The following is a 57,671-nucleotide window of genomic DNA, read 5'->3' as shown; positions in this document are numbered from 1 at the left end:
GTAGGTTTCCCCGAACAGACCGTCGCTGTGCTCGTGGTTGTAATCGACCAGCCCGGCTTTCGCCAGGCGGTCGGTGAAAGCGCCCATGAAACCGCCCGGCAGCGTGTCGATCAGGCCGGAAAGGTCGTCCGTTAGTGACAGGCTGTTCGTGGCGTAGAAGTCGTTGACGTAGTGACGCAGGTCGACCTTGACCGCCGCGTCCACCAAGCCGAGTTCGGCGAGCGTGGATGACTCGAGAATGCGGGCGAATCCGTTCTTGGGCACGTCGCGAATGTCGGTATAGGAGGGATAGGCGCTGCCATCGGCGCGCGGTGGTGGGAGATAGCGAACGGTAGGGTCGTAGTAGAGCCGATTGGCATGCGCGTTGATCATCGGCTCGTTGTTGATCGGCCCTTCCTCGAGAAAATCCTGCAACCGGCGATTGAAGACGCCGGGAATGCTGGCCAGGTCCGGAAGGTAGTCCTGCCGCATCTGGTGCGAATCGTCGAGCATCAAGACGACGTTCGGAGGTACGGGTTCCTGGACAGTCAGCGGGGACTGGGCGGGCTCATCGAACGCCGACACGCCGACCGGCAGCGCCCCCAGCACCAAGACGAAAGAGCCCTTGATCAGGCGCCGGGAAAAAGACGCAAGACGCGATGAAAAAGCACACATGAGAGGCATCCCTGAGCCAGACAAGTCAATCGGGGCATCCTTGCCCCGATAAGTAATGAGCCCAAACGGTTCAGTGGGCTCGATCGTTCGAGTTCAACGGCGAAGTTCGCTTTGGACCACCACCTTCGCGCGGGCCGCATTCTCCGAGCGGGACGGATCCAGGCCCCGTGCCGTCGCCCGATAGCATTGGCCGTTGGCCGAGAACTGGTGGAAGACGGAACGGTCTTGATCGCGCGAGGTGTCACGCCCGTCCGCTGTCGCCCTGCCAGACCCTGATGGGCAATGAACCTTCTGCACGAGGTACTGGGGGCGCACCTCATCCGATTGGGCCGGGAACTGGCGCGGCCCCGAGCCCCGGGGCACGGTCGTCCAATGGTCCGCCAGCCGCGTATCCCGGGTCGGATCATCCGGGCAATCCACATCGGGCAAGGTGCAATCGCTTCCCTCAACGTCGAACGACATCGCGTCCGCCTCGTCTCGCACCCGGTCCTCCGCGATACGCAGTGCGGACTCCGCGGCCTGAAAGGCCCGCTCCCGGTCGAAACTGTTGCCGGCAAGCTGCTCCTGCATGCTGGTCCCGCGGATGGCAGCCAACCCGAGCAGGGTGACCGTAACGAGCAGCACCAGCGCGGCGGCCAGTGCCACTCCACGTTCCCCGCCACCTGTGACGCCGCACATCACCCCTGATGACGGGCACGACATATTTCCCACCCTAGCTAGCATTCGACGATCTGGCTTCATGGGTCCATCCTGTTGCGAACGGCAAAGACCGCGGTAAGGGGTCGGGAGAGCGGTTGGCCGTTGATGCCTCGGCGCCCCTCGGCGTCGGACAGCACAAGCTCCATCCGAACCCCGTCCACATCAGCCCACTCGGCCGGTCCCCAGCCGTTCACTTCGCTTTCATAGTCATCGACGACGTCGGCTCGGTGAAAACCCAGGCGCATGTCCTCAACCCCTCGAACCAGCTCGTCCGAAGAACGGTCATTCACCCGCTGGTACAGGGAACGCCCGCCCTCGGCGTTTTGCCCCACAAAGAAAGTCGTGCTGCGGTAATCGTCAAGGCGAAAAACGAACGCGTCGCGACCGTACTCACGTGACAGGGCATTGGCCGTATTGGCGGAGTTGCCGTGAGCCAATGTCGTCTTCCCGTTGCCCGATTCAGGGCGGTTGGTGACCCGGAATACGTCGGCTTGACGACAGTCCGTCACCATCACGACATCGCCCATCTCGAAACCGGGCCGGTTATGCATGATCTGCACGTTGGCATTCGTCACATTGACCTGGCCGGCGAGTTCCGCGATCGAATCGCTGCCGGCGGGAAAGTGCCGAACCGTCAAGATAGAACTGTCCGCGGGCACCTCGATACTGCCGATTCGCTCGCCGGCGCCGGCAACCGCCCCGACCAGAGCCTCGATCCCGTCGGCACCATCGAGGCCGAAAGAGTCCAGATCCGGCGCGGGATCCGCGATCACGTGAATGGGCAATGCCTCGATTGCACAGGTCCGCCCGTACCCTGCGACGCGCACTTCACGGCCGACGAACGCGTGGGCTGTCCGCACTGCATCTTGAACGCGGGCCAGTGCCTGGTTGGTGGCATAGCTCTGCTTGTTGGCGAGAAAGACGCTGCCCACGCCGGCCAAGACAATCAGCCCGAGCACCATCGCGATCATCAGCTCGACCAACGAGAACCCCTTCACGGGCATGGCGAGGGGAAACCGGCGGTTTGCGGCGCACGGCATCACAGCCGCGCCCTCGTCGACAAGACACGCGATTCGACGTCCGCCATGGCGTGTTCGGCAAAGGTGATGATGATGCGGTATTGGTCGCCTGACAGGCGCTCGATTTCACCGGTCGTCGACGGACCGGCCAGCAAGCCCAGTTGGGCGCACCATTCCTGCTGATGCCGGACGGCCAGTGCCCCGCCATGTCCGATGCCCCCCGATGCGCAATCGGCGGGGTCCTCCGGGACGGTGATCGAAACGCTGTCGTAATCCCCGCGCGCCACGCCCTCGGTGTCGATGCGCATCGAATCGAACATCGAATAACTGGCCACGGTACCCATCTGGTGGGCTGCGGCACTATTGGCGCTGGCCAACGCTTGCGACTGCAGTTTGGCCATGCCGAAAAAACCGATCGACAGAACGAGGACGGCGACCAGCACCTCGATCAGCCCGACCCCCGCTTGGGCGGGCAAGAGATGGCGGGAGGGAAAGGACGATCGCGGCAAGACGACGCAGTCGGACACAGCAGGCCGAGCGCCAGGCACGGATTCGTGGGCGCCGCGATAGAAACAACGTAGAAACATTGAGCGACCACGAACGTGGCCGCGAACAGAATCGGTACACATGGCGACATCCTTGTCACGTCAAAGTCGACTGCCGGGCAACGCCTCGTGGCAATCAATCGAGTCCGACCATCCTTGGTCGAACGCACAATTCAATTAGGCTGGCACATTACCAGCTATCGGTCCACGCGGGAAGGCCTCACCGCGGAAGCGGCCTATGCCCGACGAGCAGCACGTGACGCCATAAGAGGGGAAAAGAAGCCATCGTCCTATCCGAGTAAGCGGCGTAAACAGACGGGGCTCGCTGGCAGGCCATTTGCTCGTCCATAAACATACGGACTCCCTTGTCCTGCGATTGTGAAATGCAAACGGGCGCTTTCCTGCGCCCGTTTCAAATAGTCAGTTGTCCTGAATCCTGGGCTACCAACAGTCCCCGACGTTTGTTGTATCAGGGTCTCCATTGCCATCAAGACCTACGCCTCGAGTGCCAGCTTGGTCCAAAACCAGTGGGTCACACGTAGTGTCCCTTGTGGCCTGCAACCCCTTAGGGTCGGCCTCTAACCTATAGGTCGATCGGTCTAAGTTGGCCACACTGTAGGTGTAATCCTGACCAGTTTCGTTATCGGACATGCAACTGAGCTCAAGGTCACCCGAAGACAGCGGATTGTCCGTTCCCGCCGAATCGACGTCGTAACGCAGATTGGTGGTATAGAAACGTTCCATGTAATTGGCCTGCTCCGAGAGGCAGGCTGCCGCTGCCGCACGCTTGGTCTTCACCACGTGCTGCGTGTATGCGGGGTAGGCAATCGCCGCGATGATGCCAATGATCGCTACCACGATCATCAGCTCGATCAGCGTAAAGCCTCGTCCAACTCTGTTGCTGTTCCAGTGCATCCTGCTCTCCTTGTTAATCGATCACGAGCTCACGCCAGGAGGCTCGTATCGGCTCGTCCAGTTCGAGACCAATACCCCCCGAGGTCTGGAACGAACCGACACTGCCATCCTCAAAGCTGATGAACATGCTATTACCCACCATGATCGGGTCGTTGGCAAGCGTCGAGAAGCCGACAGATCCACCGCCATAGACCTGCCCATCAAGCGTCAGGGAATCCGACGAGTCGACTACACCGTCACCGTTCACATCAATGAATGGCGCGTTCACGTTGGTGCCAGAGAAAGCATTGATGGTCATCAGCCAGGACGCCCCGGACAGGCTGCAGGAGTCACCCGCTTCCGGCACGAGACTCAAACCCGTCAACAGACCACCTCGATACTGGTTGGGTTCATACATCCGCTCCCCGGTGGGATCGATTGCATCAGGATCCTGGAGATCGATATACCAACCCTCGGTCGCCGCAGGGGGTGGGGTTGATGGATTACCGTCGGCATCAAGCGGCCGGTCATGTGTGAAATACCGCGCCCCAGGCGCATCCCCGTCAGGCTCAATTTGAGCCACGATGGAGCGTTCGGTCAGCGCCGCTTTCCCACCCGACAAGTCGGTCAGGTTCAGCGCCGGCGTATCACCTTCGTTATCCCAGACCTTAAGTCCGTACCAAGTCTGCAGGGCGTCCGTCGTGCGATCGCTTGCAGATAGGTACTGCCCAGTGCCGAAGAAAACCCAGCGATTCCCCGTCTCCGGATCCACGGCTGCGCGCATACCGGCGGTGATCGGCTGATTCACATCCGTCTGGAAAGCTTGGGTGGCCGTTGCAGCCGTAATCGAGTCATTTGTCGGCGCCGAAAGACCAGCAAGGTCAAAACGCCAGACCGCACCCTGTCGATCACCGGCATAGGCAACGTCCTGAATGCCATCGGCCGGCATCGTGGTATCGAACCAGGCCGGAGCAGCGAGACCGTTATCGGTACCGGGGCCCGCCGTATGCACGCGCAGATCGCCGGTCGCCAGGTTGAACTGCAGCAACGCCGATTCCCCGGAGACACTATTAAGACCGTTCCCCAGCAGGGCCGACCACTGCGCGTCCGCCGTCTGGACCACCGTAGCCTTGCCAGTGATCTGACCGATGTACGCACTGCCGGTCCGGCCGTCACCCGCGTATCGCTCCCAAAGCACAGAGACCTGATCCGGATAGGTCACATCCAGCGCATAGACCGCCTTTGCCGGACCACGACCGGTGGTCCCCACCAGAACGCGGCGCCATTCGCCGGAGAGATAGGCACTGGCCACGGTAATCTGACCGTCGTTAAAGAACCGGTGTGCGGTCGCGTCGTAGTCGACATCAGCCAAGCGCGCGACAAGGTCATCGTATCCGGGCTCACCATCCGCCGGGATAGTGCCGGTTTCGACATTCAAACCGCCGGTAATCACCGAACCGGGAAGGTAGGCAACCCTCTCTTCGCCGGTAGAGGGATCAAAGCCATGCAGCATGCCGTCGTTGGATGCCACGTAGATGGCCGGGTCCACATCGGCGATACCGGTCTGATCGGGATTGATATCGTTGACTTGCGGATAGGTGGCAAAGCCGAAGTACTCGACAGCCCCGGTAAAGGTCATCCCGCTGTAGAGGTTCCCCACGGGCTGACCAACGTATACGGGGCCGGAATGAACGATATCGCCAAGCGGGGTGGTCCTCGCACGCAGAGTGCCATCATCGCCCCAAAGGTAATCCAGCATCGCCTGTCGCGCAGCGTCCGTCCCGCCCAAGGCTTCCTGTTGGGTCCCCGTCAGGTTGGCCAGCGTCAAATTGACTTCGCTTTGCCCGTCGAACGTCAGGATATCTCGAGTACTGGGTGTGCGATCCGCTAGCTCGGTCGCCGCTTCCCACGTCGGGAAGGGCTCGATCTGCTTGGTGTAGGGGTCAATGCGGTAGGCCTTCAGGTTGCCCGCCCAGTTTTCGGTGTCGTAGGTCGCCTGATAGGTATAGGTATCTTCGGTGATCTGGGTGGAACTGGCCGCCAGACTGGCGTTGGTGCCCGCCCGCGCCTGCGCACGCTCCAAAGCCGCCTCGATCACCTCGGCAAAATCCTGGGAGCCGAAAGCGGAAAAGAACTCGCCATGGCCATTGACGGCGGCATGCAACAGGTCGGATGCCCCGCCGTCAGCCTGAACGGTTGGGTCGGGCCAGGAGAAGCCGGCAAGTGCTGTACCGCCACGCGCCCAGTCGAAAATTGCATCGGCATCGATAACATTGCCGTCCGAGTCTTCCGGCGTCAGACCGATACCGACACCAAGCGTGACCATATGCTGCCAGAAAGCCGGGTCCGAGCCGTTCGGCGCAACGTGGTCGACCAGCGTTCCCCGGAGATCATTCTTCCAGTACTTCATGGCCACGTCGGCCAGCGAATTACTGTAATCGTCGGCGTACGGCAGCTCAGCTGGGTAGGTATATCGCTGCCCCTTGTCGTTCGAATGAGTGGGGCCAGCCGTACCATCCGCATTGGCGACGGCCGGATCGTCGTCGAGCCCCCAGTTCCCCGGGGTCACGACGATGGTGTACGAGGACCGACAAGCGAAATCACCCCACGGATCGGAAGTCGAGTAGTAATCGCCTACCTGTTTCAGGGCAGTGCGAAGCGGCGATGAACCTGATTCTCCAACCTGCTCAAGCCAGGCGCGGAAGCTTGTCTTGCTGGTATCAAGGGAAAAATCCTGCACCCCCCCAGAATCAAAATCGGTGCCGTTGGTTGTGCGCCAGCCGAGGCGAAAATCATCCGAGGCCAAGCCGTTCATGGAACGGAGAAGCCCGGAGCGAGCCATCAAAGAGCGGGTGCGGTAATACGAAAACCAAGTGCTGATATTTTCCCCGATGGTGACGGCTTGTCCATCGACCGTTACCACCTGTCCATCAATCACTAACTCATCATCGACGTTGAGGCATCTTTCTGGAGGAATGCTGTCCTGGCAATTCTTACCACTTTCCAGCACGTAATATTCTTCGCCGGCGTCGTCTACAAATACAAAAGCTTTGTGGTTATCACTCGAACTCTGCCCCACAACCGAACCGCTATAGTCGAACGAGCCGGTATAAAGCAGGATGTCAGCGGTAACGCTTCCAGATTCCAGTCCGTCGAGGGGAGCCGCAGCAGTATCCGCAAGGCGGGGATACCCCGGTGGGGCCTCGTACGGATGATCCGGATCGTAATAGAGCCGGTTCACCGCCGCGTTCCTTAAGGCATCTATACCGCTGTCGGCAACGGACCCCGGAAGATAATCCTTTCCCATTTCCTCGGAATCATCCAGTAGGAACATGATGTTCGGTGGCACATTGACCTGCGAGGCCAACGGTGTCTGATCGATTTCCACGGCGTAGGCCGCGGAACCGCCAAACGTGGCGGCCAGAATCGGTGCGACCAGACCCGCGACCCTAGCAACACGCCCAAGAGTCCCGGGAGCCTTCTTCACGATTGCCGGTTTCGTTTTCATGGGAAACTCCATTAGCCCTTGAACCAGGCTTGCAGTGTGACGGCGGCTCGTCCGTTATCGTCATCCGGGTGGCTGCTGCGAGCCGTGACCCGGTAGAACCGAACCTTGTAGTTGACCGAGTCGTAGCCCTTGAGCTTGGCCTCCTCGCCCAGGTCGCCAGCACCGCCGTATTGGCCAACATCATCCGACTCCGGCCACAGCCCCATGTACTCGACCACGAAGACGGGCGTGCCCGCCACGAGGTTTCCCGGGTCATATTGCAACGCTGTGGGTACCGGCGCCTGGTCAACCCGGACCCACTCACTATTCGGCGGCGATTCCGAATCAGCGCACGTGTCCGCGGCACAATCACGCCACTGAACCGCAGTGGTTTTCAGCGCGGCAGCGCCGCCAACCCGCAATGCCGCTTCGGCCGCCTGTAAGGCAACATCTCGATCATTCAGGTTGGCCGTCATGGATTCCTGGAGGCTCGTGCCGCGAATGGAGGCCAACCCCACCAGCGTCACGGCAATCAAAAGCACCAATGCCACAATCAGGGCAATGCCTCGTTGGCTATCCGGAGTTTGAATCGCTTGCATGTCAGTTCACCCGGTTGCGAATGGTGACAGTGGTGGACATGGATCGGCGCAGCACATCGTCATCGGTGCCAACCCGATCATCGTCGCTCTGCATAGCCAGAGACACGCGGACCGCGTCGACCTCGCTCCAATCGTCATCACTGACGGAAGAGGCCGCCACAAACGCGGAATTGCCTGGAACGTGATATGTCAGCTGCATATTGGTCACGTTGCGCACCATCTCGATCGCTTGTGCAATCGGCTCACCGGATTGGTCATCCAGTTGAACTTTGTAAAGAGATCGTCCGCCAGCAGGGTTGTTGCCGACGTACCAGCCCGCTGCCTCCAGCAGCGCCATCTGGGAGTTGGGGCCGTATTCGTATTCGTTGCCATTGGTGGTGCATTCCGTCGGATAACCCAGGCCCTTGGAGCAATTGCCCGGATCGCCGGTCCCGGTGTTATGCACCACGGTTACGTTGCTGCTGTTGTAGTTCGTGATCTGCATGATCGAGGCTTGAACCGGGTCACAAACAATGACCAGCGCCCCGTCATAGAAGTCCGTCGTCGACTCGTTGATCTTGAATTGGGCCGAGGTCGTCTTGTGGTTGGCCACACTAAAACCAGTCCCCGCCGCACCGAGCGTCTGGAAAGAGTCCGTGCCGGCAACACGCTCGGCAACACCAGTGCCGAAGGCAGCGGCGGGATCAGCCTGCCCTTCGTTGTAACCCCGCACCGCGTTGTCGAAGTTTGCGTACCAGTCGCTGTCCTTGTTGTTCAGTACATTGGCGACCTTGTCCAGATTGCCGCAACCGGTCAGGCCCGCCATGCGGATATCCCGGGCGAGAAATTCAAATGCTGTACGGGCGTGATCCTGCACCTGGCTGAGCGCCTCGTTGGTGCGGTAGGTCTGTTTGTTGGCAATGAACACACTGATCACTCCGCCGATGATGATGAGGCCAAGCACCATCGCGATCATCAACTCCACCAGGGTGAAGCCTCGGCTCGCACGCCGCCCCGACACGGAAACCTTCTGCATACGAATCCTCATAGCCTCGCCCTGGTCACTACCTGTTGTTGCGCTTCACCACCCGTGGCCTTCTCGTCATCGAATGTCACGGTGACGGTACACAGGCCAGTGGCGCTGCACTGGATCTCGCCAGTGACGCCATCACCCAACGCTGCCAAACCATCAGGTGGCGCGGCATCGCCTGGACCTGGCGGCACCGCGTATTGCAGCGCCCCTGAGCCCGTGCACCAAGCCCGCTTTTGCTCGTTCACGAGTGAGCCGCCCCCGTCGGGACAGCTTCCAACGGTCACCACACCGTTGTAATTGCCGTTCACGGCGTTGTCTGGATCCGCCCGCAACGCATCGAGCATCGAATAACTCGCCACGATGGCAATCGAGCGATTCATCGAACTGTTGTTGTTGGAAAGAGCCTTTGACTGGAGCGCGGCAATACCCAGAAAGCCGATGGACAAAACCAGGACGGCGATCAGAATCTCGATCAGGCCGACACCGCTCTGTCTCTGGATGGAATGGATGTTTTTCATAGTCAGTTCCCGCATGTATCCGAGGAAACAGTATTGACCGTGGTGCCGGTGATCAGGTGGATGCAGCGGTGGTTATTTCCACCCAGATCCGTGGCGCTGATATCCGCGATCAACAGATCCCCCTCGGGGACGGACTGACTCTCCTGCCGACCGATACCATTCCCGCCAAAACGGAGTGTCTTGGTGCTGGCCATGCTGATTCCCGTCGGGATATCGCCCATCAGTGACGCACGCACCACATCGAACGAACCATCTGGGTTCGACGCCCTGACCTCCCCCCAGTTGGCTTGGGTCGCGCAGCCGTTTGTAAGCGCTGTGCCATCGTCACCCGTCGCCCCACAGACAGCCACGGCCGCATTACGCTTAATGGCTTCCGAGCGCGCCACATTGACGGCCGTGACCCACTCGTTGGTCACCGTGGTGAGCCTGTTGGAGAGAATCAGGTTGCCGAAACCTGGTATGGCGATGGCAAGCAGCACGGCAGCCACCACAATGGTGACCATCAGCTCGATCAAGCTGAAGCCATGGTGCCGCGACCGCCGGAGGGGATGGACGAGATTACGATTCATGCCGTTCAATTCCTTTTCCACGCACTGCATATAACCATGCACGAATACGACCTGCCAGTCCCCAGCGGACGAGAGGCTGCTTTCGGCTGATGAACGGTCTGCCTGGCGTTCGTGGCGTAAAATGCGGGCAACATTTTCATCGGACGCCCCCATGACGCAGGAACATCGACTTTCCGCAACCGACCAGCAGGCCGTGCTCGACCTGCTGCGGCAGGCCGCCGCCGAGCATCTGGCAACCGACGGCACCCAGGCTGCCGACCGCAAGGCCGACGGCAGCTGGATCACCGCCACGGACGAGGCCATGCAGGCAACTTTGCAAAACGGCCTGGCCGACCGATTCCCGACACACGGTTTTCTCGGCGAGGAAATGACCGTGGCCGAGCAGGAAGACGCCTGGCGGGCATGCCTCGACGGCCGGGCGACCTGGGTGGTCGATCCACTCGACGGCACCAGCAACTTCCGCCTCGGCTTTCCCGTGTACTCCGTCACGGTCGCCCTGCTGGTCGGCGGCCACACGGTCTTCGGCGTGGTGTACGACCCGTCCCGGGACGAGTGCTTTCATGCCGCGCGCGGCGCCGGCGCCTGGCTCAACGGCAAGGCGCTGACGCTGAAAGATGAACCCAGACAGGCGCTCGACAGCTGCCTGGCGACGGTCGACTTCAAGCGCCTGCCCAAGCCGGTCGCCAGCCGGCTTGCCTGCGAACCGCCCTATGCCTCGCAGCGCTCGATCGGCTCGGTGGCACTCGACTGGTGCTGGGTCGCGGCCCATCGGGTTCAGGTCTATGTCCATGGCAAGCAGAAGCTGTGGGATTACGCCGCCGGCCAGCTGATCCTGCAGGAGGCCGGCGGTGCCTCCGCGGATCTTGATGGTGAAATCGATCATCCAGACCGGCCGGTCGAACCGCTGCCGCGCTCGGCGGTTGCCGCGACCCATGTGGAATTGCTGGAAGACTGGCTTGATGTGCTGAGAGCTTGACGGTAATGCCCGGCGCCGGGGCGCTCGGCGATGTCCGAAAGCTGGACACAAAACGACCCGCCATCTTGTCGATGGCGGGTCGTTGCCGTTCTGGCCGCGTGGCGAGCGACCGCAATGGGATCAACTGCCCCAGATATCCTCGGTGATCGAGGCATACCAGTCGCGAGCGTAGCCGGCCTCGGCCTCGGCATTTTCCCCGCCCAGGGGTGAGACGCCGCCGGCGCCCTCGACGGATACCGTCTTGCCATCCTCGACCCGATAGACCGCCGCCACCGAGATGCCGTAGTCCGGCGCCACCAGGCTGTAGCAGGTGTTGACCCAGCTCGGCTCCGGCGGGCTCTCGTTGTGGAACATCGCCACGATCGCGGCAGCGCAGTTCTTGGCCTGCGAATTGGCCGCGAAACCGGACTTCGGCAGCGGCGAGCCGATGCAGGCATCACCGACCACGTGGATCCCCGCATGGATCGTGGATTCGTAGGTGCCGGTATTGATCGGGCACCAGCCGGTTTCGTCGGTCAGGCCCGCGACATGCGCGATCTTGCCGGCTTTCTGCGGCGGGATGACGTTGATCACGTCGCCCTGGTACTCGGTGCCGCCGGCGGTGACCGTCATGGTGTCGACATCGACCTTGGTGACACCACCGCCGAAGTCGCCGCCGATCCATTCGATCATGTTGCCGTAGTTGGCCGTCCAGCCTTCGCGGAACAACGGCTCCTTCGAGAACTTGGTCTTGGGATCAAGGACCAGGATTTTGGCGTTGGGCTTGTGGTTCTTGAAGTAGTTGGCGATCAGCGAAACCCGCTCGTACGGCCCCGGCGGGCAGCGGAACGGGTTGGGCGGCGCGCCCAGAATGAAGGTGCCGCCATCCGGCATGGCTTCCAGTTGCCGGCGTAGCAGCAGCGTCTGCTCGCCCGCCTGCCAGGCATGCGGGATGGTCGTTTCGGCGATCTCCGGCGTCAGCCCCTCGACCGCGTCGAAGTCGAAATCGATGCCCGGCGAAACGACCAGGCGATCGTACTCGAACGATCGACCGTCCTCGAGCGTCACCGAGCGGGCCTCCGGGTCGATCCCGGCAACCCAACCCTTGACCACGTTCACGCCCCGCTTTTGCAGCGCCGTGAAATCGTGCGTGATCTCGTCGATCTCCTTGAGACCACCGATCACCAGGTTGGAGAACGGGCAGGTGGTATGACTGGCCTTGCCGTCGATCATGGTCACGTCGACATCGGGGTCGAACAGCTTGACATACTTGGCGGCCGTGGCGCCGCCGAAGCCGCCGCCGATGACCACCACTCGCTTGGCTTCGGCCGTCGTGCCGTCGTTCTGGCAGCCAGCCGCACCAAGCGCCCCGGCGCCGGCCATCGCCGCGCTCAGTTTCAGAAATCCGCGTCGCGAAAGACTCATGGCGGTTACCTCTCGTATTCCGTGGGCTCAGGGACGGGTCACTGGTTGGCGAAGAACTCGGCGACCGCCTGAATTTCCTCGTCTGTGTACCCCTTGGCGATGCGATTCATCACCGTGCCCTCGAGGGCGCCGGACTTGTATTCCAGCAGCTTGCCGACTGTGGCTTCCTTGGCGACACCGGCCAGAGGCGGGATGTCACCGCTGCCCTTGCCCTGAAAACCATGGCAGCCCATGCAGGTGTAACCGATGGTGCTTCCACGGTCTCCCTGTGCCTGCACACCACCGGCCGCCATGCTCAATCCGAGCCCCGCGGCCACGAGCCACATGCCGGGCAGCCGCCATGCGGGTCCGACCTTTCCGATCATTGCCATGTACCGATCCTCCCTCTGTTGGATGGTCTCCGGCCGGGGCGACGGAACACCCCGTTCGCTCCGGGAAATCATCGGATGCGATTCCCTCTATATAGGCGATGAAAACCGCCATGCCATCCCGATCGGTTAGCCATGCCATCGAGAACCGACGGCAGCGTTGTTTCTGTGAGACCTAGCCGAGACCGAGAACGAACAGGGCCAGCGCGAGACCGAGCAACGCCCCGGCGAGAACATCGGAGAGGTAGTGCAAGCCGAGCACCATACGCGAGGCAGCCACCAGAAGCGCGAAGGGCAGGACCAGCCAGAACAGCGCGGGCTCGAAGACGACCAGCTGGGTGCCGAAATTGACCGCATGCAAGGTGTGGCCGGAGGGAAAGCTGTACTGGTCGAGCGGTGGGACCGTCACCTCGATCCGCTGGTTGCGATGCAATGGCCGCAATCGCCCGGTGTAGCGCTTGATGGCGAGATACACCAGCACGCCGCCCCCACCGGAGAGGAGCATGACGGCCATTGGTTCGACGGCCGGAAGCCCGTGAACGGCAATCACCAGCAAGGCAAGAACGTACCAGCCGATTCCGTCACCCAGTCGCGATGCCAACGCGAACACCGCCCGGAAAAGGCGCAGACGGTGGATACGGTTGCAGCGCTCGGTCACCAGCGCTTCCCAGGCCAAGTAGGTGGCCAGGTACGTCCCGAGATGCCGGGACCAGCGGCCCGCCTCGACGAACCGGGGACGCAACAGGCTCATGTCTGCTCCTCCAGCACCGGGACCCGCTGCTCTGCAGTGGCGACCACCGCAAGCAGGTTCTGCTCGAACGAATCGATAACGGCCGACCAGCCGTATTTCAGTGCCGTCTCGCGAGCACGCGACCGGCGTCCGCGCGGGTCGCCATGCAGCAGCGACGGCACCTGGTCGAGAAAGGCCTCCGGCGCGTCGATCGGTGCGAGCAGGCCGTTCACGCCGGGCTCGATCAGCATGCGTCCGGCCGCGTAGTCGAAACACAGGCAATCCAGCCCGCTGGCCATTGCCTCGAGAACCACGATGCCGAAGGTCTCGGTCAGGCTGGGGAACAGGAACGCGTCGGCGGAGGCGTAGTGGCGAGCGAGTGCCTCGCCGCGCAACGCGCCGGCGAAGACCGCGCCCGGCAGATGCCGCTCGAGCCGCGCTCGCTCCGGCCCGTCGCCGACGATCACCAGGCGCGTGGTCGGACTGACCGAGCGAGCCAGGTCCATCGCCTCGATCAGCAGATCGAGATTCTTCTCCGCGGCCAGACGGCCGACATGGAGCAACACCGGCGTGTGCTCGTCCGCCCCCCACGACGCACGCAGACCCGCATCCCGTCGGGCCGGGCTGAACCGGTCGGTATCCACGCCGCGGCCGAGCACCACCAGCCGCTCGAAGCCGTTCGCCGCCAGTTCGCCGGCCTGCTTGTCGGTCGGGATGAAGGTGCCGGCGGAGCGGTTGTGAAAGCGACGCAGGTACCGCATCACCGGCGTGGCCAGCCAGCCAAGGCGGTAGGCACGGGCATAGGCATGGAAGTTGGTGTGCAGCGAGGTGGTGACCGGCAGACCGAGCGCGCGGGCAGCGGCCAGCGCCGAGGCGCCCAGCGGCCCCTCCGTGGCAATGTGCACCACGTCCGGCCGGTCCTCGCGCCACTCCGCCAGGAATGCCCGGCGACGCGGCAGACCGAAACGCACCTCGGGGTAGAACGGCAAGGCCAGACCCGGCACCTCGCCGCCATCACCCAGATCGCGACGCGCACGACTGCGCGGACAGGTCACCGAGACGCGATGCCCCCGCTGACGCAGGGCCTCGACCAGACAACCCAGCGTGGTAGCCACGCCATTGATATCGGGCAGGTAGGTTTCGGTGACGAGACGTATATCCAAGCGGCACCCCGCTGATCACACCGGGGCGACATTGCCCCGTTGATCAGAACGCTAGGCCGCGGGGATGACAGAGCCGTGTCGGACCGCTGACGATTTCACGACAACGGCGCCCGCGGCATCAGCCGGGCGCGGTGGAAGGGTCGTCGAGCAGGCGGGCGAAGGCCTTGGCGTCCAGCACCGGCACACCGAGCTTCTCGGCCTTGTCGAGCTTGCTGCCGCCGGCCTCGCCGGCGATCAGCGCCGTGGTCTTCTTCGAGACCGAGCTGGTCACCTTGGCACCGAGAGCGGTCAGCCGGTCGGACGCCTCGTCGCGGGTCATGTCCGGCAGGGTGCCGGTGATCACGAAGGTCTTGCCCGCCAGCGGTGCGTCGTCGGCCGGTGCCTCCGGCGTCGGCCAGTGGATGCCGGCATCGAGCAGTCCCTGGATGACTTCCCGGTTATGCGGCTGTTGGAAGAAGGCATGCACGTGCCGAGCGACCACCGGGCCGACGTCCTCGACCGTCTGCAACTCCTCCTCGGAGGCGGCCATCAACGCGTCCAGATCACGGAAGTGGCGGGCGAGCGCGTCGGCAGTCACTTCGCCGACCTCGCGGATGCCGAGCGCATAAAGAAAGCGGCCCAGGGTGGTTTCCTTGGCGCGTTCCAGCGCATCGAGCAGGTTGTCGGCCGACTTCGCCGCCATGCGCGGCAGGGCGATCAGCTCGTCGCGCTCGAGGCGAAACAGGCCGTCGACGTGGTCGACCAGATCGCGCTCGAGGAACAGCGTGATCCACTTCTCGCCCAGCCCGTCGATGTCCATCGCCTTGCGACTGGCAAAGTGACGGATCGCCTCGCGCCGCTGGGCGGGGCAGTAGAGCCCGCCGGTGCAACGGGCCACCGCCTGTTCCTCGTCGCGCAGCACCTCGGAGCCGCATTCCGGACAGTGCGCGGGCAGTTCGATCTCGCGTGCATCGTCTGGGCGCTTTTCGGGCAGCACCTCGATGATTTCGGGTATCACGTCGCCGGCACGACGTACGCGCACCCAGTCGCCGATACGCACGTCCTTGCGCTCGATCTCGTCCATGTTGTGCAGGGTGACGTTGGCCACGGTCACCCCGCCGACGGCCACCGGCTCGACCCGCGCGACCGGCGTCAGCGCGCCGGTACGGCCGACCTGGAATTCCACGTCGCGCACTTGAGTTATCTTCTCCTCGGCGGGGAATTTCCAGGCGATCGCCCAGCGCGGCGCGCGGGCAACAAAGCCAAGCCGATCCTGGTCGGCGAGCGAATCGACCTTGTAGACCACCCCGTCGATGTCGAAGGCAAGGCTCTCGCGCTGCTCGCCCAGGTCGGCGTAGAAATCGCGCGCGCCGTCCAGGCCGGTGACCCGCTTGCGATGCTCGGCGACCGAGAACCCCAACCCCTCGAGCCGGTCGAGCCAGCCCGATTGACGCTCGGGCGCCTCGATCCCTTCCACCGCGCCAATGCCGTAGGCATAGAAGTGCAGCGGCCGACTGGCGGTGACCTTGGGATCCTTCTGCCGCAGCGACCCGGCGGCAGCGTTGCGCGGGTTGGCGAACACCTTCTCGCCGCGGCGCTCGGCGCGCTGGTTGATCTCGGCGAAGGCCCGATGCGTCATCACCACCTCGCCGCGGATCTCGATCCGGCTGGCCGTGGGCAGGTCGAGCGAGAACGGCACGGTCTCGATGGTGCGGACGTTGTCGGTGACATCCTCGCCACGACGACCGTCGCCGCGAGTCGCCGCACAGACGAGCGCGCCACCCTCGTAGGTCAGGCTGATGGCCAGGCCGTCGAACTTGGGTTCGGCCAGGTAGCAGACCGGCTCATCGCGCTCGAGGCGATCACGCACACGACGGTCGAAGGCCTCGAACTCCGCCTCGTCGAAGGCGTTGTCAAGCGAGAGCATCGGCACCTGATGCTCGACCGTCTCAAAGGCATGACTCGGCGGGGCGCCCACCGTCTGGGTGGGCGAATCGGGAGTGATCCAGTCGGGGTGCTTCTCCTCGATCGCCTCGAGCTCGCGCATCAGCGCGTCGTACTCGGCATCGGCGACGAGGGGCTGGTCGAGTACGTAGTAACGGAAGTTGTGCTGGTTGAGCTCGGCGCGCAGGGCCGCCAGCCGCTTGCGATCGTCGGCCTCGCTCATCCGTGGAGATCGATCAACTCGCGGTAACGATCGACCGATTCGGTATCCAGCGGCTCGCGCCGGTCGTCGATCAGCATGGCATCGAGCGACTCGGCCAGGGTCGAGGCCACCTGGTGCATACGCTCGAACACCAGCGAGGGATCGGCCCCGCCACGGACCGGCAACTGCATGAACAGCGCCAGCGCAGGGGTCTCGTACGAGGCGAGTTCCTCGGGGTCGAAGTGACCGGGCGACACCGCGTTCATCAGCGAGAACCATTCCTCGCCGTCGAGACCGTGGAAGTGATAGATGGAAAACTCGCCGAACTGGAAGCCCGATTCCTCGATCGCGCGGCGCACGCGACCGGCCGGGATGGGCGACTGGTCACGGTCGACGATCATCATCGAGATCACCGCGCCGTTCGGTGCCGACTCGGCGCTCTCCGCTTTCTCGTCGTCCAGCCGGGGGCCGTCATCAACAGCCGGCTCGGCCTCGGCGGCGACTTGTGGCTCGGGTTGTTTGGGCTCGGACGGAGATGACTGAGAAGGCTGCTGCCCCTGACGAGTGAACAGGCTGGAGAAGCCCGGCCGGGGGCGATCCTCTGCAACTTTCTCAGTGGCGACCTTCTCGGTGGTGGCCTTCGTCTCGGCGTGCTCAGGTTCCGGCTCGACCGCCGGCTCCGGGCTATCGGTGGCCTCGGCGGCCGGCGCGGCCGCCGGTTCGTCATCGGCATCGTCGGCGCGCCAGACCACGCGGCCGGCCGAGGCGCCATCGATGAAGCCGTCCGCGTCCGGCGGGGACCAGCCTTCACCGGCTTCCAGCTGCGGCTCGCGACGGGCCTCGTCGCCACGCTCGTCCTCGACCCGGGCACCGACGCTGGCATCGATCGGGTCGTGGTAGCCGCCGGGATCCGTGCGGCCACCGCCGAGATCAACCGCCTGCTCGCTGCGATGGCGGCGATACATCCAGACGATACCGCCGATCACAAGCAAACCAACGAGAAGAACTATCCAGCGCAACCATTCCATAACGACTATCCCCCGAGACCCGGTGCTGGCGCCGAAAACCCGCCCATCCGGCGGGACGCCATGCTCCGACCGGCGTCAGGCGCGTGGGTTCGATACGTCTGGTGGTTCGCGGGGGCAGTCGCCCCGCTCGCTACGGTTTTCAGGGGCATCCGAATCAGGTCTCGATCAGATCCACCGCGGCGTCGACGTCGACGGACACGATCCGCGACACGCCGGCCTCGCGCATGGTCACGCCGACCAGCGCCGAGGCGCTCGCCATGGTGGTCTTGTTGTGGGTGATGTACATGAACTGCACCCGGTCCGACATGGCCGAAACCATAGCACAGAAACGCCCCACGTTAGCCTCGTCCAGCGGGGCGTCGACCTCGTCGAGAATGCAGAACGGCGCGGGGTTGAGCTCGAAGATGGCGAAGATCAGGGCGGTGGCCGTCAAGGCCCGCTCGCCGCCGGACAACAGCGACAGGTGGCTGATCCGCTTGCCGGGCGGACGGGCCATCAGGGCGACCCCGGCATCGAGCGGATCGTCGCCGGTCAGCTCGAGGCGGGCCTCGCCGCCACCGAACAACGCCTCGAAACGGGGACCGAGCCGCTGGTTGACCGCATGGAAGGTCTCGCGGAAGCGTTCGCGGGTCTGGCGATCCATCGTGTCGATGGCCTCGGCGAGCTGGGCCAGCGCCGACTCGACGTCCTCGATCTGCCCGGCCAGCTCCTCGCGGCGCTGCTCCACCTCGCGGTGGTCCTCGATCGCCGAGAGATTCACCGATCCCAGTCGACGGATCTGGGCATCGAGTTCGGCGAGGCGTCCGGCCAGCCGTTCGCCCACCCCGGTCTCTCGGGCGAGCTGCTCGATCGCCTCGGCCTCCGGCTCGTCCTCGTCCCCGGCCAGTTGCTCGCGCGCCTCCTCCAGCCGGGCCCGCGCATGCTGCTCGCGGGTCTCGCCCTGGGCGCGATCGATACGGGCCTGCTCGCTTTTCGCACGGGCCGCGTCGCGCTCGGCACGGGCCTCCGCCACGGCGCTGCGCGCCTCGCCCTGCGCCTCGGCCGCAGCCTGCTGGGCCTCGCGGGCACGGGTCTCCGCTGCCTCGGCCTCCACCAGGCGCTCTCGGTACCGCTCCCGTTCGCCCAGCAGGCCCTCGCGCTCGTTGCGCGCCCGCTCGGCCTCCTGCGCCTGTTCGTTCAGCCGGCGGGCGATCGCCTCGCATTCGTGGCCAAGACGCCGGATCTCGTCGGCGAGGCGCGCGATGGTCTCGTCGCGCTGCTCGATCTCCCGACGGGCACGGTGGAAGCGGTCGGCCGCCGCGCGCGCCGCCTCGCGGGCGGCATCCAGTGCCTCGCGCGCCGATTCCTGGCGCTCCACTGCCGCATCCCGACGCCGATCGGCCTCGGTCACCGCCGCGGCTGCCGATTCGCGCTGCTCCTCTAGATGCGCCTGTTCGCGACGAGCCGCCTCGAGCTCGTCGGTCTCGGCGGCGGCACGCGTCTCGAGCGCCTCGACGGTCGACTCGAGACGTTCGACGCGCTCGCCCAGATGCCGATGCGCCAGCCTCGCCGACTCGAGCGTTCGCGCCCGTTCGTCGCGCTCCCGGCGGGCCACATCCAGCGCACGACGGTCCTCGTCGCGCCGGACACGGCTCTCGTTCAGGGCCGTCTCGGCCGCTTGCAGAGCCGTTTCGGCGTGCGTGATGGCGGCGCCCAGCTCACGGCGGCGCGCGAGATGCGCCAGGTGGGCCGCCGCCCCCGAGGCATCCGCCCGGCCCAGCCAGTGCCGACCGACCCACCAGCCCGACGGGGTGATCAGAAACTCCCCTCGTGCCAGCGATCCGCGACGCGCCAGCGCGGCCTCGAGGTCCTCGACCGGCCGACCGGGAAAGTCATGGACCCGCTCCGCCAGCCAGTCGGCATCGGCGCTCGAGCGCCCGGCCTCCAGCCACCAGCCGCCCGCGCCCTCCTCGTCGGCGAAGCGATCGATCTCCGCGGCAACCATCGCATCGAGGTCCTCGATCAGCTCGGCTTCGAGCGCTTCGCCCAGCGCATGGCCTACCCAGGGATCATGGATGTCGGCCTCGACCAAGCGATCGACCAGGCGCGGCCCGGCCGCCTCGTCCTTGTCCGTGGCGGCATGCGATCGGATCAGCCGCTCGAGGGCCTGGTGCTCGGCAAGCAAGCCGTCATGCTCGTTCCGGGCCGCCCGGCGGGCCTCCTCCCGCTCCTGCACGATCGACTCGCTGGCCTCGGCCGCCTCGCCTGCCGCGGCCAGCTCGTCCTCGGCCTTTGCGGCGGCGGCCTCCGTGGCCTCGATTTCACCGGCCCGGCCGCGGCTCTCCTCCTGCAGCCCGGCCAGTTCCTCGCGCACCTGCGCCAGTTCGGCGGCCGCCGGCGCGGATTCGAGTCGACGGCAATCCCGGGCCACGGACTCGAGGCGCTCGGTCAGTCGGGCCTGTTCCCGTTGCGGCTCGATACGGGCTTCGGCCGCCGTCATCGCCTCGCGACGCAGCGCGTCGAGCTCGGCCTCGGCGGCGGCGCGACGGTCACGCGCCCGGTCATGCTCGGCGGCCAGATCGTCGAGGGCGACGCGACTGTCGCGCTGCTCGACGATCAGTTGTTCGCGACGCGTCTGGGCCTCGCGGCGTTCGGTCTCGCGACGCTCCCGCGTATCCCAATCGTGACGCGCCTGACGATCCAGCCCCTCGAGGCGGGCATCGAGCTCTGCCAGTCGGGTGGTGACGGCATTGAGATCATTGGCCAGCCGATACTTTTCCGCGGACAGCTCGCCCAGCCGTTCACCGGCGGCCTGATGGGCATGCTCGGCTTCATCCTGGGCGGCCTCGGCCTGGGAGAGACGCGTCTCGCAGCCGGTCTCGATTTCACCGGCCTCGGCCACGATCCGGTCAAGCTGCAGGCGCTCCTCGCGGGCATAGATCAGGGCGACGGCCGCCGCCTCGACCTGACGGTAGCGCCGCTCCTCGGCCAGTTCGCGGTAGCGACGGGCGGCACGCGCCTGACGGGCCAGGGTGGCTTCCTGGCGTTCCAGCTCGGCGGCGATGTCGTTCAGCCGGGAGAGGTTTTCTTCGGTGTGGGTGATCCGGTTGGCGGTCTCGCGGCGACGTTCGCGGTACACCGAGATGCCGGCCGCCTCCTCGAGGTAGCCGCGCAGTTCGTCGGGCTTGGCATCGACGATGCGGTTGACCTGCCCCTGCTCGATCACCGAGTAGGAGCGTGCCCCCACGCCGGTGCCGAGGAACAGGTCGACCACGTCGCGGCGGCGTACCCGGGTGTTGTTGATCTCGTAGCGGGACTGGCCGTCGCGGTCGAGGCTGCGCCGGACGGTGATCTCCTCGTAGGCGGCGAATGGGCCGTGGATGCGGTGCTCGCGGTTGTCGAGGGTCAGTTCGACCACCGCGCGGCTGGCCGCGGCGCGGTCGCCACTACCGGCGAAGATCAGGTCGTCGAGGGCCTGGCCGCGCAGGTGGCGGGCGGAGGATTCGCCCATCACCCAGCGCAGGGCGTCGATCAGGTTGGACTTGCCGCAGCCGTTGGGGCCGACGATGGCGAGCGTGTTGGCCGGCAGGCGGATCTCGGTGGGCGAGGCGAACGACTTGAAGCCGGCGAGGTACAGGCGGGTCAGGCGCATGGGCGTCCTCCCGACAGCGTCGGGGGGACGAGGGACAACGCGGCCTGCAAGCCGGTCCCTCGGCCCTTATAATCAGCCCCCCCGATCAACGGGCGATCGCCACATTGCCGCAACAGGACAGTCATCTATGTCGACGCAACCCAGCAAGACACTCGAAACCTTCCCCAACCCGCATCCGGAACGCGACTATACCATTCACATGGAAGTGCCCGAGTTCACCTGCCTGTGCCCCAAGACGGGCCAGCCGGACTTCGCCACCATCGTGATCGACTTCGTGCCCGACCAGCGTTGCGTCGAACTGAAGTCGCTGAAGATGTACATGTGGTCGTTCCGCGAGGAAGGCGGTTTCCACGAAGCGATGACCAACCGCATCGCCGACGACATCGCGGCCGCCATCGACCCGCGCTTCTTGCGCGTCACCGGTCGCTGGAACGTCCGCGGCGGCATCTGGACCAACGTGGTGGTCGAGCACCGCCAGGACGGCTGGGAACCCGCTCCGCGCGTCGAACTGCCCTGACCCCGCCCGCGCCATGACGGATCGCAACGCGCGGACACTGGGCATCGACGTCGGCACCTCCGGGTTGCGCATCGCTGCGCTCGGGCCGGACGGTGACTGCCTGTGTCTGGAGAAGGCCGACTGGCCGGTGGCACCGGTGGAGACCACCCACGAACAGGATCCGTCCGGCTGGTGGCAGGCCTTCGACGCGCTGATGCAGACGCTCGGCGCTGATGGTCGGTTGCGCGAGGTCCGGGCCATCGCCTTCGCCGGCACCTCCGGCACCGTCCTGACCGTGAACGAGGACGGGACACCTGAAGGCCCGGCGTTGATGTACGACGACCCGCGCGGCCAGAAGCAGCGTGTGGCCTTGCGGCAACTGGATATCGATCCGGACGCGCAGATCGACGCGCTGGCCCGCTGGCGCTGGCTTGTCGAGGCGCGCGGCCAGCACGGCCGGCCGGTCAGCCAGGCGGACTGGTTCGTCTACCGGTTGGCCGGCAAACACGTCAGCGACAGCAATAACGCGCTCAAATGGGGTTTCGATCCCGTGGCCGAGTGCTGGCCGACGGCCCTGACCGAGCGCTTCGGCAACGCCTTGCCCAGCGTGCAGCGCGCCGGCACGCCCATTGGGCCGTTGCACGACGACTGGTGCCGACGCTGGTCGCTCCCCGGAGAGGTACAGATGGCCGCCGGCACCACCGATTCGATGGCCGCGCTCTGGGCCAGCGGTGCCAACAACGAGGGCGACGGCGTGACCAGCCTCGGCTCGACCCTGGCGCTGAAGCTGATCAGCGACCAGCCGGTCGCCGATGCCGCCAGTGGCGTCTACAGCCACCGCTTCGGCGAACGCTTCGCCGTCTCCGGCGCATCCAACACCGGCGGGCGGGCGCTCGCCGCACACTTCTCGGCCGACGAGATCGAGCGGCTCAGCCGGGACATCGACCCCGAGCGACCCGACACCCTCGGCTACTGGCCTCTGGCCGGTCGCGGCGAGCGCTTTCCGGTGGTCGCACCGAACATGGGCCCGCGCCTGACTCCGCGCCCGGCCGATCCGGCCGCGTTTCTGGCCGGCCTGCTGCGCGGCATCGCCCGGATCGAGGCCATCGGCTACCGGCGTTTTGCCGAGTTGGGCGGCTCGCCTCTGCGACGAGTGCTCTCCTCCGGTGGCGGGGCGCAGAATGCCGTGTTCCGGGCCATCCGTGCCCGGGCCCTGGGCGTACCCGTCACGGTGGCCGAGCATACCGAGGCGGCCGTCGGCGCCGCCCGGTTGGCCGAGCATTCACTCCACGACGCCCCGACGACAGGAACGACTCGATGACCACCCTGAAACAGGCGGCCCGCGAGATGGGCGGGCTGGGCTACTGGCTCGCCGGCTGGCGACTGATGTGGCAGCCGGGACTGCGCCGCTTCACCCTGATCCCGCTGCTGATCAACGTGCTGCTGTTCGCGGTCGCCGGCTGGCTGCTGCTGAGCTTTGCCGGCGGCTGGATCGACTCGCTGCTGCCCGGCTGGCTCGACTTTCTCTACTGGCTGCTGATGCCGCTGCTGGTAATCACGCTGCTGGTGGCGACCTACTTCAGCTTCACGCTGGTCGCCAACCTGATCGCCGCGCCGTTCAACGCCGTACTCGCCGCGCGGGTCGAGGAGCACCTGACCGGGCGACCTCCCGCCGACGATGGCGGTCATCTCCTGGCCGAGGCGGGCGGCGCTCTGGTCGACCAGGGCCGTCGGCTGGGCTACCTCGCCGCCTGGTCGCTTCCGCTGTTCCTGCTGCTGTTCATCCCGGGTCTCAACCTGTTCGCACCCATCGCATGGTTCCTGTTCTCGGCCTGGATGATGACGATTGAGTACGTCGACAACCCGGCGGGCAACCACAGCCTGTCGTTTGCCGAGCAGCGGCGTCGCTTGCGCGGGCGGCCGGCACTGACACTGGGATTCGGCAGTCTGATGACACTGATGACGCTGGTGCCGGTGGCAAACTTCTTCGCCATGCCGGTGGGCGTCTGTGGGGCAACCCGGATGTGGGTGGAAGGGTTCCAGGAGATGGAACCCGGAAAACAGGACTGAAGGGGCGAAAGCGACCGCGCCAGCGGGTCAGCCCTTGCGCGGCTCCCGACCCTTCGAGCGTCGGCGGGCCTCGGCCTTCTTCTGCTTGACCTTCTGCAACGGCGTGCGCCGGTCGAACTTGCCTTCGTAGGGGTTCGAATCGGTGCGGAATTCGATCCGGATCGGCGTGCCCATCAGGTCGTATTCCTTGCGGAAATACGATTCGAGGTAGCGGTGGTAGTGCCCCGGCAGGCGCTTGGTCTGCTTGCCGTGGATAACGATCACCGGCGGGTTGCTGCCGCCCTGGTGGGCGTAGCGCAGGCGGATGCGCCGGCCGTGGACCAGTGGCGGCTGGTGCTGCTCGACGGCCGCCTGCAGGGTGCGGGTAAGCGCATTGGTCGAGATCGAGCGCATCGCGGCGTCATAGGCCTGATCGACGCTCTCGAACAGGTGGCCGACGCCGGTGCCGTGGAGCGCGGAGATGCGGTGGATCTCGGCGAAGTTGATGAAGCCGAGCTTGCGCTCGATCTCGGAGCTGACCCGCTCGCGGATGTCGCTTTCCAGGCCGTCCCACTTGTTCACCGCGATCACCAGTGCGCGGCCACGATCGTTGACGAACCCCAGCAGATGCTGGTCCTGGTCGGTGATGCCCGTATGCGCATCCAGCACCAGGACGACGACGTTGGCCGCCTCGATCGCCTGCAAGGTTTTGACGATACTGAACTTCTCGATTGCCTCGCCCACACGCGACCGGCGCCGCACCCCGGCGGTGTCGATCAGGGTGTAGGGCTTGCCGTCGCGCTCGAACGGGATCTTGATCGAGTCACGCGTGGTGCCCGGCTCGTCGAAGGCCAGCACGCGCGACTCGCCCAGCAGGCGGTTGGTCAGGGTGGACTTGCCGACGTTGGGACGGCCGACCAAGGCAACGGTAATACCCCGCTCGTCCGCCTCATCGGCCTCCTCGGCGTCGAACGACTCGGGCAGCATGCCCTCGAGTCGATCCCACAGACCACCGATGCCGCGGCCATGGGTTGCAGCCAGGAAGGCCGGCTCGCCCATGCCCAGCGCCCAGAACTCGGTCTGGACCTCGGTCTCGTCGACGCCGTCGATCTTGTTGACCACCAGCTGCACCGGCTTGCCGGCCCGCCGCAGCTCGGCGGCAATCTGTTCGTCGGCGGCGGTGAGCCCGGCGCGGCCGTCGACCAGGAAGGCAACCAGGTCGGCCTCTTCCACGGCCAGCCACGCCTGGTCCTGCATCAACGCCTCGATGCCGCCGCGCTCGCCGGTCAGACCGCCGGTGTCGATCACCAGCCAGTCGCGGCCTTCATGGCTCGCGGTGCCGTACTGGCGATCCCGGGTCAGGCCGGCATAGTCGGCCACCAGGGCGTCGCGACTGCGGGTCAGCTGGTTGAACAGGGTCGACTTGCCCACATTGGGGCGGCCGACCAGGGCGATCACGGGTTTCATCGCGTTGCGGGACTCATGGGGAAATATGCGGCAGGCGGCGCCCGGCTCAGTCGAGCTTGAACACGCGCAGTTTGCCGTTACGGGTGACCGCCACGCCCTTGCCGTCGACCTGCAGGATCGGATCGATCAGCGGATCGCCCCAGTCGTCCCGGCCGACCAGAGCACCGCTGGTGGTGGAGAGCACGTGCACGTAGCCCTCGTTGTCGCCAACCACCAGGTAACCGCCGATCAGGGCCGGGCCCGTCAGGCCGCGATGGGCGAGGTCGGACTGTCGCCAGAGGGCGTCGCCACTGCGGCGGTCGATCGCCCAGATCACGCCATCGGCGTCGCTCAGGTAGAGCGCGCGCTCGCCGGCGGCGATGCTGTTGGCGTTGGAGAAGTTGCGCGACCACAGTTCACGCCCGCCCTGTGCGGCCAGCGCAGCGAGCTTGCCCTGGTAGCTGGCCGCGTAGAAGACACCGTCGGCGAACACCGGCGTGGCATCCACGTCCACCATGCGGTCGACGTCGGTCCGGCCGGTCGGCAGGGCCACGGACTGGCTCCAGAGTTCGTTGCCGTCTTCACGGGCAAAGACGGCCATCGTGCCGTCATCGAAACCGGCGGCCAGAGCATCGGGGAACATCAGCACGCGACCCTGTCCCTGCAGCGTCAGCGCCGGCTGGCTGCGCGCCTGGCGCCAGCGGACCTCGCCGGTCTCGGCATCCAGCACGACCAGGGTGCCGTCACGTCCGCGCACGGCCACGTCGCTGAAGCCCACCGACGGAGCGGCATCGACCGAACTGCGGATCGAGACGGTCCAGCGCGTTTCGCCGCTCTTCGCATCGAGCGCGAACACCCGGCCGTCATCGGAGCCGAATACCACCAGCCCGCTGCCGGCGCCACCGCCGAAGCTCAGGTCGGCATCGAGGTCGGTCGACCACAACTCGTCGCCCGATTCGAGTTCGTAGGCGAGCACGTCGCCCGCCGGGCCGGCCACGAACAGGCGCCCCTCGTCCTCGACCGGGGCGATCGAGGTGAGGTCATTGTCCTGGTCACCACCGGAGGAATCACTCCAGACGACCTGCGGCGGGTTGTCGTTACTGATCTCGGTCAGCGGCGTGGGCTTGACCAGCTCACGCGGCGAGGAACAACCGGCCAGCACCACGGCAAGCGCGGCGATCGGCAGGCCCAGGCGGGCAACACGCAAACTCTTCATCACGACTCCTCCTCGGCAGCCGGCAGGCTGTCGAGCTTCATCTGCAGCAGGCCGTTGGCGCCGCTCTCGGCGGCCGCCTGTTCGTAGGCCTGACGGGCGGCAACCAGTTCACCCTGGTCGGCGAGCACGTCACCGCGCAGTTCGGCGAACAGGCCGTCGAAACCGGCGACTGGCTTGGCCAGTCGGTCAAGTGCCTCCTGGTGCTTGCCCTGGGCCCAGAGCACCCGGGCGAGCCGCAGGTCAACGGTGGCCACGAACTGCTCGCGATCGGCGCTCGCACGCGCCTTTTCCAAATAGGCCACGGCGGTGTCGAGATCGTTGTTCTCGACCGCGGCACCGGCGCCGATCAGCCAGGCCAGCGCCGTGTAGCTGGTGCCATCGTGCGCCGAGGCGACCGCTTGGGCCTGCTCGACCACGTTGCCTTCGCCGCTGACCGCCATCTGTTCGAGCTGGGTAAAGGCGGCAGCGGCCGAGGCGGCCCGGTTGTCCTGCCACGCCTGCCAACCCTGCCAGCCGACCAGGCCGGCCACGCCGAGCACGACGCCGGCGATCACGGTCCGGCCGTTCTCCGACCACCAGTCGCGGATGCGTTCGATCTGTTCTTCGTCTGAGGCGACCATAGGGGTTCCCGATGTGTTCCGAAATGCGTTAATTGGCGGCCAGCAGCGTGTCGAGCTCGGCGGCAGCGACCGTTTGCTGCTCGCCCTCGCCGCGCAGCGGCTTGATCGATACCTGATCGCCCACCTCGTCCTCGACGATCACCGCGGTCTGGGCACCGCTGCGATCGGCGCGCTTGAACTGCGCCTTGAGGCTGCCGCCGTCGAGATTACACTGCACCCGGCGGGCGGCCAAGGAGCGGCGCAACCGGTCGGCCAGCCAAAGGGCAGCAGCCTGGCGGCCGGGATCCGGCACCACCACGTAGATGTCCGCTCGACCGCTGTCGGCGGCCGCTTGTGCCAGTGACAGCAGCCGCTCGAGGCCGATGGCGAAGCCGGCTGCCGGCGTGGCGCGCCCGCCGAGTTGCTCCACCAGCCCATCGTAACGGCCGCCGGCGCAGATGGTGCCCTGGGCACCGAGCGACTCGGTGATCCACTCGAACACCAGCTTGTTGTAGTAATCGAGCCCGCGCACCAGCCGCGGGTTGACGCGGTAGGGGATGCCCAGCGCGTCGAGCAGCTCGCAGGTCTTGGCGAAGTCGGCGGCCGATTCCTCGTCGAGGTAGTCGGCGAGCTTCGGCGCCGCTTCGAGGATCCGCTGGATGTCGGGGTTCTTGCTGTCGAGCACCCGCAGCGGGTTCTCGTGCAGGCGGCGGCGTGCCTCCTCGTCGAGCTGGTCGGCATGACCCTCGAGGTACTCGATCAGCACCTCGCGGTGGCGAGCGCGCGCCTCGGGCTGACCCAAGGTGTTGATCTCCAGGCGCACATCCTCGATGCCGAGTCGATCCCACAGCGAGGCAGCCATCTGGATCAGCTCGACCTCCAGCTCCGGCCCGGCCACGCCGAAGGTCTCGACGCCGAACTGGTGGAACTGGCGGTAGCGGCCCTTCTGCGGGCGCTCGTGGCGGAACATCGGCCCGGTGTACCAGAGACGACGCTGCTGGTTGTGGATGATGCCGTGCTGCAGGCAGGCGCGCACGCAGCCGGCCGTGCCCTCGGGACGCAGGGTTAGCGAATCACCATTGCGGTCCTCGAAGGTGTACATCTCCTTCTCGACGATGTCGGTCACCTCGCCGATCGAGCGGGCGAACAGCCCGGTATGCTCGACGATCGGCATGCGGATCTCTTCGTAGCCGTAGGCGGCGGCGGTGTCGCGAAGCGCCGTCTCGAGGCGCTGCCAGGCAGGGGTGTCGTCGGGCAGCACGTCATGCATGCCCCGGATGCTCTTGGGCGTCTTGCTCATCGTCGGGTTCGGGTTATCGGTCGTCGTCGGAATCGTGGGCGGCCTCGTGGGCAGCCTTGTCCCGGGCAACGCGCTCGCGGATGGTTTGTTCGATCTGGTCGACCAGGGCGTCCTCGGAGAGCTTTCTCGAGGGCTTGCCGTCGACATAGAGGAGATTGGGCTTGCCGCCGGTCAGGCCGACGGCCGCCTCGCGGGCCTCGCCGGGCCCGTTGACGACGCAGCCGATCACGGCCACGTCCATGGAGGTGTCGATGTCCTCGATGCGCTCTTCCAGGGCGTTGACGGTCTTGATCACGTCGAACTCCTGACGGGCGCAGGACGGGCAGGCAATCAGGTTGACGCCACGACTACGTAGCTTGAGCGACTTGAGGATGTCCCAGCCGACCTTGACCTCCTCGACCGGGTCGGCAGCCAGCGACACGCGCAGCGTGTCGCCGATACCCTCGGCCAGCAGCATGCCCAGTCCCACGGCCGACTTGACCGCGCCGGCACGCGGGCCGCCCGCCTCGGTGATCCCCAGGTGCAGCGGCTGCTCGATCTGGTCGGCCAGCTTGCGGTAGGCGCCCAGCGTCATCCAGACGTCGGAGGCCTTCAGGGAGACCTTAAATTCGGGGTAGTCGAGCCGGTCGAGGATGTCGATATGGCGCAGCGCCGACTCGACCAGCGCATCCGGGGTCGGCTCGCCGTACTTCTGTTGCAGGTCCTTCTCCAGCGAACCGGCGTTGACGCCGATGCGCAGCGGAATGCCGTGATCGCGCGCCGAGTCGATCACCTGGCGGACGCGATCCTCGCGGCCGATGTTGCCCGGGTTGATGCGCAGGCAGTCGGCGCCCAGGTCGGCCACGCGCAGGGCAATCCGATAGTCGAAGTGGATGTCGGTGACCAGCGGGATGGACACGCGCTGCTTGATCTTGCCGAAGGCCTCGGCGGCGTCCATGTTGGGCACGGAGACGCGCACGATATCCGCGCCGGCGGCGGCGAGGCGCTCGATCTGGGCAACGGTCGCCTCGACGTCGCAGGTGTCGGTGTTCGTCATCGACTGGACGGCGATCGGCGCATCGCCGCCCACACCCACGGATCCAACCTGAATGCGCCGCGAGAGGCGACGCGTCACGGGAACCGGCTGAAAACTCATGAATTCCCCACTGTGGTTCGTAACACGCCGGTGGACTCGCTGGCCGCATCCAGCTCCACCGGCTCGCCGCGGTATTCCACTTCCAGTCCTTCGGGCTGACCCAGCACCAGCGAGAACGGCCCGACGGCATCGGTGAACGACCGTTCCTCGCCGGCGGCGAGCACGTCGTACATCAGTCGCTCACCCTTGCCGTCACGCACTTCCACCCAGCTGTCCGCCTGCGTGGCACGCAGCAGCAGTACCGGCGACGCGGAAGCCGGCTCGGCCGACCCCGCGGATTCGCTAGATTCAGCCGCTTGTGCGGGCTCGGTCGCCTGAGTTTCGCTCTCGACCGGTTGCGGGGCACTCTCGATCGCCGCCAGCCGCTGCGTCGGCAGGCCCGCGGTGGATGCCTCCGCCGACGAGGAACCGGTCGCCGTGTCATCGCCAGTCGGCGGGGCCGGCGGCTTTTCGAGCGCCCCTTCGATCGCCGGGCGTTCGGCATCGCCCGGCTCGCTGGCCGGCTGGCTCTGACTCTCGGCCGGCTTGCCGGTCATGTCGGACCACCAGGACTGGATCTGCTCGGGATCGAGTCGCGACAGCCCCAGGATCGCGACCACGATCACCACCAGGATCACCAGCCAGCCGAGCAGGCGGCCACCGACTCCGCCGCCGCGGGGCTCCATCACGTCCAGCGTCGGGTGAATGCCGCCCTGCACGGCACCGCTGCCCGGTGCTCGCTGGGCGTTGTACTGCGCGACCAGGGCATCGCCGTCGATTCCGAGCTGGGTCGCCCAGCTGCGCAGGTAGGCGAGGATGTAGGGGCGGCCGGGAACGGCATCGAGCTCGTCGCGCTCGACCAGCTCGATCACCCTGAGGTCGAGATTGAGTGGCTGGGCCAGGTCCGCCTCACTGAGACCGGCGGCCTCCCGCCCCTTGCGGATCCGCTCACCAACGCTGGGGCCGGCGACAACCCCGGCCTCTGCCGACGCCGCCTCGCCCGGCTCCCGCACCTGTTCCGCGAAGACCGGATCCTGCCGCTCCTGTTCGCTCATCGACTGCCTCCCTGTTCGATTGCCTGGGCTTCCGGCGAGTCGGGGAATCGACCGCGCAGGATCAGGCGGTGGTTCTTCAGCGCCTGCTGGTCACCGAGCTCCTTGTCGATGGCGATTGCCACCGCCAGCGAGCCGGGCGTGTGCCGGTGACGCGATTCGTAACGACGCATGGCCTCGGCTGCCTCCTGAGGCTCGCCGGTCTCGTACAGCGCCCGAGCCACGCCCAGCAGGGCGGCCGGCTGGCGAGCGCCCTTGTCGAGTGCGCGGCGGAACTGTGCCAGCGCCTCGGCCTCCTGGCCGGCCTCCTGGTAGCAGCGGCCGGAGTTGACCAGTGCGTATTCGGGGGTCTCGTACAGCGGGTCGCTGTAGGCGCGACGGAACATCGCCTGCGCCTGCTCGTAATCGCCCTGCGAACAGAGGAAGCCGCCGTAGTTGTTGGCGAGATCCGAGTTGTCCGCATCCAGACGCACGGCTCGGGCGAAGGATTCACGTGCCTTCTCCTCCTCGCCCAGACGCGACATCAGGAGCGCATGCACGTGATGCGCCGGCCCGTAGCCGTCGTCGAAGGCGATCGCCCGGCGCGCCTTTTCCACCGCGACCTTGAGCTGCCCCTCCTGCAGGTAGCCGGCGGCCAGTTCGGTGTTGACCTTGGCCGCCTCGCGGTTGTGGCCGACGCTGCGTTCGATCGCGCCATCACTGACGGAACCGCCGGGGGCGACGCAACCAGTCAGCGCCAGCGCGGCGAGAGCGGCCAGGAGCAGTGCGCGCCCCATCATCGAGTCACCTCCACCACACCGCGATCCAGGCCCATCTTCGCGAGACGGTCCTGACGACGTGAACGGTCGGACACCTGACCGGCCAGCTGACCGCAGGCGGCATCGATGTCGTCACCGCGTGTCTTGCGGGCAACGGTATTGATGCCGTTGTCGCGCAGACGCTTGGCGAAGCGCATGATGCGGTTGCGCGAGGAGCGCTCGTAGCCGGACCCCTCGAAGGGGTTGAACGGGATCAGGTTGACCTTGACCTCCTCCCGGCGCGGTCCGAGCAGTGCGACCATCTCGTCGGCGTGCTCGAGGGTGTCGTTCACGCCTTCGATCATCACGTACTCGTAGAGGATCGCGCCGTGCGGCACCACCTTGGCATAGCGGTCGCAGGCGGCCATCAGCACGTCGAGCGGGTACTTCTCGTTGATCGGCACCAGCTCGTTGCGCAGCTCGTCGTTGGGCGCGTGCAGGGAGATCGCCAGCGAGATCGGCAGGCGCTCGCCCAGCCGGTCGATCGCCGGGACGATGCCGGAGGTCGAGATGGTCACCCGCCGCTTGGACAGGCCGTAGCCGTAGTCGTCGAGGAACAGCTCGGCGGCATCGACCACCGCCTGCTCGTTCAAGAGCGGCTCGCCCATGCCCATGAAGACGATGTTGCTGATCGCCTTGCCGGTCGCCAGGCGCTGCTCGATCAGTCGTTCGGCCAGCCACAACTGGCCAACGATCTCGGCGGTCGACAGGTTGCGGTTGAAGCCCTGTCGACCGGTCGAGCAGAAGGTGCAGGTGAGCGAACAGCCCACCTGCGAGGAAATACAGAGGGTCGCGCGGTCGTCCTCAGGGATGTAGACCATCTCCACCGAGTTGCCGCTACCCGTGTCGAGGAGGAACTTGCGCGTTCCGTCCTCGGATTCCTGATCGAGCACGACCTCGGGTGGCCGGATGCAGGCGACCTGCTTGAGCTTCTCGCGGAGGCTCTTGGCAAGGTCGGTCATCGCGTCGAAGTCGTCGACCCGACGCTGGTGCACCCACTTGAGCACCTGGTTGGCGCGGAAGGGCTTCTCGCCCATCTCCGCGAACCAGGCGCGCAGGCGGCTGGGCGTCAGGCCCAGCAGATTGATGCGTTCGTCGGTCGAGGTCATTCAGGCCACCCGTCTAGTCGACCCGAAAAGGTGCCAGCGCGATCAGCGGCTGGTCAGCTCGTCGGGCTTGAAGAAGAAGTCGATTTCGGTCTTGGCCGTCTCCGGGCTGTCGGAACCGTGCACGGCGTTGGCGTCGATCGACTCGGCGAAGTCGGCGCGGATGGTGCCCGGCTCGGCTTCCTTCGGGTTGGTCGCGCCCATCAGGTCGCGGTTCTTGGCGATGGCGTCCTCGCCCTCGAGCACCTGCACGAATACCGGGCCGGAGATCATGAAGCCGACCAGCTCGCCGAAGAACGGACGCTCCTTGTGCACGGCGTAGAAGCCCTCGGCCTGCTCGCGGGTCAGCTGCATCATGCGCGCACCGACCACCGACAGACCGGCGTCTTCGAAGCGAGAGATGATCTGACCGATCACGTTCTTGGCAACGGCGTCGGGCTTGATGATCGAAAGGGTGCGTTCTACGGCCATAAGATTCTCTCCTGATCGGGCGATTCGATTCGCCCCGGTGAAACGTAAAAAAGAAACGAGAAAACAGAAAGCTGCCGCCCGACCGGAGAACCTCCCCGGCAAGCGTTCACAAAGCGCGATAGTTTAACGAGTCACCGGGAAACAATCCATGCGGGCACGCCAAGCGAAGACGCACACCCGGAAGGCGACGGCTGGAGATCAGGGCCCCACGCCCCGCATGCCGGCGGCGACGGCCTCCGAACGCTCGTCGCGCACTTGCTGCAGACGACCGTCCTGGCGGGCGGAGACGTCGAGCACGTCGGGCTGCTCGACCAGATCGGCGAGCGAAATCGACTCGAGGAATTCCTGGATCTGGGCCGACAGCCCCATCCACAGGTCGTGGGCCAGGCACTTGCCGCCTTCCTGACAGTTGCCCTTGCCACCGCAGCGAGTGACGTCGACCACCTCGTCGACGGCGCGGATGATCTCGACGATGTTGATACGCGACGGCTCGCGCGCCAACTGGTAGCCACCACCGGGGCCGCGCACGCTGCTGACCAGCTGGCCACGGCGAAGCTGCGCGAACAGCTGCTCGAGGTAGGAGAGCGACAACGATTGTCGTTCGGCGATATCGGCCAGTGCGGTCGGCTGGCCGCGATCATGAATGGCCAGGTCCAGCATTGCCGTTACGGCGTAGCGGCCCTTGGTCGTCAGCCTCATTTCAAACCTCCCGGCAGCCCCGCGACGTGCTGCCCAACCAGTCAATCCTGAGCGGTCTTCTCAGGGAATAGCGCGCCCATGATAGTCGCGCAGGCCGGTGCTGTATACGGCCGGTTTCCGGCCGCGCTCAGCGGCCGTCGCTGTCGGCCTTCTCGGCCGCCTCGGCACGCCCGCAGCTGATCACCCCGTCTTCCTCGTCGAGGTGGCAGCCATCAAGGCTCGGGCGACTGGGACGCGAAACCTCGACGCCGAGCGAACGCAGCGCGTCGGCCATCTCGTCGAGCTGCCCGTCGACGGCCTGGACGTGATCGAGCAGTCGGTCGACCACGGTGGCCACCGGATCAGGCATGTCGCGCGCCACCCCGTAGGCGTCGAAACCGAGTCGCTGGGCGACCCGGCGCTTGGTCTCGTTCTCCTCGGCACGCTGCTCGACCACGCGGGCGGGAATACCCACCAGGGTCGCCCCCGCCGGCGCATCCTTGAGCACCACGGCATTCGAACCCACGCGCACGCCCTCGCCGAGCTCGATCGGCCCGAGGATCTTGGCACCTGCACCGACCACGACGCCGTCGCCGAGGGTCGGGTGCCGCTTGCCCTCGCGCCAGGTGGTGCCGCCGAGGGTGACGCCGTGATACAGCGTGCAGTCGTCACCGATGTCGGCGGTCTCGCCGATGACGACACCCATGCCGTGGTCGACGAAGAAGCGCCGCCCGATCTGCGCACCCGGGTGGATCTCGATCCCGGTCAGCCAGCGACTGACGTTGGAGATCAGCCGCGCGAGCAGGCGCCAGTTGCGCCGCCAAAGGGCATGGGCGACCCGATGCCACCAGACCGCGTGCAGGCCGGGATAGGTCAGGGCGACCTCCCAGCGGCTGCGTGCCGCCGGATCGCGGTCAAACACGCTGTCGACATCATCGAGAATCGTTTTCCACCAACCCATCGGCTCGCTCCAGAGGTTATTCAGTCGTCCCGGTCGCGCGGCGGTCGCAGCAGCGCGCTCAGCATGCCCTGCAGGATCTGCAGCTCGTCGCGGCGCGGCTCGGCGCGGTTGAGCACCAGGCGCACCCGCTGCATCAGGCGCCGCGCGTGGCGCTCGCGTTCCTCGGCTCCGGCGCCCGGGAAGAAGTCACGCTGGTCGAGCGCCGCCTCGAGACGAGCGCAGAGTGTAGCAAGCTCCGCCCGGGGGGCCGGCGGCTCGGCCGGCGCGAGTCCCGCCGGCGCCTCGTCGGCCGCGTGGAATACCTCGTAGGCGACCAGCTGCACGGCCTGGGCGAGGTTGAGCACCGGATACTCGGGGTTCGCGTGCAGGGCGAGCAGGCGGTCGGCCACGCCCAGCTCCTCGTTGGTCAGCCCGGTGCGCTCGGCACCGAACAGGATGCTCACCCGATCCGCCGATTCCGCCGGGATCGCCCCCGCCTGACGCACGACCTCGCCGGCTGCCGCCCGCCCCTCGCTCAACGGCAGGGTCAGGCTGCGCGAACGCGCGGTGGTCGCCCAGACGCCAACCGAGTCGGCCACCGCCTCCTCGACCGAGCCAACCACCCGGGCGGCGTCGAGGACGTCGGCGGCATGGGTCGCCACCGCTCGCGCCTTGTCGTCGATGGCGGCTCTGGGCGCGACCAGCACCAGCCGTGTCAGGCCCATCGTCTTCATGGCCCGGGCGGCCGCCCCGATGTTCTCGGCCATCGAGGTCTGACACAGGACAACCTGAACGCGGTCGAGAATCGGGGGAGGCGCTGCAGTGGAGGAAGGCGACATGGCTGACATGAGGGCGTTTACGCGTATAATTCCGGATCCGGGAAACGGGGCACGACCGGACACGGCGGTCCGATCGACCGGCCCGGACGTGCCTGACGGCAGCGCCGCGACCGCCTGCCACGGCCCGTCATCCACCATTCGCTCGTCGAGCCGACCAGACCATTATGCCGCACCCCATGCTCAATATCGCCGTGCGCGCCGCTCGCGCCGCCGGCAGTGTCATCTCCCGCAGCCGGGATCGCGTCAACGACCTCACCATCGAGTCGAAAAAGCGCAACGACTTCGTCAGCGAAGTCGACCACCAGGCCGAGGCGGCGATCATCGACACGCTCAAGCGCGCCTATCCCGACCACGCCATCCTGGGCGAGGAGACCGGTGCGAGCGGCGAGGAAAACGCCGAATACCGCTGGATCGTCGATCCGCTCGACGGCACCACGAACTTCCTGCACGGCATCGGCCACTACGCCGTTTCCATCGCGCTGGAGCGCCGCGGCCGACTGGAGCTCGGGGTGATCTACAACCCGGTCAACCAGGAGCTGTTCACCGCCGAGCGCGGTTCGGGCGCCTTCCTCGACAACCGCCGCATCCGCGTCTCGCCGCGCAAGGGCCTTGACGGCGCCCTGCTGGGCACCGGCATCCCGTTCCGCGACGACCAGAACCTCGACCGCTACGTCGCGACTCTCAAGGCACTGCACGGCCCGATCGCCGGCATTCGCCGCCCGGGCTCGGCCGCACTCGACCTGGCCTACGTGGCTGCCGGTCGCTTCGACGGCTTCTGGGAGTTCGGCCTCAAGCCCTGGGATATGGCGGCCGGCGTGCTGCTGGTGCGCGAGGCCGGCGGCGTGGTCGTCGACCACCGCGGCGGGGACGAGTACCTCGCCAACGGCAACGTGATCTGCGCCAACCCCAAGCTGGCTCACGTGATGCTGCAGAAGATCAGCAAGGCCGACCAGGCCTACCAGTCGGTGTCCCGCCCGGAGGCGTAGGCCACAGCGATACCCGGCAATGAAAAGCCCGCCGTTCGGCGGGCTTTTTCGTGTCTGGGCGACAGGAGTCATCAAGGACCGATCAGGAGGCGTTGTCCTCGACCTGCTTGGCCTTCTCGCGCTCGTCGATCTTGAGCAAGTCCTGACGCTTGAGCCCCATGTCCAGCGACAGGGCCGAGGCGACGTAGACCGAGGAGAAGGTACCGACCGCGATGCCCAGCAACAGGGTCAGCGAGAAGCCGTAGAGTGCCTCGCCGCCGAAGACGAACAGCGCCAGCGCCGTGAAGAAGGTGGTCCCCGAGGTGATCACCGTGCGCGACATGGTCTGGTTGACCGAGGCGTTCATCACCTCCTGTTCGGTGCCCTTGCGCATCTTCTGGAAGTTCTCGCGGATGCGGTCGAACACGACAATGGTGTCGTTGATCGAGTAGCCGGCCAGCGCCAGGAAGGCCGCCAGCACGGTCAGGTCGAAGCGAATGCCGAGCAGGCTGATGATACCGAGCACCACCACCAGGTCGTGGGCCAGGGCGAGGATCGCCCCGCCGGCCAGGCGCAACTGAAAGCGGAAACCGACGTAGACCAGGATGCCGGCCAGCACCACCAGCAGTGCCAGACCGCCGGCGTTGAACAGCTCCTTGCCCACGGCCGGGCCGACATACTCGACCCGGCGCATGGTCACGCCCTCGGCTTCGGCCTGCAGGGCGGTCAGCACCGCGTCGGCGACGCGCGACTGGCTGTCACCGCTCGGCGGCAGGCGCACCAGCACCGACTCGGACGAACCGAACAGCTGCGCGACCGCCTGATCGAAGCCGTGCTCGTCGAGCGTGTCGCGCACGGCCTCGATGTCGGCGCCCTGCGGGTAGCCGAGCTCGACCACCACGCCGCCGGTGAAGTCGAGCCCCAGGTTCAGGCCCTTGGTCGCCAGCGAGCCGGCGGCCACCAGCAGCAGAAGCACTGACAGGGCATAGGCGATGAAGCGCTTGCCGAAGAAATCGAAACGCGCGTTGGGCGGAAATACGTTCATGTTTTCACTCGTCTGATTCGAACGCCGGCTCGGAGTCGGCTCAGATGGAAAGTCCCTTCAGGCGCGCCTGGCGGCCGTAGACCAGGTTGGCCAGGGCGCGCGAGAGCATCACGGCGGTGAACATCGAGGCGAGGATGCCGATCGACAGCGTCACGGCGAAACCCTTGATCGGACCGGTGCCGAAGGCGAACAGCGCCAATGCCGCGAGCAGCGTGGTGATGTTCGCATCGAGGATGGTGGCGAACGCCCGCTCGTAACCGGCCTTCATCGCCGCGTGCGGTGTCATGCCGTTCCTGAGCTCCTCGCGGATGCGCTCGAATATCAGCACGTTGGCATCGACCGCCATACCCACGGTCAGCACGATCCCGGCGATGCCCGGCAGGGTGAGCGTCGCCTGCAGCATCGAGAGCACCGCGACGATCAACACCAGATTGGTGACCAGCGCGACCACGGAGATCACGCCGAAGACGCGGTAGTAGATCATCATGAACACCGCGACCAGGACGAAGCCGAGGATGGCGGCATTCACGCCCGCCTGGATGTTCTCGGCACCGAGGCTCGGCCCGACGGTGCGTTCCTCGACGATGTCCATCGGGGCACGCAGCGCGCCGGCGCGCAGCAGCAACGCAAGGTTGCGCGCCTCTTCCGGGGAGTCGAGACCGGTGATCTGGAAGCGGTTGGCCAACTGGTCGCGGATGGTGGCGACGTTGATCACCTCCTCGACCCGGCGCTTCTCCTCGACCAGCTTGCCGTCGACGACCTTGCTGTCGGTGCGGTTCTCGATGAAGACCACGCCCATCTGCTGACCGATGTTGTCGCCGGTGATGTCGGCCATGCGTCGCGCGCCCTGGCTGTCGAGGTTGACGAACACCGCCGGCGAGCCGGAATCCTGATCGAAACCGGAGGAGGCGCCGGTAACGCGGTCACCCGTGACGATCACCTGGCGCTTGAGGAGCACCGGCCCACCGCCACGACGCTGATAGAGACGCGCCTGCGGCGGCACGCTGCCGGAATCGCCCGCTTCCATCCAGTCGGTGGGCGTGCCGTGCACCAGGCGGAATTCCAGCGTGGCAGTCGCGCCGAGGATTTCCTTGGCGCGGACGGTGTCCTGGATACCCGGCAGCTCGACCACGATGCGGTCCTCGCCCTGCTGCTGAATCAGCGGCTCGGCAACGCCCAGTTCGTTGACCCGATTGCGCAGGGTGGTGATGTTCTGCTCAAGGGCGGCACGACGCTCCGTGGTCACGCCCTCCTCAGTCATCTTGGCAACGAGGTACGGTTCGCCGTCGATCTCGCTCTCGTCGAACGAGAGGTCCTCGTAGTCGGCCGAGAGCTGCTCGATGGCCTGGTCGCGGTCGGCGGCATCGCGGAAACGCACCCGGATGCGCTGCTCGTCGTTCACCTCGGCGGAGACGTAGCGCAGCTTGGTTTGGCGCAGGTCGGCGCGCATGCCGTCCACGCGACGCTCCAGCGCGGTCTTGATGGCCGCGTCCATGTCGACCTGCATCAGGAAGTGCACCCCGCCGCGCAGGTCGAGACCCAGATACATCGGCAGCGCCCCGAGATCGGTCAACCAGTCCGGCGCGGCCGGCGCAAGGTTGAGTGCGACCGGATAGTCGCCACCAAGCGCCGCCCGGACCACGTCGACGGCCTGGAGCTGCTCGTCGGTCGACGGGAAACGGATCAGGGCGGATTCGCCCTGGGCCTCGGCGCGCTTGTAGTCGATGCCCGCGGCGCGCAGGGCGCTCTGGGCTTCGGCCAGCGCCGTCTGCTCGACGCTACCGTCGCGCTTGGAGATCTGCAGGGCGGGCTCCTCGCCGAAGAAGTTCGGCAGGGCGTAGAAAATGCCCACCAGCACGACAACGACGACGATCAGATTCTTCCACAGGGGATAGCGGTTCATCTTCTAGGCCTTCGCGTGGAATACGCCCCGGGCGGGGCGTGGCCCACCGACCTGTTCCCTGTCGGTGGGCGGGAATAACGAAGGGCCCGCCGTGGCGAGCCCTGTAACGGTGGCGAGGATCAGGCCTCGCGAGCGTCCTTGATGGTGCCCTTCGGCATGACCGAAGCGATGGCGAAGCGCTGCACCACGACGGAAGTGCCGTCGGCGATCTCGAGAACGACCAGGGTGTCGCCCAGGTTGACCACGCGGCCGAGCATGCCGCCGTTGGTCGCTACCTCATCACCCTTCTCGATCGACTCGATCAGCTTCTTGTGCTCCTTCTGCCGCTTGATCTGCGGACGGATCAGCAGGAAGTACATGACGGCGAAGATGAGCAGCAGCGGCAGGAAGGTGGCCAGCAGGCTGGGTTCGCCGGCACCGGCGCCCTGCGCCTGGGCCATGGCATCGCTGATAAAGAACATCGTGGTTGGTGCTCCCGATTGGTTCGTGCGTGTGCGTGGTTAATAAGGCAGCCCCGGAGTATGCCACAAGGCGGGGGGATTACATTGCCCGCCCCGAATGATGGCTAGACGCCGCGGTCGCGGTCGGCATAGAAGCGGGTCCGGAAGCCAGCGAAGTCGTCGCGCTCGATCGCGGCGCGCATCTCGGCCATCAGCACCTGGTAGTAATGCAGGTTGTGGATGGTGGACAGCCGCGCGCCGAGTACCTCGCGGGTTCGGTGCAGGTGCTTGAGATAGGCACGCGAGTAGTGCCGGCAGGTGTAGCAGCCGCACTCCTCGTCGAGCGGCCGCACATCGGTGGCGAAGCGGGCGTTCTTCAGGCGCACATCGCCGTAGCGGGTGAACAGATGACCGTTGCGCGCGTTGCGGGTGGGCATGACGCAGTCGAACATGTCCACGCCGCGGGCGACCGACTCGACCAGGTCCTCGGGCTTGCCGACCCCCATCAGGTAGCGCGGTCGCTCGGCAGGCAGCTCGGGCAAGGTGACTTCGAGTACGGCGTTGCGCTCCTCGAGGGGTTCGCCCACCGAGAGCCCGCCGACGGCATAGCCGTCGAAACCCAGGTCGACCAGACCGGCGGCGGACTCGCGCCGCAACGCCTCATGCATGCCGCCCTGGACGATGCCGAACAGCGCCCGATCCGAACCCTCCGGCTTCAGTGCCTCGAAGGCCTGCCTGGAACGTTTCGCCCAGCGCAGCGACAGGCGCATCGAGGCACCGGCCACTTCGGGCGTGGCGGGGTAGGGGGTGCACTCGTCGAAGATCATCTGGATGTCCGAGCCGAGCTCGTGTTGCACCTGCATCGAGGACTCGGGGGTCAACATCACCTGGTCGCCGTTGACCGGCGAAGCGAAGCGCACGCCCTCCTCGCTGATCTTGCGCATGTCGGCAAGCGAAAACACCTGGAAACCGCCCGAATCGGTCAGGATCGGGCGCTCCCAGTGCATGAAATCGTGCAGGTCGCCGTGCAGACGGATGATCTCGGTTCCCGGGCGAAGCATCAGGTGGAAGGTGTTGCCGAGCACGATCTGAGCGCCCAGATCGATCAGCTCCTCCGGCGTCACCGCCTTGACCGTGCCGTAGGTGCCCACCGGCATGAACGCGGGCGTGTCGATCACCCCGCGCTCGAATCGGACCTGACCGCGGCGGGGGCCGTCGAGCCGCTCGGCGGCCGGCTTGGCCAGGGTGCAGTCGTGCAACTGGAATTTCATGCGTCGACCGTCCGGTCGCGGGAGGAGTTGGCTTCGATGAACATGGCATCCCCGAAGGAGTAGAAGCGGTAACCCTGTGCGATCGCCTCGTGATAGGCGGCCAGCACCCGGTCACGGCCGGCGAAGGCAGATACCAGCATCAGCAGGGTCGAGCGCGGCAGGTGGAAGTTGGTCAGCATCGCGTCGATCACGTGCAGCGGCACGCCGGGGTAGAGAAACAGCTGGGTGTCGCCGACGAATGGGCCGATCTCGCCCCGGGCCGCCTGCTCCGGGTGGGCCCGGGCGGCCGTCTCGATCGCGCGCACGGCGGTGGTGCCGATGGCAATCACCCGCCCGCCGCGCCGACGGGTCGCCGCAATGGCCTCGACCGTCGCCTCGGGCACCTCGGTCCACTCGCGGTGCATTTCGTGCGCCTCGATGGTCTCGCTGCGCACCGGCTGGAACGTCCCCGCGCCGACGTGCAGGGTAACGAACGCCGTCTCCACGCCCTTGGCCTCGAGCTGGTCGAGCAGCGCCTCGGTCAGGTGCAAACTGGCGGTGGGCGCTGCCACGGCGCCATCGCGGCGGGCGAACACGCTCTGGTAGTCGTGACGGTCCTGGTCGTCGTCGGGGCGCTCGATGTAGGTCGGCAACGGCATGTGGCCATGGGCCTCCAGCCAGCCAAGCAGATCCCCGGGCGTCTCGGAGTCGATCAGCCGGAGCTCGAACAGCGCCCCGTCGCGACCGACCACCTCGAGGGTGACCCCGCCTTCCATATGGAGCTGGGCGCCGATCTTGGGCGAGCGGCTGCTGCGCAGATGACAGAGCGCCCGCCGGGCATCAACAAGACGTTCGAGCAGGAATTCCACCCGCCCGCCAGAGGCCTTGCGCCCGAAGGCCCGCGCCGGGATCACGCGGGTATCGTTCAGGATCAGGAGATCTCCGGGCGCGATCAGGTCGGAAAGGTCGGCGATATGCCGGTGTTCAAACGCGCCTTCGGTGGGCAACACCAGCAGGCGCGCCGACTCGCGCGGCTCGGCCGGGCGAGCAGCAATCCGTTCGGCGGGCAGGTGGTAATCAAAGGCATCGAGCTTCATGGCCGGCGCAGTCTACCCCGCCACGCCGGGACAGGCCACCGCCAGCCCGGCCGGGACGGCGACGAGCAGACACGCAAAGAACACCCGGCCTGATGATCAGGGGGTGACTTGCGAACAGCATTGCTGAAAAAGGAGGAGGGCCGTCCTGGCCGAGAAGCGATCCTGCCGTGACGCGGGATCTCGCGCGGTTTCCCTGCGCGTAATCTTGGGTCCCAGTCCCTGGGTCCGGTGTGGCGAGTGCTTATCCGTAAGACAAAGGGCAAATCCGTTGCCGGTCCTGTTCTTCTTGTCTCGCCGGTGACCGTTCCTGCGGTTACTTGTTGTTGCCGGTGGCTACCACCGCTTTTTTCGGCGATGCGATCCTGCATCTGGTCGCGCGTCCCGCGCGGAATCGTTCCGTGCCATCCCTGGCAGCATCCATCCTGGACGCTCGGCAATCCGTGTCGGGCCCGGCATCCTTGCCGAACGCGCCGTGGCCTCCTGGCTGCCCGCAAAAAACCCGGACTCTATCCCGAGTGCCGGTTGTTTACGGTGCGCATCCTTAATCAAGCGCCTGGCGCGCGCCGGGCGAACCCGGCAACCCGTACTGGCAGATCCTCTGCCGGTGCTTCCTGCGCGGACCTCCTGTCCGCCGTCACGATCCGTCGGCCATCCTGGCCAGGTGGGCTTCCTGCCCGATGTGCATCCGAGCACGGGACACATGATGCGCCGGCGGGCGGCGGCTGGGTAGACGAAATCGCCGAAAGTTTCGTAGGAATATTCGATTTGTCGTGTAGGAATTTTCCTACAAATCGGACGGTCAGGCACCGCGCGGCGCAGGGAACCCCTCGCAGCCGGTGGCGAAGAACCGGGTCACGGCGTCGAGGAAGCCGTCGGTATCTTCGATGTGCGGCCAGTGGCGCGCCCGCTCCAACGTGGCGATGCAGCTCTGCGGGAAATCGCGTCCGATCTGCGGCTCGTCGGCCGCCTCGATGTAGGCCGACTGCGCCCCGCGGATGAACAGAGTCGGGCCGAGATAGAAACCCGAGAGGGCCGGCATGTCCGAAGTCTGCTCGTAGGCGGCCTTCAGCTCCGGCAGGTTGAATCGCCAGCGCCACTGCCCGTCGACCTGCTCGAGGTTGGCAGCAAGGAAGGCGCGCACCTCCGGCTCGAACACGTGCGCCGCCATCTGCTGGCGCGCCTGCTCGCGCGACTCGAGCGTCGACAGGTCGACCGCGTCGAGCGCCTCGAAGACGTCCTGGTGCCAGGGCGGATACCACTTCGGCGCGATGTCGACCACCGCCAGTCGCGCGACGCGCTCGGGATGGCGGTCGGCAAGCACCATGCCGAGCTTGCCACCGAGCGAGTGGCCGATCAGGTGGGCACGCTCGATGCCGAGTCGATCCATCAGGGCGAGGATGTCATTGCTCATCGCCTCGTAATCAAGGCCCGGCGCATGCGGGGAGCGACCGTGGTTGCGCAGGTCGACGTTGATCACCCGGTAATTCTCGCTCAACGACTGGGCGATACCGCGCCAGTTCGAGAGCGAGCCGAACATGCCGTGCATGATGATCACCGGCAGCCCGCCGCCGCGCTCCTCGAAATGCAGGTCGACCGCCGCGTTTGCTTGCGTGTTCATGTAACTGGTTCCCTTGGAATGACGCTGGCCGGCCGGAGCCGGACCGCTTGATGGGTCGTGAGATACTACCAAAGGGCAGCGACCCCACGCTCGACCCCAGCGCCGCCAACCGACCGACGAGCCCACGGCATGTCCGACCCGACCCCCGATTCCTCAACCCTTTCCGGAAACGACTGGCCCGCCCCGGCACTGCCGCGCGGACGCCCGTTCCCGGCGCAGCTGCAACTCGCCGCCGAGTTACTGGAGCGCATCGGCAGCGAGGGCCTGCCGGCCGATCGGGTCCTGCAGCGCGAACTCGCCACCCAGCGGCGCATGGGAAAACGCGACCGCGAGCGGGTCCGTGAACTGACCCTGTTCGTCCTGCGACAGCGGCGCGTGCTCGACTGGCTGCTCGACCGCGACCAGCCAGACATGGCGATGCGGGTGGCCGCCGCACTGCTACTGGCCGATGCGCTCGACCCGGTCCTTGCCGCAAGCGCGGGCCTCGGGGAAAACGACATGGCACGCCTCGCCGAGCGCCGAAACACGCCCTTCCCGGAGCTGCCGACCGATATCCGCTTCAATCTCACTGCCGACGCGGCCGCCCAGTGGAACGAGCTCGCGCCAGCCGATCCCGAAGCGCTCGCGCAGGCGCTCGAGTCCCGAGCGCCGATCGACCTGCACGCCAACCCGCGATGCGCTAGCGCGGCGGCGTTGCGAACCGAACTGGCCGAGGCGGACATCGAAGCCACACCCATCGACGGCCTTCCGCTCGGCCTGCGACTACAGCGGCCAGCCCGCCTGACACGCCTGCCCGCCTTCGAGCGGGGGGCGTTCGAGATCCAGGATGCCGGTAGCCAGTGGGTAGTCCGCGCCGTCGGCGCGCAGGCGGGCGACCGGATTCTCGACCTGTGCGCCGGCGCCGGCGGCAAGAGCCTGGGGCTGCTGGACGAGACTGACGGCAACCTGGACCTGACTGCCTGCGACCTGCATGCCGACCGACTGGAGCGCCTGCGCGCCCGCGCCCGTCGCCACGGCGACCTCGACCTCAAGTTGCACGCCGCGGACGCCACCCGCCCCCTGCCGGATGCACTCGGCCAGTTCGACCACGTGCTGATCGACGCGCCCTGCAGCGGCTCGGGCACCTGGCGACGCCATCCCGAGTTGCGCTGGGCGGCTATCGACTGGCCGGATCTCGCGACCACCCAGCGACAACTGCTGGAACAGGGCGCGGCCGTCACTCGCCCGGGCGGGCGGCTCATCTATGCGACCTGCAGCCTGTGGCCGGCGGAGAACGAGGCCGTCGTCGCCGACTTTCTCGCCGGGCATCCCGGCTGGCAGGCGGTCATCCCCGGCGACATCGGCCTGCCGGATGATGCGATCACCCGGGACGGCTGGGTGCGGCTGCGCCCGGACCGACACGGTTGTGACGGGTTCTTCATCGCCTGCCTGCAGGCACCGTGAGCCCGCAACGACCACAGCGCGGATCGCTTGAGGCATAATCGGGCGCCAGCGACCGAACCCTCGTCATTCATCTGCACACGGCCCGTCGGGCCCGGGAGTCCGCATGTCACGCTTGTTGCCGATCCCCACGCTCTCACGCCAACTCGGCGCAGGGCTGCTGTTGGCCACCCTCTGCCTGACCGGCTGCGGTCAGAAGGGACCGCTCTATCTTCCCGACGAGCAGCCGGCTGACAAGCCGGCCGAGACCGACACCTCCCCGACCACCACCGAACAGGACTGACCCCGGAGCCACGCCGTGCCCCAGACCGATCTCCCGCCGTTCTTCTCTCGCACCGCCAACGGTGATCTGCAAATCGAACAGGTCACCGCCAGCGCGATCGTCGACCAGTTCGGTTCGCCCACCTATGTCTACTCGCGGGCGGCGATCGAGTCGGCCTTCAACGCCCTCACCGACGCCTTCGGTGAGCGCGCCCACCGCATCTGCTACGCGGTCAAGGCCAACAGCAACATCGGCATCCTCAGCGTGCTGGCCCGGCTGGGCGCCGGCTTCGACATCGTCTCCTACGGCGAGCTGGCGCGCGTGCAGGCGGCCGGCGGCGACCCGGCCAAGACGGTGTTCTCCGGCGTGGGCAAGTCGGCCGACGAGATCCGCGGCGCGCTGGCGGCGGGCATCGGTTGCCTCAACGTCGAATCCGAGGCCGAATTGCGCCGCATTGCCGAAATCGCGAGCGAAATGCAGCGAATCGCACCGATCTCCCTGCGCGTCAACCCGGATGTCGATGCCCGCACCCACCCCTACATTTCCACCGGGCTGAAGGACAACAAGTTCGGCATCGCCATCGACGAGGCCCTGCCGCTGTACGAGTGGGCCCATACCCAGCCGTCGCTGGAGATCGTCGGGATCGACTGCCACATCGGCTCGCAGCTGACCGACGTCAGCCCGTTCCGCGATGCGGCCGAACGGGTGATGAAGCTCGCCCACCGGCTGGCCGAACGCGGCATCGAGCTCAAGCATCTCGATCTCGGCGGCGGCCTCGGCATTCGCTACACCGACGAGAACCCGCCGCCGGCGGCCGACTGGATCGAGGCGATTCGCTCGGTGGTCGATGCCGACCCGCTCGCCCACGATCTGCCGATCTGGATCGAACCGGGGCGCTTCATCGCCGGGCCGGCCGGCGCACTGGTCACCCGGGTGGAATACCTCAAGCCGGGGCGGCACAAGTCGTTCGCGATCATCGATGCGGCGATGAACGACCTGATGCGCCCGGCACTCTACGGCAGCGACATGGCGATCGTGTCGGCCGGCCGCGGTGACGGCGACCGCCTTGAGGCAACCTGGGAGATCGTCGGCCCGATCTGCGAGACCGGCGATTTCCTCGGCCACGATCGCCCGTTCGAGCTGGGCGAGGGTGACCTGCTGGCCGTGCTCGGGGCCGGGGCCTACGGCTTCTCCATGGCTTCCAACTACAACACCCGCCCGCGGGCCGCCGAAGTGCTGGTCGACGGCGACACCTGCCACGAGATCCGCCGTCGCGAACCGCTCGAATCTCTCTGGGCGCTCGAGCAGGTACCGCCGGCCGAGTGACCCGAGCACTCGCCCGGCCGTGGCGCTCGCCGCCCAGCTCAATAGAATTTAGCTATCGAAAACATGGGGAAAGTCTATTTCCCTCGATCGAACAGCTCGACTATGCTCTCCCCTGTTGTGTCGCGGCTCGCACGCCGCGGCCGCCCCACCGGGCCGTGATTGTTTTTTAACGTTTCGTCCCCATGATTTCCGTCGGCGAGATGCCCCGGCATCCCGCCCCGGTTTTTACGTTCGTTTGATTCAACCCAGACCTTAAGGAGATTCCGCATGCTGGAGAACCGTGAAGGCCAGAAGGTACCCAACGTCACCTTCCGCACCCGCCAGAACCACGACTGGGTCAACGTGACCTCCGACGAGATCTTCAAGGGCAAGACCGTCGCGGTCTTCTCCCTGCCGGGCGCGTTCACCCCGACCTGCTCCTCGAGCCACGTGCCGCGCTTCAACGAGCTCGCGCCGGTCTTCAAGGAGAATGGTGTCGACGAGATCGTCTGCATCTCGGTCAACGACGCCTTCGTCATGAACGAGTGGGCCGAAGACCAGGACGCCGACCGCATCCGCTTCCTGCCGGACGGCAACGGCGACTTCACCGACGGCATGGGCATGCTGGTCGACAAGGACGACCTCGGCTTCGGCAAGCGCTCCTGGCGCTACTCCATGGTCGTCAAGGACGGCACGATCGAGAAGATGTTCATCGAGCCGGAGAAGCCGGGTGACCCGTACGAGGTCTCCGACGCGGACACCATGCTCGACTGGCTGGCTCCGAACGCCAAGAAGCCGCACTCGATCATGCTGTTCACCCGCAAGGGCTGCCCGTTCTGCGCCCGCGCCAAGGGCATGCTGCACGACGCCGGTCTCGAGTTCGACGAGATCGTCGTCGGTGACGACGTGAACCTGCGCGCCCTGCGCGCCGTCGCCCAGACCGAAACCGTGCCGCAATGCTACGTCGACGGCCAGAAGGTCGGCGGCAGCGAGGAAGTCGAGGCCTGGCTCAAGCAGCAGGGCTACTGATCGCTTCCCCATAGCGACGCATCACCGGCCCGGGGTTCCCGGGCCGGCTTTCGCATGCCGCGGGCACTCGCGCCGGCATACGAAAGCCTGACGACACCCAGTCATCAATCCTTCCTGGAGGCATCCATGAGTGGCAAGCATTTCAACATGATCGTCCTCGGCGGCGGCTCCGGCGGCCTGGCCGTGGCCGAGCGCGCCGCGCAGTACGGCAAGAACGTTGCCGTCATCGAGCCCACCGCCCTCGGCGGCACCTGCGTCAACGTCGGTTGCGTGCCGAAGAAGGTCATGTGGTATGCCGCCAACCTGGCGCACGACCGCGCGGATGCGGCCGACTGGGGTTTTCCCGAGGCCACCGGCGGGGTCGATTTCGGCACGCTGGCGAAAAAGCGCCGCGAGTTCATCGCCGGCATCAACCGCTTCTGGGACGGCTACGCCAAGGACCTCAAGCTCGAGGTGATCGACGGCTACGGCCGACTGGCTGGTGACAACAAGGTCGACGTCGACGGCACCACCTACACGGCCGACCACATCGTGCTGTCGACCGGCGGCCGGCCGCTGGTCCCGCCGGTGCCGGGCGCCGAACACGGCATCACCTCCGACGGCTTCTTCGAGCTCGACGAGTTGCCCAAGCGCACCGCCGTGATCGGCGGCGGCTACATCGGCGTGGAACTGGCCGGCGTGCTGCGCTCGTTGGGCAGCTACGTCACCCTGCTCGACATGCTCGACACCATCCTGGCGCCGTTCGATCCGCTGATCCGCGAGACGGCCACCGAAAACCTCGAGCAGCAGGGCATCGAGACCCACCTGCCGTTCAAGGTGTCGAAGCTCGAGAAGACCGACGAGGGCACCGTCATCCACGGTGCCGATGGCGAGCAGCTCGGCCCGTTCGACCAGGTGATCTGGGCGGTCGGCCGCAAGCCGAACACCGACGACATCGGTCTCGATGCCGCCGGCGTCGAGGTGGAGAAAAACGGCATGATCCCGGTGGATGCCTACCAGAACACCAACGTGAAGGGCATCTACGCCATCGGCGACATCATCGGCAAGTACCCGCTCACGCCGGTGGCGATCGCCGCGGGCCGCCGGCTGTCCGATCGGCTGTTCGACGGCCAGAAGGAGGCTATGCTCGAGTACGACACCATCCCGACGGTGGTCTTCGCCCACCCGGCGCTCGGCACCGTCGGGCTGACCGAGCCGCAGGCGATCGAGCAGTTCGGCAAGGACGAGGTCACGATTTACGAGACCCGCTTCACGCCGATGCGCTACGCTCTTTCCGGCCACGGCTTCAAGACGGCGATGAAGCTCGTCTGCGTGGGCAAGGAGGAGCGCGTCGCCGGCCTGCACCTGGTGGGCGACGGCGCCGACGAGATGCTGCAGGGCTTCGCGGTGGCCGTGAAGGCCGGCCTGACCAAGGCCGACTTCGACAACACGGTCGCCCTGCACCCGACCTCGGCCGAGGAGCTGGTCACACTCAAGAGCCCGCGGGAGGACTGACTCCTCGCGCTCTGAGAGCGAGCAGCCGGCCGGGGCGACCCGGCCGGTTTTTTTTATTGAGGGTCCCCCATGTTCCTGGAACTGCGTCACCTGAAGACCATCCGCGCGATCGAGCAGACCGGCTCGCTCGCCGCGGCCGCCGATCGGCTGCACCTGACGCAATCGGCGCTGTCGCACCAGATACGAGCTCTGGAGACCTATTACGAAACGCCGCTGTTCTCACGCAGCTCGCGACCGATGCGACTGACCGAGGCCGGCAGGCGGCTGCTGGCGGCCGCCGATGGCATCCTGCCGGAAATCGATCGACTCGACCGCGACCTGCGCCAGATCGCCGGCGGCGCGACCGGACGGCTGTTCCTCGCGCTGGAATGCCACTCCTGCTTCACCTGGCTGATCCCGACGCTGGAACGCTATCGGACGCAGTGGCCATCGATCGAGACCGACCTGTCGATGTCGTTCAGCTTCGATGCCATCAACGCGCTGCGTGACGGCAAGCTCGACGGCGTGGTGAGTTCCGATCCGGTCGAGGACCCGGCGCTGCACTTCGAACCGCTGTTCCGCTACCCGGTGGTGCTGGCGCTGTCACCGGGCCATCCGCTCGCCGACGAGACACACATCGCGCCGGAAATGCTCGCGGACCAGACCGTGATCGGCTACCCGGTCGACCGTGAACGGCTCGACATCTATCGCCATTTCCTCGAACCGGCCGGTGTAGAACCGGCCGGCTCCCGCCAGTCGGAGCTGACGGCAATGATCGCCCAGTGGGTCGCCAGCGGCCACGGCGTGGCCGCCCTGCCGAAGTGGGCCATCAACGACGAACTCGAGCGTGGCATCGTGATCGCCCGCCCGCTGGGCGACGGGATGTCGTCCACCATGCACATGGCGGTGCGCCGCGACGAGCACCGGCTGCCCTACATGGACGCCTTCCTCCGGCTGGCCCGGGAGCAGGCGGGGCAGCGACTCGACGACATCAGTCTGGTGCGCCCCAGCCGCTGATCGCCCTCAGCGGCTCTCCGAGGCCGGCAACAGGGCCACGGGCGGCTTCTGCGACTCGCGCGCAAAGCGATATCCCTGCATCAACTCGATCGAGAGCCCGCGGACCAACTCGACCTGGGCGTCGGTCTCGACGTTATGCGCCACCACCGTGACGCCGAGGGTCTCGGCGATGGTCAGCAACCCGTCGATGAACGCCCGATCGCGACGGCTGACCTTGCGGTCGCACAGCCAGTCGGCCTCGATCTTCAAGTAGTCGAACTCGAACCGGCGCAAGTAAGTGAAGGTCTCCCGGCCGGAGCCGGCGTGGTCGATGGCGGTACGCACGCCGGCGGCGCGCAGGTCCGCCACCGGCCGGGCCAGCGCACCGATGTCGCCGGCCAGCGGGCTTTCGCTGATCTCGACGACCACCTGGTCCGGCCGCAATGGCGAGTGGGCGATCGACTCAATCAGGAAGTCGATAAAGCGCGACTCCAGCAGGCTCGTGGGTGCAATGTTGACGAACAGCCGGCCATCGAATTCCGCCATGGCCGGATCGCCCAGCACCATCCCGACCACGCGGCGATCGACCACGTCGATCATCTGGCCGCGCCCCAGCACACGGACGAAGGCGGCGGCCGGGATCACCCGCTCGCCGACCCGGGCGCGGGCGAAGACCTCGGCGCCAACCACCGTACCGTCCGCCTGCCGGATCGGCTGGTAGACCACCGATACCGCCTCGGGCGTGAGGGAGGCAACCTCGTCCTGGCCTGCCTCGTTCGAGGGCTCGACGGTCATCACCTCCTCGCGGTCGGCCACGGCCAGTCGGTTCTTGCCGGCGACCTTAGCGCGATACATCGCCTGGTCGGCGAGAGAGAACAAGGCCTGCCCCGAGGCTGCCGGGCCGACCTCGGCGGGCCCCACGGCCAGGCCGATCGACAGTGACAGCTGCAGCGATTCACCGTCGGGCGCGGCGATGGTGGCCTCCTGCACGCGGGCAAGCAGCCGTTCGCCGACCTGCTCGACCGTCCGGTCGTCGGCGTCCGGCAGGATGGCCACGAACTCGTCGCCGCCATAGCGGGCCACGATGTCGCCGTCGCGCACCCCGTTCTGCAGCAGGTCCGCCACCCGACGCAGGTAGTCATCGCCGAAGCCGTGACCGTAGCGGTCATTGACGCGCTTGAAGTCGTCCAGGTCGATGACCATCAGACCGAAGCGATAGTCGTGACGGCGAGCCCGGCCGATCTCGTACTCCAACAGCGACCAGAACATACGCTGGTTGTACAGGCGGGTGAGGGGGTCGCGGGTGGCGAAATACTCGAGATCCTCGGTGTGCTTCTCGATCGCCCGCACCGAACCGACGACATTGATCAGCGTCGACAGGATCGATTCGATCACCAGCCGCTTGACCGTCACGCGGGCCTCGCCCATCGGCACGATCAGCCCAACCATGCCCTGCATCGGCGGCAGGTCCATCGACAGGGTCTTGGTGTGCAGGTCGAGCCGGCCGGCATCGGTGAGCAATTCACCATCGTGGCCGACGTGTTGCCGCGGCGTGACGTCGCGCGCCCCGCCGCCGAAACATTCGCCCACCCGTCGGCTGACTTCGCGGTCGATCCGTGCGGCCACCACCTCGTCGGCCCGCCCCTGCCAGAACACGTCCACACCCACCGGTCGGTCGGCGATCGAGAAGGCGGTGAACACGCCGTGCACGGTGAACTGCCGGTTGATCTCCTCGAGCAGGTCGCGCACGTAGCGGCGCCAGTCGCGCACCACGTCGGAGGTAATGACGAAGTGCTCCATCAGCCCGATCTCGAACTCGAGCAGGTTGCGGTCGATGGCCACGTCGCGGACCTTGTCGGTCAGAACATCAACGTGGGCCAGCACGTCATCGAATTCGGAAAAGCCGGTCGACGCACCGGCAAAGCGCAGGTGAGCCAGGTCCTCGACCCGGTTGACCTGCTCGACCGAGCGATTGAGGCGCCGCAGCGACCGCCCCAGCCGCCAGCTGAGAAAACCGGCAACCAGCAGTGCGGCAAGCAGGGGCGCGGGGACGATCACCAGCAGGCGGTCGAGCAGCTGATCGTGTGCCTGGTCGATCATCGGCCCGATCGGCTGACGGATGGAAAGCACGCCCAGCACGTCGCCCGCCTCGGCATTCACGTGGCATTGCAGGCATTCGTCGCCGGCGACAAGGGGGCGGTCGTAGCGCACCAGCTGGGCGTCGGTCTCGACGTGGGTACGGCGAGTCTCGAAAGCCGCCCGGGCCGTGCCGTCGGGGGGCGGCTGCGCCAACGATCCGAACAGCGCGTTGACGGGCTCACCACGATAGACGCTGATCACCGCACCGGGGTCGGCCCGCTGGTTGAGGGAGTCGAGGAATTCGTTGAGCTGCTCACGCGTCCATCCCTGGCGCATGATCTGGTACATGGCGTTGAACGTGCCGTCGGCAAGCACCCGGGCGTTCTGCACCGCGGAGCGTTGCACGGCTTGGGTGAAAACCGTTTCGGTGGCCAGATAGACCGCGGTGGTGATCACCACCGATACCAGCAAGGCGGCAATCACCATCAGCGCCCGCAGCGACCGGAACGAGGTGACGATCCGGTCGACCAGCGTCCGCCCTCGCGCGCCTCCTTGCCGCCTCCTGCCCCACATCTGGCTTCCCTCCTTGGCCCACCGGGAAAGGCTTCTCCGCCTTAACCACGAAGTGGGAATGGTTATTACCGGGCAGATAGCTTACCGGCGTCCATGCGGCGACTGAAATCAGTTTTAACTCCAGCATTATCAAATATTTGAATATTCTGTTTTCAAAAGCGGGGCCCGCTCCAGCCCCGGCCAAAAGGGCGAGATCCACTCGCGCGATTGGTAGCGAGACATCGGCCGGAGAACTATCGTTGCCGATGACCTCACCACGAGGAGTCGAGCCGTGACCGATCATCACCCCACCCGCCGGGACCTGCTGCGCGCTGCCGCCGCAGGCCTTGTCGCGACCACGGCGCTGGTGACGATTCCCCGACCGGCCCGCGCGACACAATCCGAACAGGAACCGATCCGCCGAGGCGTGCCGTCCAGCGGCGAGGCCGTCGCGGCGATCGGCATGGGCACCTGGATCACCTTCAACATCGGCAGCGATGCGCAGGCCCGCGCGCAACGCACCGAGGTACTGCGTACCTTCCTCGAACTCGGCGGCCAACTGGTCGACTCCTCGCCGATGTACGGCTCGTCCGAGGCCGTTCTCGGCCACGCCCTCGAGGCCATCGACCGAACCGACCCGCTCTTCGCCGCCAGCAAGGTATGGACGCCGGACAAGGAGGCCACGCGCGAGCAGGTGACGCGCAGCGCACGGCTGTGGGGTATCGATCGTTTCGATTTGATGCAGGTGCACAACCTGGTGGCCTGGGAGGCGCATCTGGAGACACTTATCGCCATGCGCGAGGCGGGCGAGTTGCGCTACGTCGGCATCACCACCTCGCATGGCCGCCGACACCACGAGCTCGAACGGATCATGCGCGAGCAGCCGATCGACTTCGTGCAGGCCAGCTACAGCCTGGGCAACCGCGAGGCCGAACAGCGCCTGCTGCCGTTGGCCAGGGAACGCGGCATCGCCTTCATCGCCAACCGCCCGTTCCAGGGCGGGCGACTGATCGACCGCGTCAAGCGCCACCCCTTCCCGGACTGGGCCCGCGAAGCCGACCTGGCGAACTGGGCCGATGCCTTGCTCAAGTTCATCATCGCCCACCCCGGCGTGACCTGCGCAATCCCGGCCACCAGCCGCGTCGACCACATGCGCGAGAACATGCAGGCCCTGCGCGGCCCGCTGCCCGACGAGGCGCTGCGCGACCGGCTGGTCCGTCACGTCGAACGGCTCTGAGCGGCATGAGCGAGACGCTGGCAACCTGGCTGAGCTACCGCCCCGGCGACCTGCTGATGTTTGCGCCGGAGACCTACCTGCGTCTGTTCGAACGGCTCAACCACGAGCTCTGGCCGGGGCACGTCCTGCTCGGTGTGCTGGTCCTCGCCATGCTGTGGCTCGGCCGGCGCCCGGAGCCCGTGGCGCACCGGGCGGCAGGCGTTCTGCTGGCCATCGCCTGGGCCGCCGTTGCCTGGGGTTTTTTCGGCCTCTATGCCGAGATCAATCTCGCCGCGCCTTGGCTGGCGGGCGTGTTCGTCGCCGAAGCCCTGGCGCTCGGGGTGATCGCGATCCTCGGCCCCGGCCTGGCCATCGACCGGAGGGGGCGGCGCGCCCACATCGGCCTAGCGCTGACGCTGTGGGGACTGCTGGGACACCCCCTGCTTCTGATCGCACTGGGGCGCTCGCTGGCGGCGCTGGAACTGTTTGGCCTCGCCCCCACTCCCACCGCCATAAGCACGATCGGGCTGTTGCTGATGAGTCGCCTGCGCCACCCGGCCCCACTACTGGCTCTACCGGTCCTCTGGTGCCTGATCGCCGCGCTGACCTGGTGGGCACTGCTGACGACATGAACAGCCCCATGTGAACGGGACCCGGCGCGTGGACTAGCCTCTAGGCATCCGCGCATGACCGTTTGACCGATACAGGAGACCGACAACACGCATGCCGCACCAGAAACCCGACACGGTGACCGCGACAGAAGCGTCCGGCGGATTCTGGCGTCTGGGCCGGGCCGACCGCCTGGGCCTGGTCGTCGACGGCGAGAACTGGTTCCCGGCATTCGCGGACCTCGTCGCGCAGGCCCGTCAGCAGGCCATCATTCTCTGCTGGGACGTCGACAGCCGCGTGCAAATGCGCCGCCCGGCCGAGAGCAACCGGGCGCCCGAACATCTCACGGCGGTGCTGCATCGAGCGCTGGAGCAGAACCCGGGTCTGACGATCCACCTGCTGCCGTGGGATTTCGCGATGATCTATGCCTTCGAGCGCGAATGGCTGCCGCTGTTCGCCCGCCCGTTGGCGCGCCATCCGCGTCTGCGCGTGCGCTACGACGGCGAACACCCGGTCGGCGCCTCGCAGCACCAGAAACTGCTGGTGATCGACGACCGGACGGCGATGGTCGGCGGCTTCGACCCGTCCAAGTGGCGCTGGGATCATCGCGATCACGCCGCCGACGATCCGGCGCGCCGCGACCCCGATGGTCAGCCCTACCCGCCGTTCCACGACCTCGCCTTCGCCGTGACCGGGCCCATCTGCCGCGACCTGGGCGAGCTGGCACGCGAACGCTGGCAACGCGCCACCGGCGAACGGCTCGGCCCGCCGGCCCTGCCGGCCGGCGAACCGCCGTGGCCCGCAGACCGAGTGAGCGTGACGCTCGAGCAGGCCACGGTCGGCATCTGTCGCACACTGCCGGCTTGGCGCGACCAGCCCGAGGCGCGCGAGATCGAGACCACCCTGTGCCGGCTGATCGACGAGGCACGCGAGTGCATCTACATCGAGAACCAGTACTTCACCAGCCATCGCATCGGTGATGCGCTGATCGCCTCGCTCGAGGCCGAGACCGGCCCCGAGGTGATCGTGCTACTGCCGCGGGAAAAGGATGGCTGGCTGGAACGCCTGACCATGGACGTGCTGCGCGCCCGGCTGATCGAGCGGTTGCGCGAGGCCGACCGCCACGGCCGGCTGCGGCTGTTCTACCCCGCCGTCGTCGGGCTGGAGCCGGACATGGTCAGCCTGCATTCCAAGCTGGTGATCGGTGACGACCGCCACATCAATCTCGGCTCGGCCAATACCTCCAACCGCTCGATGGGCTTCGACAGCGAGCTCAACCTCTCGCTGCTGGGAGACCGTGACGAGGCGCGCCGGGCGATTGCCTCCATGCGCCACGAGTTGCTGGGCGAACACCTGGGCTGCCGCCCGGAGGCGGTGGCACGCGCCGAGCGCGAGGCCGGCAGCGTTGCCGCAGCCATCGACCACCTCAATCGACCGGGCGAAGATCGCTGGCTGGAGCCGCTGCGCATCACGCTCGACCCCGAGATCGACCGGCAGATACCCGGCGCGGCCGTCATCGACCCCGAACACGCGCGCCCACCCGAGGAACTCATCGACATGTTCATCGAGAAGAAGGCGCGCCGCCCGCTGCGCCGCAAGGCCGCCGCCTTCGCCGTGCTGATCGCCCTGACCGTGATCACCGCCGGGCTGCTCAAGTTCACGCCGCTCGGCGAGTCGATCTCGCCCGGCGATCTGCTGGCTCGACTGGGCGATCTGCGCGAGACGCCCGGCGGTACCTGGCTGTTCCTGGGGCTGGCGATTGTCGGCTTGCTGCTCGGATTGCCGGCCACGCCGGTGGTCGTGGTCGCGGCGCTGCTGTTCGGCGCCTGGACGGGCTTCGGGCTGGCCTACGGGGCCCTGACCCTCGCCGCGCTGCTCGGCTTCGTCACCGGGCACTTCCTCGGCAGTGAGGCGCTGCGACGGCTGGCCGGCAAGCGGCTCGACGAACTTTCGCGGCGACTGGCGCGCCGCGGCATCCTGACCGTCTTCTCCCTGCGACTGATCCCGCTGGCCCCGTTCACCGTGGTCAACCTGGTGGCCGGCGCCACCCGCATCCGGTTCCGCGACTTCCTGATCGGCAGCCTTGCCGGTCTGGTCCCCGGCACCGCCGCCCTGACGATCTTCTCCGACCAGTTGCTGCGCACCGTGCTCGAACCGAGCGCAGCCACCATTGGCGTGCTGGCGCTGCTGACCGCCCTGTTCATCGGCATCGGCTGGGGGCTATCGCGCTGGCTCGCGCTACGGGAGCAGGCCTCGGGCACCTCATGACCCGCGCTATCGAGTCCACACGCCGGCTCCGCGTGGTCACCTGGAATATCCACAGCTGCATCGACCACCGGGGACGCTACACGCCTGAGCGCACCGCCCGCGTCATCCGCCTGCTAAACCCCGACATCGTCGCGCTGCAGGAGGCCAACCTGACCGACGAGCCCGGCAACGACCGGCTGCTCAAGGCCCTGTCCACGCATCTGCCGCATTGGTTGTTCGCTCCCACGCACGAACGCGGCTGCGCTCACCGCCCCGGCGAGACCACCAACTTCGGCAACCTGATCGTCTCGCGCTGGCCCATCCATCCCGAGCCACCGCTGGAGCTGTCGCACGCCGAGCGCGAGCCGCGTCAGGCGCTGCGCGCCCGGGTGTCGCTACCCGAGGCCACGCTGCATTGCTGGGCGGTACATCTGGGGCTGGGGATGGTCGAACGCCGCGAACAGGGCCGGCGGCTGGCCGAGGCCCTCGAACGCCTGCCGGACGACGAGCCGCTGGTGCTCGCCGGCGACTTCAACGAGTGGCTGCCGCGGGCGCGCAGCCTGCGGGTGCTGCATCGCAAGATCACCCGCCTGCCGCCCCGGCGCAGCTTTCCGGCCGCCC

Annotated in this window: 51 protein-coding genes (2 of these 51 cut by a window edge); 15 read left to right on the top strand and 36 right to left on the bottom strand. The window is 66.6% G+C overall.

Annotation, left to right across the window (positions count from 1 at the left end; translation table 11 throughout):
• From LV476_RS08995 to LV476_RS08950, 10 genes are all read right to left on the bottom strand, one after another.
• Positions 1–654 carry the 5' end (the start) of a pilus assembly protein gene (locus LV476_RS08995; RefSeq protein ID WP_250075386.1) on the bottom strand. Its footprint begins 3,135 nt before the window's first position, so only the first 654 of its 3,789 coding nucleotides appear in the window; the start codon lies at positions 652–654; the stop codon falls past the left edge of the window.
• Between the two features lie 93 nt (positions 655–747).
• Complete coding sequence (locus LV476_RS08990; RefSeq protein ID WP_250075384.1) at positions 748–1,299, bottom strand: pilus assembly PilX family protein; 552 nt, start codon at positions 1,297–1,299, stop codon at positions 748–750.
• A 92-nt stretch (positions 1,300–1,391) separates the two neighbouring features.
• A complete protein-coding gene (locus LV476_RS08985; RefSeq protein ID WP_284047564.1) occupies positions 1,392–2,357 on the bottom strand; it encodes a prepilin-type N-terminal cleavage/methylation domain-containing protein in 966 nt (321 codons plus the stop codon).
• Positions 2,358–2,392: 35 nt separating this feature from the next.
• A complete protein-coding gene (gene pilV, locus LV476_RS11230) occupies positions 2,393–2,959 on the bottom strand; it encodes a type IV pilus modification protein PilV (RefSeq protein ID WP_434062833.1) in 567 nt (188 codons plus the stop codon).
• 399 nt (positions 2,960–3,358) lie between these two features.
• Positions 3,359–3,832 (bottom strand): type IV pilin protein, encoded by a 474-nt coding sequence (locus LV476_RS08975; protein WP_250075382.1) that lies wholly within the window; start codon positions 3,830–3,832, stop codon positions 3,359–3,361.
• A 13-nt stretch (positions 3,833–3,845) separates the two neighbouring features.
• Positions 3,846–7,319, bottom strand: coding sequence for a pilus assembly protein (locus LV476_RS08970; protein ID WP_250075380.1), 3,474 nt, complete (start codon positions 7,317–7,319; stop codon positions 3,846–3,848).
• A gap of 11 nt (positions 7,320–7,330) precedes the next feature.
• A complete protein-coding gene (locus LV476_RS08965; protein ID WP_250075379.1) occupies positions 7,331–7,897 on the bottom strand; it encodes a pilus assembly PilX family protein in 567 nt (188 codons plus the stop codon).
• Between the two features lies 1 nt (position 7,898).
• Positions 7,899–8,912 carry a PilW family protein gene (locus tag LV476_RS08960; protein WP_250075378.1) on the bottom strand — a complete coding sequence of 338 codons (1,014 nt, stop codon included), beginning with the start codon at positions 8,910–8,912 and terminating at the stop codon, positions 7,899–7,901.
• 8 nt (positions 8,913–8,920) lie between these two features.
• Complete coding sequence (gene pilV / locus LV476_RS08955) at positions 8,921–9,427, bottom strand: type IV pilus modification protein PilV (RefSeq protein WP_250075377.1); 507 nt, start codon at positions 9,425–9,427, stop codon at positions 8,921–8,923.
• Positions 9,428–9,429: 2 nt separating this feature from the next.
• Positions 9,430–10,149, bottom strand: a complete 720-nt coding sequence (locus LV476_RS08950) for a GspH/FimT family pseudopilin (protein ID WP_250075376.1) — start codon at positions 10,147–10,149, stop codon at positions 9,430–9,432.
• On the opposite strand from LV476_RS08950, the gene LV476_RS08945 reads away from it, so the two are divergent.
• On the top strand, positions 10,148–10,972 hold the full coding sequence (locus LV476_RS08945) for an inositol monophosphatase family protein (protein WP_250075374.1): 825 nt from the start codon (positions 10,148–10,150) through the stop codon (positions 10,970–10,972). The two genes, LV476_RS08950 and LV476_RS08945, sit on opposite strands and share 2 nt — an antisense overlap.
• A 120-nt stretch (positions 10,973–11,092) precedes the next feature.
• On the opposite strand, the gene LV476_RS08940 is transcribed toward LV476_RS08945, so the two are convergent.
• The 7 genes from LV476_RS08940 to LV476_RS08910 form a co-directional block, all read right to left on the bottom strand.
• Positions 11,093–12,376 (bottom strand): NAD(P)/FAD-dependent oxidoreductase, encoded by a 1,284-nt coding sequence (locus LV476_RS08940; protein ID WP_250075373.1) that lies wholly within the window; start codon positions 12,374–12,376, stop codon positions 11,093–11,095.
• A gap of 38 nt (positions 12,377–12,414) precedes the next feature.
• Positions 12,415–12,747 (bottom strand): c-type cytochrome, encoded by a 333-nt coding sequence (locus tag LV476_RS08935; protein ID WP_250075372.1) that lies wholly within the window; start codon positions 12,745–12,747, stop codon positions 12,415–12,417.
• A 172-nt stretch (positions 12,748–12,919) separates the two neighbouring features.
• Entirely contained in the window at positions 12,920–13,495 is a 576-nt protein-coding gene (locus LV476_RS08930) for a phosphatase PAP2 family protein (protein WP_250075371.1), read from the bottom strand.
• Complete coding sequence (locus LV476_RS08925) at positions 13,492–14,637, bottom strand: glycosyltransferase family 4 protein (protein WP_250075370.1); 1,146 nt, start codon at positions 14,635–14,637, stop codon at positions 13,492–13,494. Before LV476_RS08925 ends, LV476_RS08930 begins: the two co-directional genes overlap by 4 nt.
• A 118-nt stretch (positions 14,638–14,755) precedes the next feature.
• Complete coding sequence (gene ligA, locus LV476_RS08920; RefSeq protein WP_250075369.1) at positions 14,756–16,783, bottom strand: NAD-dependent DNA ligase LigA; 2,028 nt, start codon at positions 16,781–16,783, stop codon at positions 14,756–14,758.
• On the bottom strand, positions 16,780–17,790 hold the full coding sequence (locus tag LV476_RS08915; protein ID WP_250075368.1) for a cell division protein ZipA C-terminal FtsZ-binding domain-containing protein: 1,011 nt from the start codon (positions 17,788–17,790) through the stop codon (positions 16,780–16,782). Before LV476_RS08915 ends, ligA begins: the two co-directional genes overlap by 4 nt.
• Positions 17,791–17,944: 154 nt before the next feature.
• The gene (locus LV476_RS08910; protein ID WP_250075366.1) at positions 17,945–21,421 is read right to left on the bottom strand and encodes an AAA family ATPase; all 3,477 of its coding nucleotides are present in this window, start codon (positions 21,419–21,421) and stop codon (positions 17,945–17,947) included.
• A gap of 127 nt (positions 21,422–21,548) precedes the next feature.
• Between LV476_RS08910 and queF the strand changes: the two genes are divergently transcribed.
• The 3 genes from queF to cysZ are packed head-to-tail and all read left to right on the top strand — an operon-like array spanning position 21,549 to position 23,987.
• Positions 21,549–21,938 carry a preQ(1) synthase gene (gene queF, locus LV476_RS08905; protein ID WP_058575013.1) on the top strand — a complete coding sequence of 130 codons (390 nt, stop codon included), beginning with the start codon at positions 21,549–21,551 and terminating at the stop codon, positions 21,936–21,938.
• A gap of 13 nt (positions 21,939–21,951) precedes the next feature.
• Positions 21,952–23,238 (top strand): FGGY-family carbohydrate kinase, encoded by a 1,287-nt coding sequence (locus tag LV476_RS08900; protein WP_250075365.1) that lies wholly within the window; start codon positions 21,952–21,954, stop codon positions 23,236–23,238.
• Complete coding sequence (gene cysZ / locus LV476_RS08895; RefSeq protein WP_250075364.1) at positions 23,235–23,987, top strand: sulfate transporter CysZ; 753 nt, start codon at positions 23,235–23,237, stop codon at positions 23,985–23,987. Before LV476_RS08900 ends, cysZ begins: the two co-directional genes overlap by 4 nt.
• A 27-nt stretch (positions 23,988–24,014) precedes the next feature.
• Here cysZ and der read toward each other — a convergent pair whose 3' ends face one another.
• The 12 genes from der to LV476_RS08835 all read right to left on the bottom strand — a co-directional run bounded on the left by der (position 24,015) and on the right by LV476_RS08835 (position 35,524).
• Positions 24,015–25,433: a ribosome biogenesis GTPase Der gene (gene der, locus LV476_RS08890; RefSeq protein ID WP_250075363.1), complete on the bottom strand. Its 1,419-nt coding sequence runs from the start codon at positions 25,431–25,433 to the stop codon at positions 24,015–24,017.
• 46 nt (positions 25,434–25,479) lie between these two features.
• Positions 25,480–26,628, bottom strand: a complete 1,149-nt coding sequence (bamB, locus tag LV476_RS08885; RefSeq protein ID WP_250075362.1) for an outer membrane protein assembly factor BamB — start codon at positions 26,626–26,628, stop codon at positions 25,480–25,482.
• The gene (locus LV476_RS08880; protein WP_250075361.1) at positions 26,628–27,248 is read right to left on the bottom strand and encodes a YfgM family protein; all 621 of its coding nucleotides are present in this window, start codon (positions 27,246–27,248) and stop codon (positions 26,628–26,630) included. The genes bamB and LV476_RS08880 overlap by 1 nt, the downstream gene beginning before the upstream one ends.
• 28 nt (positions 27,249–27,276) lie before the next feature.
• Entirely contained in the window at positions 27,277–28,527 is a 1,251-nt protein-coding gene (gene hisS, locus LV476_RS08875; protein WP_250075359.1) for a histidine--tRNA ligase, read from the bottom strand.
• Positions 28,528–28,540: 13 nt separating this feature from the next.
• Positions 28,541–29,662: a flavodoxin-dependent (E)-4-hydroxy-3-methylbut-2-enyl-diphosphate synthase gene (gene ispG / locus LV476_RS08870; RefSeq protein WP_250075358.1), complete on the bottom strand. Its 1,122-nt coding sequence runs from the start codon at positions 29,660–29,662 to the stop codon at positions 28,541–28,543.
• Entirely contained in the window at positions 29,659–30,696 is a 1,038-nt protein-coding gene (locus LV476_RS08865) for a helix-turn-helix domain-containing protein (RefSeq protein ID WP_250075357.1), read from the bottom strand. The genes ispG and LV476_RS08865 overlap by 4 nt, the downstream gene beginning before the upstream one ends.
• Positions 30,693–31,472 carry a type IV pilus biogenesis/stability protein PilW gene (gene pilW, locus LV476_RS08860; protein WP_250075355.1) on the bottom strand — a complete coding sequence of 260 codons (780 nt, stop codon included), beginning with the start codon at positions 31,470–31,472 and terminating at the stop codon, positions 30,693–30,695. Before pilW ends, LV476_RS08865 begins: the two co-directional genes overlap by 4 nt.
• Entirely contained in the window at positions 31,469–32,599 is a 1,131-nt protein-coding gene (gene rlmN / locus LV476_RS08855; protein WP_250075354.1) for a 23S rRNA (adenine(2503)-C(2))-methyltransferase RlmN, read from the bottom strand. Before rlmN ends, pilW begins: the two co-directional genes overlap by 4 nt.
• Positions 32,600–32,641: 42 nt before the next feature.
• Positions 32,642–33,067, bottom strand: coding sequence for a nucleoside-diphosphate kinase (gene ndk / locus LV476_RS08850; protein WP_250075353.1), 426 nt, complete (start codon positions 33,065–33,067; stop codon positions 32,642–32,644).
• 198 nt (positions 33,068–33,265) lie between these two features.
• Entirely contained in the window at positions 33,266–33,766 is a 501-nt protein-coding gene (locus LV476_RS08845; protein ID WP_250075352.1) for an Rrf2 family transcriptional regulator, read from the bottom strand.
• Between the two features lie 127 nt (positions 33,767–33,893).
• Complete coding sequence (gene cysE, locus LV476_RS08840; RefSeq protein ID WP_250075351.1) at positions 33,894–34,706, bottom strand: serine O-acetyltransferase; 813 nt, start codon at positions 34,704–34,706, stop codon at positions 33,894–33,896.
• A 20-nt stretch (positions 34,707–34,726) separates the two neighbouring features.
• The gene (locus LV476_RS08835; protein WP_284047562.1) at positions 34,727–35,524 is read right to left on the bottom strand and encodes an RNA methyltransferase; all 798 of its coding nucleotides are present in this window, start codon (positions 35,522–35,524) and stop codon (positions 34,727–34,729) included.
• Between the two features lie 164 nt (positions 35,525–35,688).
• On the opposite strand from LV476_RS08835, the gene LV476_RS08830 reads away from it, so the two are divergent.
• Entirely contained in the window at positions 35,689–36,510 is an 822-nt protein-coding gene (locus LV476_RS08830; protein WP_250075348.1) for an inositol monophosphatase family protein, read from the top strand.
• 82 nt (positions 36,511–36,592) lie between these two features.
• On the opposite strand, the gene secF is transcribed toward LV476_RS08830, so the two are convergent.
• From secF to LV476_RS08800, 6 genes are all read right to left on the bottom strand, one after another.
• Positions 36,593–37,534, bottom strand: coding sequence for a protein translocase subunit SecF (gene secF, locus LV476_RS08825; RefSeq protein WP_250075347.1), 942 nt, complete (start codon positions 37,532–37,534; stop codon positions 36,593–36,595).
• A 40-nt stretch (positions 37,535–37,574) separates the two neighbouring features.
• Positions 37,575–39,437 (bottom strand): protein translocase subunit SecD, encoded by a 1,863-nt coding sequence (gene secD / locus LV476_RS08820; protein WP_250075345.1) that lies wholly within the window; start codon positions 39,435–39,437, stop codon positions 37,575–37,577.
• Between the two features lie 119 nt (positions 39,438–39,556).
• A complete protein-coding gene (gene yajC / locus LV476_RS08815; RefSeq protein ID WP_250075344.1) occupies positions 39,557–39,898 on the bottom strand; it encodes a preprotein translocase subunit YajC in 342 nt (113 codons plus the stop codon).
• Positions 39,899–40,002: 104 nt separating this feature from the next.
• Positions 40,003–41,148, bottom strand: a complete 1,146-nt coding sequence (gene tgt, locus LV476_RS08810) for a tRNA guanosine(34) transglycosylase Tgt (RefSeq protein WP_250075343.1) — start codon at positions 41,146–41,148, stop codon at positions 40,003–40,005.
• Positions 41,145–42,224 carry a tRNA preQ1(34) S-adenosylmethionine ribosyltransferase-isomerase QueA gene (gene queA / locus LV476_RS08805; protein ID WP_250075342.1) on the bottom strand — a complete coding sequence of 360 codons (1,080 nt, stop codon included), beginning with the start codon at positions 42,222–42,224 and terminating at the stop codon, positions 41,145–41,147. Before queA ends, tgt begins: the two co-directional genes overlap by 4 nt.
• Before the next feature lie 799 nt (positions 42,225–43,023).
• Complete coding sequence (locus LV476_RS08800) at positions 43,024–43,842, bottom strand: alpha/beta fold hydrolase (RefSeq protein ID WP_250075341.1); 819 nt, start codon at positions 43,840–43,842, stop codon at positions 43,024–43,026.
• 129 nt (positions 43,843–43,971) lie between these two features.
• Here LV476_RS08800 and LV476_RS08795 point away from each other — a divergent pair, with 129 nt between their 5' ends.
• The 6 genes from LV476_RS08795 (at position 43,972) to LV476_RS08770 (ending at position 50,368) form a co-directional block, all read left to right on the top strand.
• Complete coding sequence (locus LV476_RS08795) at positions 43,972–45,285, top strand: RsmB/NOP family class I SAM-dependent RNA methyltransferase (protein WP_250075340.1); 1,314 nt, start codon at positions 43,972–43,974, stop codon at positions 45,283–45,285.
• A 103-nt stretch (positions 45,286–45,388) separates the two neighbouring features.
• The gene (gene lptM / locus LV476_RS11305; protein WP_434062821.1) at positions 45,389–45,565 is read left to right on the top strand and encodes an LPS translocon maturation chaperone LptM; all 177 of its coding nucleotides are present in this window, start codon (positions 45,389–45,391) and stop codon (positions 45,563–45,565) included.
• A gap of 15 nt (positions 45,566–45,580) precedes the next feature.
• Complete coding sequence (lysA, locus tag LV476_RS08785) at positions 45,581–46,870, top strand: diaminopimelate decarboxylase (RefSeq protein ID WP_349666005.1); 1,290 nt, start codon at positions 45,581–45,583, stop codon at positions 46,868–46,870.
• 267 nt (positions 46,871–47,137) lie between these two features.
• Positions 47,138–47,878 (top strand): glutathione peroxidase, encoded by a 741-nt coding sequence (locus LV476_RS08780; protein ID WP_250075338.1) that lies wholly within the window; start codon positions 47,138–47,140, stop codon positions 47,876–47,878.
• A 126-nt stretch (positions 47,879–48,004) separates the two neighbouring features.
• Positions 48,005–49,372: a glutathione-disulfide reductase gene (gorA, locus tag LV476_RS08775; protein ID WP_250075337.1), complete on the top strand. Its 1,368-nt coding sequence runs from the start codon at positions 48,005–48,007 to the stop codon at positions 49,370–49,372.
• Positions 49,373–49,441: 69 nt separating this feature from the next.
• A complete protein-coding gene (locus LV476_RS08770; RefSeq protein WP_250075336.1) occupies positions 49,442–50,368 on the top strand; it encodes a LysR family transcriptional regulator in 927 nt (308 codons plus the stop codon).
• Between the two features lie 6 nt (positions 50,369–50,374).
• Here the strand turns inward: LV476_RS08770 and LV476_RS08765 are convergent, their stop codons facing one another.
• Complete coding sequence (locus LV476_RS08765) at positions 50,375–52,999, bottom strand: diguanylate cyclase (RefSeq protein ID WP_250075335.1); 2,625 nt, start codon at positions 52,997–52,999, stop codon at positions 50,375–50,377.
• 343 nt (positions 53,000–53,342) lie between these two features.
• On the opposite strand from LV476_RS08765, the gene LV476_RS08760 reads away from it, so the two are divergent.
• From LV476_RS08760 to LV476_RS08745, 4 genes are all read left to right on the top strand, one after another.
• A complete protein-coding gene (locus LV476_RS08760; RefSeq protein ID WP_250076308.1) occupies positions 53,343–54,215 on the top strand; it encodes an aldo/keto reductase in 873 nt (290 codons plus the stop codon).
• Positions 54,216–54,220: 5 nt separating this feature from the next.
• Positions 54,221–54,826, top strand: coding sequence for a DUF6064 family protein (locus tag LV476_RS08755; RefSeq protein WP_250075334.1), 606 nt, complete (start codon positions 54,221–54,223; stop codon positions 54,824–54,826).
• A 91-nt stretch (positions 54,827–54,917) separates the two neighbouring features.
• Positions 54,918–57,071, top strand: a complete 2,154-nt coding sequence (locus tag LV476_RS08750) for a VTT domain-containing protein (RefSeq protein ID WP_250075332.1) — start codon at positions 54,918–54,920, stop codon at positions 57,069–57,071.
• Positions 57,068–57,671, top strand: partial view of an endonuclease/exonuclease/phosphatase family protein gene (locus tag LV476_RS08745; protein ID WP_250075331.1) — the 5' portion only. Its footprint extends 134 nt past the window's final position; only the first 604 of its 738 coding nucleotides appear in the window; the start codon lies at positions 57,068–57,070; the stop codon falls past the right edge of the window. The genes LV476_RS08750 and LV476_RS08745 overlap by 4 nt, the downstream gene beginning before the upstream one ends.

The sequence above is a fragment of the Guyparkeria hydrothermalis genome (genome assembly GCF_023555385.1).
Lineage (GTDB): Bacteria > Pseudomonadota > Gammaproteobacteria > Halothiobacillales > Halothiobacillaceae > Guyparkeria > Guyparkeria hydrothermalis_A.
This window is presented reverse-complemented; position numbering and strand designations above follow the sequence as displayed.

Bases quoted from the DNA above. Each gene is read 5' to 3' on its own strand.
- tgt (WP_250075343.1), bottom strand. From the start codon at position 41,148: ATGAAATTCCAGTTGCACGACTGCACCCTGGCCAAGCCGGCCGCCGAG.
- bamB (WP_250075362.1), bottom strand. From the start codon at position 26,628: ATGAAGAGTTTGCGTGTTGCCCGCCTGGGCCTGCCGATCGCCGCGCTT.
- LV476_RS08960 (WP_250075378.1), bottom strand. From the start codon at position 8,912: ATGCAGAAGGTTTCCGTGTCGGGGCGGCGTGCGAGCCGAGGCTTCACC.
- queA (WP_250075342.1), bottom strand. From the start codon at position 42,224: ATGAAGCTCGATGCCTTTGATTACCACCTGCCCGCCGAACGGATTGCT.
- LV476_RS08835 (WP_284047562.1), bottom strand. From the start codon at position 35,524: ATGTCGCCTTCCTCCACTGCAGCGCCTCCCCCGATTCTCGACCGCGTT.
- pilV (WP_250075377.1), bottom strand. From the start codon at position 9,427: ATGAAAAACATCCATTCCATCCAGAGACAGAGCGGTGTCGGCCTGATC.
- LV476_RS08945 (WP_250075374.1), top strand. From the start codon at position 10,148: ATGACGCAGGAACATCGACTTTCCGCAACCGACCAGCAGGCCGTGCTC.
- LV476_RS08795 (WP_250075340.1), top strand. From the start codon at position 43,972: ATGTCCGACCCGACCCCCGATTCCTCAACCCTTTCCGGAAACGACTGG.
- LV476_RS08845 (WP_250075352.1), bottom strand. From the start codon at position 33,766: ATGAGGCTGACGACCAAGGGCCGCTACGCCGTAACGGCAATGCTGGAC.
- LV476_RS08900 (WP_250075365.1), top strand. From the start codon at position 21,952: ATGACGGATCGCAACGCGCGGACACTGGGCATCGACGTCGGCACCTCC.
- rlmN (WP_250075354.1), bottom strand. From the start codon at position 32,599: ATGACCTCGACCGACGAACGCATCAATCTGCTGGGCCTGACGCCCAGC.
- pilW (WP_250075355.1), bottom strand. From the start codon at position 31,472: ATGATGGGGCGCGCACTGCTCCTGGCCGCTCTCGCCGCGCTGGCGCTG.
- LV476_RS08770 (WP_250075336.1), top strand. From the start codon at position 49,442: ATGTTCCTGGAACTGCGTCACCTGAAGACCATCCGCGCGATCGAGCAG.
- hisS (WP_250075359.1), bottom strand. From the start codon at position 28,527: ATGAGCAAGACGCCCAAGAGCATCCGGGGCATGCATGACGTGCTGCCC.
- pilV (WP_434062833.1), bottom strand. From the start codon at position 2,959: ATGTTTCTACGTTGTTTCTATCGCGGCGCCCACGAATCCGTGCCTGGC.
- LV476_RS08830 (WP_250075348.1), top strand. From the start codon at position 35,689: ATGCCGCACCCCATGCTCAATATCGCCGTGCGCGCCGCTCGCGCCGCC.
- ispG (WP_250075358.1), bottom strand. From the start codon at position 29,662: ATGAGTTTTCAGCCGGTTCCCGTGACGCGTCGCCTCTCGCGGCGCATT.
- cysZ (WP_250075364.1), top strand. From the start codon at position 23,235: ATGACCACCCTGAAACAGGCGGCCCGCGAGATGGGCGGGCTGGGCTAC.
- LV476_RS08950 (WP_250075376.1), bottom strand. From the start codon at position 10,149: ATGGGGGCGTCCGATGAAAATGTTGCCCGCATTTTACGCCACGAACGC.
- LV476_RS08750 (WP_250075332.1), top strand. From the start codon at position 54,918: ATGCCGCACCAGAAACCCGACACGGTGACCGCGACAGAAGCGTCCGGC.
- gorA (WP_250075337.1), top strand. From the start codon at position 48,005: ATGAGTGGCAAGCATTTCAACATGATCGTCCTCGGCGGCGGCTCCGGC.
- LV476_RS08865 (WP_250075357.1), bottom strand. From the start codon at position 30,696: ATGAGCGAACAGGAGCGGCAGGATCCGGTCTTCGCGGAACAGGTGCGG.
- LV476_RS08970 (WP_250075380.1), bottom strand. From the start codon at position 7,319: ATGAAAACGAAACCGGCAATCGTGAAGAAGGCTCCCGGGACTCTTGGG.
- LV476_RS08765 (WP_250075335.1), bottom strand. From the start codon at position 52,999: ATGTGGGGCAGGAGGCGGCAAGGAGGCGCGCGAGGGCGGACGCTGGTC.
- der (WP_250075363.1), bottom strand. From the start codon at position 25,433: ATGAAACCCGTGATCGCCCTGGTCGGCCGCCCCAATGTGGGCAAGTCG.
- LV476_RS08935 (WP_250075372.1), bottom strand. From the start codon at position 12,747: ATGGCAATGATCGGAAAGGTCGGACCCGCATGGCGGCTGCCCGGCATG.
- ligA (WP_250075369.1), bottom strand. From the start codon at position 16,783: ATGAGCGAGGCCGACGATCGCAAGCGGCTGGCGGCCCTGCGCGCCGAG.
- LV476_RS08965 (WP_250075379.1), bottom strand. From the start codon at position 7,897: ATGCAAGCGATTCAAACTCCGGATAGCCAACGAGGCATTGCCCTGATT.
- cysE (WP_250075351.1), bottom strand. From the start codon at position 34,706: ATGGGTTGGTGGAAAACGATTCTCGATGATGTCGACAGCGTGTTTGAC.
- yajC (WP_250075344.1), bottom strand. From the start codon at position 39,898: ATGTTCTTTATCAGCGATGCCATGGCCCAGGCGCAGGGCGCCGGTGCC.
- LV476_RS08800 (WP_250075341.1), bottom strand. From the start codon at position 43,842: ATGAACACGCAAGCAAACGCGGCGGTCGACCTGCATTTCGAGGAGCGC.
- LV476_RS08880 (WP_250075361.1), bottom strand. From the start codon at position 27,248: ATGGTCGCCTCAGACGAAGAACAGATCGAACGCATCCGCGACTGGTGG.
- LV476_RS08780 (WP_250075338.1), top strand. From the start codon at position 47,138: ATGCTGGAGAACCGTGAAGGCCAGAAGGTACCCAACGTCACCTTCCGC.
- secF (WP_250075347.1), bottom strand. From the start codon at position 37,534: ATGAACGTATTTCCGCCCAACGCGCGTTTCGATTTCTTCGGCAAGCGC.
- lptM (WP_434062821.1), top strand. From the start codon at position 45,389: ATGTCACGCTTGTTGCCGATCCCCACGCTCTCACGCCAACTCGGCGCA.
- LV476_RS08915 (WP_250075368.1), bottom strand. From the start codon at position 17,790: ATGGAATGGTTGCGCTGGATAGTTCTTCTCGTTGGTTTGCTTGTGATC.
- LV476_RS08930 (WP_250075371.1), bottom strand. From the start codon at position 13,495: ATGAGCCTGTTGCGTCCCCGGTTCGTCGAGGCGGGCCGCTGGTCCCGG.
- ndk (WP_250075353.1), bottom strand. From the start codon at position 33,067: ATGGCCGTAGAACGCACCCTTTCGATCATCAAGCCCGACGCCGTTGCC.
- LV476_RS08755 (WP_250075334.1), top strand. From the start codon at position 54,221: ATGAGCGAGACGCTGGCAACCTGGCTGAGCTACCGCCCCGGCGACCTG.
- LV476_RS08940 (WP_250075373.1), bottom strand. From the start codon at position 12,376: ATGAGTCTTTCGCGACGCGGATTTCTGAAACTGAGCGCGGCGATGGCC.
- secD (WP_250075345.1), bottom strand. From the start codon at position 39,437: ATGAACCGCTATCCCCTGTGGAAGAATCTGATCGTCGTCGTTGTCGTG.
- LV476_RS08975 (WP_250075382.1), bottom strand. From the start codon at position 3,832: ATGCACTGGAACAGCAACAGAGTTGGACGAGGCTTTACGCTGATCGAG.
- LV476_RS08910 (WP_250075366.1), bottom strand. From the start codon at position 21,421: ATGCGCCTGACCCGCCTGTACCTCGCCGGCTTCAAGTCGTTCGCCTCG.
- LV476_RS08985 (WP_284047564.1), bottom strand. From the start codon at position 2,357: ATGCCCGTGAAGGGGTTCTCGTTGGTCGAGCTGATGATCGCGATGGTG.
- queF (WP_058575013.1), top strand. From the start codon at position 21,549: ATGTCGACGCAACCCAGCAAGACACTCGAAACCTTCCCCAACCCGCAT.